The organism is Nocardia sp. NPDC004654, from assembly GCF_040609595.1.
Taxonomy (GTDB): domain Bacteria; phylum Actinomycetota; class Actinomycetes; order Mycobacteriales; family Mycobacteriaceae; genus Nocardia.
On record NZ_JBEXKI010000006.1, the window covers coordinates 221522 to 277760 of the forward strand.

The window sequence follows — 56239 nt, forward strand, 5'->3', positions numbered from 1 at the left end:
TTGGTCGCGTTGCCGCCGCGCAGGCGGGGCCTGGGCAGGACCTTGTGTTTCTTCATAATTCCGTCTCCTCTCGCCGAGACAGACGCAACTGAAGAACCGTCAGCACCAACAGAATCGCGAAGATCACCCAGGCCAGCGCCGAGGCGTAGCCCACCTCGTAGAACCCGAACGCGTGCTGGAACAGCATGATCCCGAGCAGGTAGGTGCCCGTCTCCGGCCCGCCGTTGCCGCCGGTGAGCGCGTACGCCTGGTCGAAGGCCTGCACCGAGTTGATGACGGTGATCACGAAGACGAACGACAGCGGCCCGCGGATCAGCGGCAGCGTCACCGAACGGAAGCGGCGGACGGCCCCCGCGCCGTCGATCTCGGCCGCCTCGTACAGCGTCTGCGGCACGCCCTGCATGGCGGCGAGCAGGATGACGGTGGCGAACGGCACGCTCTTCCACACGGTCACGATGCTGAGCGAGACCAGAGCCCAGTCCGGGTCGGTCAACCACGGCACCGGGTCGACGCCGAACCAGCCGAGCACGATGTTGAGCAACCCGTCGTCGGTGGTGAAGATGAACCGCCACACGACCGCCATCGCCACCGTCGAAGCCACCAGCGGCAGGAACGCCATTGTGCGAAACAGGCCTATTCCGAACAGTTTCCGGTTCAACACGGCCGCGACGACCAGCCCGATCACCACCGTCGGCACCAAGGTCAGCACGGTGAACACCGCGGTGTTGCGCAGCGCGATGAGGAACAGCGGATCGGAGGTGAAGAGCCGCCGATAGTTCGCCGTTCCGACGAATCGCGGCGGGCTGAACAGATCCCAGGAGTGGAAGCTGAGATACAGCGAGAAGCCCAGCGGGAACAGCAGGAAGACCAGAACCGCCAACAGATTCGGCGCGATGAACAACCATCCGGCGCGCTCACGTCGGCGCGCCAGCCGACCGGGACGCGCCGTACCTCGTGAGCGCGGCGGCGGCGCGTCGTCGGCTGCTTCCACCAGAGTGTCGTCGACGGAAGTGCTCATGCCCGCACCTCGCCGACGCTCAGCTCCAGCATGCGCAACGGGCACATGATTCCCTCGCTACGTTCGCTCATGCCTGCGCCTCGCCGAGGCTCGGCTCCACCATGCGCGAGGCGCGCTGGCGCACGATTCGCTCACTGCGTTCGCTCATGCTTGCGCCTCGCTGACGCTCGACTCCAGCATGCGCGAAGCGCGCTGGCACGATTCGCTCACTGTGTTCCCTCATTGCGCCCCCAGCAACGCGTCGACATCCGCGGCGAGCCGTCCACCGAGCGACTGCGCCGTCGCCGCGCCGCGCAGCACCCGGTTCCCGCCGCGTTCGAGCAGCGCCGACACCTTGCCCCACATCGGCGTCACGGGCAGCGGACTGGAACTGGCGGGACCATCGGTCATCACGTCCAGATTGCGGATCTCGCGGTGTGCCGCCGCGAATCCCGGTGTGGCCATGGCGGATTTCAGCACCGGAACGAACAAGCCGGACGCTGCCACGATGGCCTGACCGACCGGTCCCGTCGCGAATTTCACGAATTCCCAGGCCTGTTCGATACGCGGACTGGCGGCGGCGATGGACAGTCCGGTGCAGCCGACGTCCGTGATCGCCCCGGGGCCACCGTGCGGGCCGACCGGCAACACGGTCAGATCGAGGGGAACCCCTTCGTTGCCCGCGAATTCGGAGTACAGCCAGTGCCCGCCGAGCGCCATGGCCGCGCGTCCGCGCCGGAACAGATCCGGAGCCGAAACCGATTGCTGGTCGGCGACTCTCGGCGCGACCCGATGCCGCACCGCGAGATCGGCGTAGAACTGAAAACCTTCCGCGAAGCGGGGATCGCCGAGATTGGTGCGGGTCGGATTCACCGAGGGCGTGAACCATTCGGCGCCGTTGTTCATCCCGAAGCAGGCAGCCGAGAAGTACGGCACCCAGGCGTCGGCGAAACCCCACTGCGTGGTGCGCCCGTCGCCGTCGCGGCGGGTGAGCGCGCGGGCGGCGTCCAGGAACTCCTCGAAGCTCCACGCGTCACGCCACCGGGCGGGCGGCGTCAGCCCGGCTTCGGCGAACATCGCGCGGTTGTAATAGAGGAAGACGCCGGACCACTGTTCGGGCAGCGCGTACTGGCCGCCGCCGTAGCTGAAGGTGTCGTACAGCGTGGGAAAGCTGTCGCGCCGCAGTTCGGCGGCATAGCTCGGATCCCGGTCGAGCAGCGTGCCGAGATCGAGCAGCACGCCGCGCTCGGCCAGTCCCGCGTAGAGCAGTTCCCAGGCCATCAGCACGTCGGGGCATTTGCCGCCCGCGCAGTAGGTGAGCATCTGCTGCAACGGGTCGGGGCCCGACATGATGGTGCGCACGGGGATGTCGGGGTGCCGCTTGCGGAACTCGTCGATGATGCGCAGCCGGACGCGCGCCTCCTCGGGACGGGCCTGGAAGAAGAAGGTCAGCGCGTCGTCGTCGGAGCCGCACGCGTTCGCGAGCAAGGGCGCGGCGAGCGCGGAGCCGAGCAGGGTGCGCCTGCGAATCCCGCGCGGGGCGACAACCGGTGAACGCGCGGCGGGCGCAGGCGAAGTCGAATCCAGCACAGCCCTCCTCGGGCGGACATGGAGTGTGACGAACAGCATCGCAGCATACATCCGGCTATGACTCAGGTGACGGCCGACACACGAACAATATTTAACGGTCGTCCATCGATGGCCGGAATCCGCGCAGTGGCGATCGGCGATCAGCTACTTTGTCTCGTGTTTCAGCAAGATCCCGCACGTCGAGATCCTGCGCGTTTCACAGGAGAGTAGGCAGATGGCGACAATCGAATATCTGCGGACCGATCCCGACCTGCCACCGGTCGGTGTCGTCGATCGGTCCCCGATAACCCCGGCCAAGAAGGCTGTTTTCGCCGGGATCGCGATACTCGGCGCGGTCGCCTGGGCCATCCTCGCCATAGCGCGCGGTGAGAACGTCAATGCGGTGTGGATCGTGATCGCGGCGGTGTGTACTTACATCATCGCGTACCGCTTCTACGCGCGATTCATCGAATGGAAGATCACCAAGCCGCGCGACGACGTCGCGACTCCGGCCGAAATCCTGGAGAACGGCAAGGATTTCATGCCGATGGACCGGCGGGTGCTCTACGGGCACCACTTCGCCGCCATCGCGGGCGCGGGTCCGCTGGTCGGTCCGGTGCTCGCCGCGCAGATGGGTTATCTGCCGGGCACCATCTGGATCGTGGTCGGCGTCTGCTTCGCGGGCGCGGTGCAGGACTACCTGGTGCTGTGGGCCTCCACCAAGCGGCGCGGGCGCAGTCTCGGCCAGATGGCGCGTGACGAGCTCGGCGCGGTCGGCGGCGTCGCGGCGATCGTGGCGATCCTCGTGATCATGATGATCCTGCTCGCGGTGCTCGCGCTGGTCGTGGTGAACGCGCTCGGCGAAAGCCCGTGGGGTGTGTTCTCCATCGCGATGACCATTCCGATCGCCCTGTTCATGGGCGTCTACCTGCGGTTCCTGCGGCCCGGCAAGGTCGGCGAAGTGTCGGCGATCGGCATCGCGCTGCTGCTGCTCGCCATCGTCTCCGGCGGCTGGGTGTCCGAAACCGAATGGGGCGCCGACTGGTTCACGCTGTCGCGGACCACCATCGCCTGGCTGCTGATCGCCTACGGCTTCCTCGCGTCGGTGCTGCCGGTGTGGCTGCTGCTCGCGCCGCGCGACTACTTGTCGACGTTCATGAAGATCGGCACCATCGGCCTGCTCGCGGTCGGCATCCTGATCACCATGCCGGTGCTGAAGGCCCCCGCGATCTCCGATTTCGCCTCCACCGGCACCGGTCCGGCCTTCGCGGGCAGCCTGTTCCCGTTCCTGTTCATCACCATCGCGTGCGGCGCGCTCTCCGGTTTCCACGCGCTGGTCTCCTCCGGCACCACGCCCAAGCTGCTGGAGAAGGAATCGCACGCGCGGATGATCGGCTACGGCGGCATGCTGATGGAGTCGTTCGTCGCCGTGATGGCCATCATCACCGCCTCGATCATCGACCAGCACCTGTACTTCGGCATGAACGCGCCGCTCGGCCTGACCGGCGGCACTCCGGAAAAGGCCGCCGCGTACACCAATTCGCTCGGCCTGGCCGGACCGCCCGCCACGCCGGAGACCTTCTCCGGCGCCGCCGCGGACGTCGGCGAGAACAGCATCATCTCGCGCACCGGTGGCGCGCCGACCCTGGCGGTCGGCATCTCCGAGGTGTTCCACCAGTTCCTCGGCGGCGAGAGCATGAAGTCGTTCTGGTACCACTTCGCGATCATGTTCGAGGCGCTGTTCATCCTGACCACGATCGACGCGGGCACCCGCGTCGCGCGGTTCATGACCTCGGACGCGCTGGGCAACTTCGGCGGCCCGCTGCGCAAGTTCAAGGATCCGTCCTGGCGGGTCGGCGCGTGGCTGTGCTCGTTCGTCGTGGTCGCGGCGTGGGGTTCCATCCTGCTCATGGGCGTCACCGATCCGCTCGGCGGCATCAACGCGCTCTACCCGCTGTTCGGCATCGCCAACCAGCTGCTCGCCGCCGTCGCGCTGACCGTCGTGATGACCATCATCGTGAAGAAGGGCCTGGCGAAGTGGGCCTGGATTCCGGGCATCCCGCTGGCCTGGGATCTGCTGGTGACGATGACCGCGTCCTGGCAGAAGATCTTCTCCGCCGACCCGAAGGTGGGTTACTGGAAGCAGCACAGCCTCTGCCAGCAGGCGCAGGAGGCGGGCAAGCTCTGCCTGACGGCGAAGACGCCGGAGGACGTGGACACCGTGATTCGCAACACCTTCATCCAAGGCACGCTCTCGATCGTGTTCGCGGTGCTGGTGCTGATCGTCGCGGTGGTCGGCGCGCTGGTGTGCTTCCGTGCTTGGCGTTCCGGTGGCGGCGAAACGACCGAGTCCGCGGAGGAGCCGTCGAAGATCTTCGCGCCGAGCGGGTTCCTCGCCACCGCGACGGAGAAGGCCGTGCAGAAGGAATGGGACGAGCTGATCGCGACGGGCAAGGTGCGCGCACCGGGCGCGGCCCACGCAGCCAAGGCGGAAGCGCCCGCGTAATGGGCGAATCGCTCGCGCCCCGGGAGGGCAGGTCAGCGCGACCGGCCCTCCCGCGGCGTGCGCTCGACGCGGTGCGCGCAGTCGTCTGGTGGTTCGACTCGCTCCTCGGCGGTCAGGACTACCAGCGCTACGTCGCACACCTCCAGCGCAACCACCCTGACCGCCCCATCCCCAGCGAGCGCCAATACTGGCGCGACCGGCACGCCGAAGCCGACCGTAGCCCCACCAATCGCTGCTGCTGACCTCGCGGACACCCGTGCCACACACTTTCCACACGCCGCACATAGGCACCGGCTGTGTGAGGCGTGTGCGAGACGTGTGGGAAGCCCCGCGTGGGCCTCTGGGCGTGGGCTATGGGGGGCGGCGAGGGCGGGGGCGATGGCCGGGATGGTGGCCGATTTCCGCTAGCACGGCGCGGTGGGAACTGCCATTGTGGATTGCGTGACGATCACGGCGTTGGACTTCGAGCAGTGCTATCGGGCGGTGTCGACGCGCGACTCGCGCTTCGACGGTCAGTTCTTCACGGCGGTGCGCACCACCGGAATCTATTGCCGCCCTTCGTGTCCGGCGATCACGCCGAAGCGGGCCAATGTCAGCTTCCTCCCGACGGCGGCCGCCGCGCAGCACGCGGGATACCGCGCGTGCCGCCGTTGCCTGCCGGATGCGGCGCCCGGCTCACCGCTGTGGAACACCAGGGCCGATCTGGCCGCCCGCGCCATGCGGCTGATCGGCGACGGCGTCATCGAACGGGGCGGGGTGCCCGCGCTGGCCGCCACGCTCGGCTACTCCCAGCGCCAGCTCACCCGGGTGCTGACCACCGAGCTCGGGGCCGGACCGCTGGCGCTGGCCAGGGCGCACCGCGCGCACACGGCGCGGCTGCTCATCCAGACCACCGCCATGCCGATGTCGGATATCGCCTTCGCGGCGGGTTTCGCCAGCATCCGGCAGTTCAACGACACCGTGCGCGAGGTGTTCGCGGTCAGCCCGACAACCATGCGCACCGAAGCGCAGCGCGCGCGCAAAGATCCGGCGCAGCCTTCTCCGTCGGCGAACGGCACACTGTCGCTTCGTCTTCCGTTCCGTGAGCCACTGGATCGCGCGTGGCTGGAGTGGTTCCTTTCCGCGCATGTCGTGCCCGGCATGGAGTCGTGGGAAGACCGCGTCTACACCAGGAATCTGCGCACCCCGCACGGCCACGCGACGGCACGGATCGGCTTCCGTGGCGACCATGTGCGCGCCGAACTCGCGCTGCACGACATGCGCGATCTGGCGCCGACCGTGGCGCGGCTGCGGCACCTGCTCGACCTGGACGCCGATCCGGTCGGCATCGACGAGGTGCTCGGCGCGACGCCGCTCGGCGCACCGGCCGACGCGTTCGACACCGAGGACGCGCGGCGCCTGGCCACCGACACCCTGCCCGATATCGGCAGCGCCCCGGCGTCCGACGGACCCGCCGCGCGCAACGGTCGCGGACGGCTGCTGTTCACCCCCGGCATCCGGGTGCCTGGTTGCCTGGACGGCCCGGAACTGTTGTTGCGCACCATGATCGGGCAGCAGATCTCGGTCTCGGCGGCGGCCACTCACACCGCACGTCTGGTGGCGGCGTTGGGCGAACCGGTCGACGGGCCCGTGCCGCGGTTGTTTCCCACGCCGGCCGTCATCGCCGAACGGGGCGCCGAGGTGCTGACCGGTCCGGCGCGGCGCGTTCGCTCGATCATCGGCGCCGCCGCCGCGCTCGCCGCGGGAGATCTGCCACTGCACGCCGGTCGCACGGCGGCGGAGCTGCGCCGGGACCTGCTGGCGCTGGACGGCGTCGGGCCGTGGACCGCCGACTACGTGACGATGCGGCTGCTGGCCGATCCCGATATCTTGCTCGACACCGACTTGGTCGTCCGGCAGGGCGCGGACCTGCTCGGCATCGACCTGAGCGATACCGCACGCTGGGCGCCGTGGCGCTCCTATCTGTCCATGCACCTGTGGAAGACCGCGCTGAGCAGGCGCGCGGCCGCACCCAAGCGGCCTGCCCGCTCGGCAAGCAAGACCGACTGAACATTCCTGCCGCACCCTCGAAAGCGAGCACACCATGAGCATCGAATCGACCCGCGCCGCCGACTTCGCCGTCGTCGACACCCCCATCGGCCCGTTCACGGCGATCGCCGACGACGAGGGCGCGGTGCTGGCCTCCGGCTGGACCGCCGACGCGGAGAACCTGCGCCTGCTGATCCACCCGCTGCTGCGTCCACCCATTCTGCGCCAACAAGATTCGCTCGGCGCCGTCACCGAGGCCATCGTCGCGTATCACCGCGGGGAGGTGCACGCCATCGACGACGTTCCGGTGCGCCAGCGGTCCGGGGAGTTCCTCATGCACGCCTGGGACGTGCTGCGGAAGGTGCCCGCGGGAGATCCGGTGACCTATACGGCGTTCGCCGCCATCGCCGGGCGGCCGGAAGCGACCCGTGCCGCGGCCAACGCGTGCGCGCGGAACGCGGCGGCGTTGTTCGTGCCGTGCCATCGGGTGCTGCGGATCGGCGGGGCGCTCGGCGGGTTCCGGTGGGGGTTGGACGCGAAGAGGTGGTTGCTCGATCACGAGGGGTGAGATTCGCGGATTCGCATGCGCCGGTTATCCATCGGGTGACCGGCGCGTTTGCGTTCTAGAGGTGGGGATCGCCCACTTGACTAGAGTTCAACTCTAATGACATTCTCGCTGGAGTTAAGCTCTAGCGAGAGGACGGCTCATGGCCGCGAAAGTCTTCGACCGCCGGGAACGGTTGGTCCTGTTGCTGATCACCGTCGTGGAACTGGTGGTCTTTCTCGACACCACCGTGCTGAACGTGGCGCTGCCCGCCATCGGCGCGGACCTCGATCTCGGCGAGGCCGGGCTCGGCTGGGTGACCAACGCTTACCTGCTGGCGTTCGGCGGGTTCATGCTGCTCGGCGGGCGGGCCGCCGACCTGCTCGGACCGCGCAGGGTGTTCACCGGCGGGTTGATCGTGTTCACCGCGGCTTCCGCGCTGGCGGGCTTCGCCGACTCCGCCGCGCTGCTGATCGCCGCGCGCGCCTTGCAAGGCGTCGGCGCCGCGGTGCTGATCCCGGCCCAATTGGCCCTGCTCACCGCGAGTTTCACCGCTGAGGCGGCAAGGAACCGGGCGTTCGGGGTGTGGAGCGCGATGGGTGCGGCGGGCGCGGCGATCGGCACCGCGGTGGGTGGGCCGCTGACGGATGCGTTCGGCTGGCCGTCGATCTTCCTCGTCAACGTTCCGGTCGGACTCGTCGCGCTCGCCGGGATTCGACTACTGCCGCCCGACACCGCGCGGGCGGGCGAGGGGGTGCGCAGGCTCGACGTTCCCGGTGCGCTCACCGGCACGACGGCGCTGCTGCTCGTCGGCTACGCGATCGGGGCGCTCGGCGACGCGGGCACCCGCGGGTTCGCGGCCGGGCTGCTCGCGCTCGGACTGGCCTTGCTCGCCGTCTTCGTGGTGGTCGAAGCACACAGCCCGCATCCGCTGATGCCGTTGCGGCTCTTCAGGATTCGCCAAGTGAGCGGATCGGCGGTGGTGAACGCACTGGTCGGCGCGGCGCATGTGCCCACCTTCGCGCTGCTCGCGCTCTATCTACAGAACACCCAGGACTACAGTCCGACCCGCTCCGGTCTCGCGGTGCTCCCGGTCGCGGCGGTGAACATCCTGGCCTCCCGCACCCTCATCCCCTACCTCATGGACCGCCTCGGCCCGGCCCGCGTGCTGGCGATCGGCCTCGCGCTGCAAGCCGTCGCCATGGGCTGGTTCGCCCGCCTCCCCGCGCACGCCGACTACCCGATCGACGTCCTCCCCGGCGCGATCCTCCTCGGCATCGGCCTCCCCGCCGCCTTCGTCGGCGTCACCGCACCCGCCGTCACCTCGGTGGACGCCGCCGACGCGGGCATCGCCGCCGGCATCGTCAACACCGCCCAGCGCGTCGGCTCCGGCCTCGGCGTCACCGCCCTCCTCCTGCTCGCCGACCTGATCGCCACCCGCGCCACCACCTCCCCCGACACCGCCTACCGCACCGGCCTCACCACAGCCTTCGCCACCGCCGCCGCCCTGGCCGCGCTCGGCGTGGCACTCACGGTGGTTCTACTGCGGACGAGGAGTGCGGCGCCGGAGAGTGCAACCGAGGACACGACGGCCAGTCGTTCCAGAACCACAGCCGCGGTCGACGAAGAAGGCGCCACGACGGACACACCGAGCGGCGGCGCGGCCACGGCCGACGCGAACACTCGCAGCAGCGGCACAGCGGCTACCGCTGCGGCAACCACCGCAGCCGACGATGCGGCGTCGAGCGCAGCAGACTGACCGGTGAGCACCGCCGCACCCGTCGGCGGACCGCGGTGCCACGGGACGAAGTGCTCGCGGCCTTCGTCGGACTTTCTCCCGCCGCGCACGACTGGGCAGCCGAAGCGGCCGAGGTAGTGGACGACTCGATCTTCGATCCGTACGACCGCGCCCACCGGCTCGGACAGTTCGCGCCTGGCGAGAGCGAATGACATCTGTCCCGGAGCGAGGACTGGTCGACACCAATGTCCTCGTACTCATCGACGCCTTGGCACCCGCTGAACTCCCCGCCGAGCTGGTGGTGAGCACCCCGACGATGGCGGAACTCGCCTCCGGCCCGCACTATGCCCGCGACCCCGCCGAACGAGCTCGGCGGATCGAACGGCTGCAGAACGCCGAAGCCATCTTCGAGCCGCTGCCCTTCGACACGCGTGCGGCGCGCCGCTACGGCCACGTCATCGCGGCGGTCCTCGCCGCGGGACGAAACCCCAAGCCGCGCAGGGTAGACCTGATGATCGCCGCGATCGCATCGGTCCACCACCTGCCACTCTTCACCGTCGACCCAGCCGATTTCGAGGGCCTGAGCGGCCTGATCGACGTCCACCCCGTAACGCACCCCGACGACCTTCGCCAGTAATTCAGGCGACGGTGGTTTGGAGGTGGGAGCCGGTGCGGCCGCGGATGACGTGTAGGCGGCTGGGGATGCGTTGGCGCATCTCGTCGACGTGGCTGACCAGGCCGACGACGCGGCCGCCTGCGCGGAGTTCGTCGAGGACGCCCATGACGGCGTCGAGGGTGTCGGCGTCGAGGCCGCCGAAACCTTCGTCGATGAAGAGGGTGTCCAGGACGAGGCCGCCGGATTCGGCGGCGACGGTGTCGGCCAGGCCGAGGGCCAGCGAGAGGGACGCCATGAATGTCTCGCCGCCGGAGAGGGTTTTGGCGGGGCGCACGGCGCCGGTGTAGTCGTCGCGGATGTCGAGGCCGAGACCGCCGCGCCTGCCGCGCGGTCCCGCCTTGTCGGAGTGCACGAATTCGTAACGGCCGCCGGACATTCGGCGCAACCGCACCGAACCGGCGAGCGCCACTTCCTCTAGGCGGGCGGCGAGCACATAAGAGCGCAGCGACATGCGCCGGTTGTTCTCGCCGCGGCCCGCGACCACTTCCGCGAGCCCGGCCAGCTCTTCGTGGGTGCGCTGGAGGGGCGCGATCCGGTCCACCTCGGCCCACAGCTGGCCGCCGAGTTCTTCCAGCAGTTGCACCCGCCGTCCCGCCTCGGCCTGCGCGGCGACGGCGGTGTTGAGCCTGGTCTGCGCGTCGGCGAGTCCGCGCTCCAGCTCGGCGAAGTCGCCGAGTTCGGCGGTGGCGGCGGCTTGGATCTCGGGCTCGGCGAGCACCTTCTCGGCGTGCGCGCGGGCGTTCTCGGCGGCGAGGAGTTCCGCGTCGATCTCCTGCTGCCGCTGCGGGGTTCGCGAGGCGGCGGTGACGACGCGTGCGTAGGCGGTGAGCAGGGCGACATCGTCGCGGGCGGCGTCGTGGTTCCATTCTTGCGGAATGAAACCGGCGGCGCGCGCCAGACTTTCGACGCGATCCGCGACCGCGGTGACCTGCTCCCGAGCGGACGCCGCGGCGGTGCGTGCGGCGCGCAGCGCGGTGGCGTCGGTGACCAGTCCGTTCAGGCGGGCGCGGCGGCGGTCGATGGTCTCGTCGGCGCCAGCGGCGGCGCGCAGACGTTCGGAGAGTTCGTCGAGGCGGGCGATCGACGCCGTGATGCGGGCGATGACGGTGCTGGACCCGGCTTCGGCCGCGCGCAAGTCGTCGTGCAGGCGCGTTTCCTCGGTGCGCAACCGGGAGAGTTCGGCCGTCGATCCGTCGGCCAGCGCGGCGAGTTCGGCGGCGTCCTCGTAGCGGTGGGTCGCCGAGCGCAGTGCGGCGGCGAGTTCCACGCGGTCGGCGTCGCCGCCGCGGGCGGTCAGCGCCTCGATCTCGCGTTCCAGTCCGGTGATTCGGGCGTGGACGCGGTCGCGGTTCTCCTCGGCGGTGCGCTCGGCGGCCACCGCCGCATCCTCCGTTTCCTTGGAGACGGCGCTCGGCGCGGGCCGAGCCGGGGCCGGGTGGTCCGCCGCGCCGCACACCGCGCACGGCTCCCCCTCGACCAACTGACCCGCCAGTTCCGCGGCCATGCCTGCCAAGCGGCGCTCGCGCAGGTCGAGCACCCGCTCCTTCGCGTCGTTGTGCGCGGTGCGCGCGGTCTCGAACTCGATCCGCGTGCGATCGAGATCCGTTCTACGACCGGCCAATTCGACGGCAGCCGTGGCGGCGGCCTGGAGGCGTTCGCATTCGGCGATCAGCGACGGCAAAGTCGCGGCGGCTTCGGTCGTCTCGCGCACCCGCTCCTCGGCCGCGGCGATCGTCGCGGGCAGGCGCTCGCGCCGACCGGTCAGCTCGGTCATCCGTTTGGTCAGGGCGGCGGATTCGGTACGCAGATCATCTATTTCGCGACGAAGCCGGTCGGCCGCCGACGCGTCGGCCCGCACCTCGTCTAGCGCGCCGATCTGGGCGCTCCAGCGACGGACCACGTCGTCGAGGTCCGCGTCGGACCGAATCGTCGGACCGGACGCGACCGCGTCCGAATCATCTTCCGCTTCGATGTCTTCCGAGCCGACCAGCTCGGACCCACCGATGTCGGCCGCGGCCGGATCCAGCAGCGCGGAAGCCAATCGCGCCGCGGCGGCGCTCGCCTCGTTCTCGCGACGACGCGAGGTCATGACGGCGGCGCGCGCCTCGTCGATCGCCTCCGCGACCGGCTGGGCGCGACGGGCAGCTTCGAGTTCCGCACGCAGCGCGGTACGGTGCTCGGCGCGCGCCGCGTACTCGTCGAGGTCAGCCCGCGCGGACTCCATCCGGCGCCGCAACTCCGCCAGCCGCCGCTGCTCGTCGGCGAACTTGCGAAGCTCGACCGAATTCTGCTGGCAACGTTCGGCTTCCGTACTCGCCTGCGCCAGATCGGTGCGAGCCGTGGCGAGCAGATCCTGCGACCACGCCACCGCCTCCAACGCGCCGACCGACTCCGTCACGCTCAGGCCCGCCGCACCGCGGATCTGCGCGATCAGCCGTTCGATGCCCTGCCTGCGGGACTCCAGTTCGGCCGCCGAGGCGCGTCGCTTGTCGGCGAGCCACTGTTCGGCGGTGCCGAAACGCTCGGTGTCGAAGAGCTTTTCGAGCAGCTTCTCGCGATCCTCGTTGTCGGCACGCAGGAAACGCGCGAAGTCGCCCTGGGGCAGCAACACCACCTGGAAGAACTGGTCGGCGCTCATGCCGAGCAGACGGATGATCTCGTCGCCGATGTCCGGGATGCGGGAGAGGTTCTCGCCGCGCCCGTCCAACCAGGTCAGCGTGGCCTTGGGCGGATCGGTGCGGGTGCCGGTGCCGCGCAGCTTGGGGCGCTCGAATTCGGGAATCCTGGTGAGCCGCAAGCGTCGTCCGCCCAGCGTCGCCTCCAACACGACCTGCGGCGGCGTCTGTTCCGGCGCGTGATCGGAATGCAGGCGCTTGCTTTCACCGCGTGCGCCGGGCACCCGGCCGTAGAGGGCGAAGGCGATCGCGTCCAGCACTGTCGTCTTGCCCGCGCCGGTCTGCCCGTGCAGGAGGAAGAGCCCGTCCGCGCCGAGCGCGTCGAAGTCGACGACCGTGGTGTCGGCGAACGGGCCGAAGGCGGTCATCTCCAACCGATGCAGTCTCATGCGGCGGCCTCGCGCCACACCCTCCGCGACCGCCCGCGCCACTCGGTCCGCACACGCCCGTGCCATTCACTCCGAGCTCTCCCGCGCCATTCACTCGGTGCGCCCCCGCGCCTTTCGGTCCGCACTCCACCGCGCCATTCACTCCGCGCGGTCATGCGCCATCCGCTCGACGCAGCCGCACGCCGATCACTCAGCGCGGACAAGCGCCTTCCGTTCACCGTGATCATGCGGTCAGCTCGCCGGAGAGCGGAAGCTGCGCGGGCGCTGCGGACACCCGCTCGGGCTCGGCCACGGCGGCGGCCAGCGCCCGCTCGATCCACTTCATCTCTCCCGCGCTCGGCGCACCGCGCACGTCGGTGAGGAAGCTCTGCGCTACTTCGGTGTCGCGGCGGCCGTGCACCCGCTCACGGTAACGCAGTTCCGGGTTGCCTTCGGGGCGTATCCATTCCACGTGCACGGCGTGCGGGAAGCGCTCGCGCAGTTTGCGCAGCGCGTCGATCGGGCGGGCTTGGTCGACGAGGGTCGCGGACACGTAGTGGTCGACGGCCGCCTCGTGCGCCGGGTCGGCGAGCAGCTCGTCCAGCGTCCCGGTGAGGCGGCTGAGACCGCGCACCACCGGCAGGTCACGGCGCTGCACGGACGACAGGCCGTCGGCATCCAGGTCGACGATCCACACGGCCTTGCGATGCGAACTCTCGGCGAACGAGTACGGCAGCGGCGAGCCGGAATAGCGCACCGACTCGGACAGCGTCTGCGGCGAATGCAGGTGGCCGAGTGCCACGTAGTCGATGCCGTCGAACTCCGCGAGGGGCACAGTCTCCACCCCACCGACCGAGATGGAGCGCTCCGAGCCGGTCGCCGCGCCGCCGACCACGAACGCGTGCGCGAGCACCACGGTGCGCACTCCCGGCCGCGTCGCGATGTCGGCGCGAATCCGGCCCATCGCCGCCGCCAGGATCTCGGCGTGCGAACGCGCCTGCGGGACACCGAGTTCGGCTCGGGTGATCTCCGGTTCCAGATACGGGATGCCGTAGAAAGCCACTTCGCCGTGCTCGTCGGTCAGCAGGACCGGCCGATCGGAGTCCGCGACGGTGGTGCGCAGGTGCAGCCCGCCCGCCGCGGCGAAACTCGCGCCCGCGCCGAGCCGGGCGGGCGAATCGTGATTTCCCGAGGTCGCGACGATCACCGCGCCCGCGGCGCGGATGGCCTCGAAACCTCGGTTGCACACCGCGATCGCGTCGGCGCTCGGAATCGACCTGTCGTACACGTCGCCCGGTACGACGACCACGTCCACCGACTCGGCCGCCACGAGCTCCGCGATGGCGGCCAGCGAACGTGCCTGGTCGGCAAGCAGATCGACGCCGTGAAAGGTACGCCCGATGTGCCAATCCGAGGTGTGCAACATCCGCATGGCCCGAAACCGTAGAGCCACCCACCGACAGAGTTCAATTTGCCGCGCCTGCGGCACGGCGTGTTCGCGGCTGTGTTGTCGGCGCGCTGGCGCGCGTGTGTTCGTAAGACTCGCCCTCGAGCTGGCTGGGAAATGCGTCGGATGCGGTGTGATTCGGTGCGCTGACACCCGGCGCGGCCGCACGGCAGCTGGCTGGTTGCTCGGATGTCGGTGGGGTGCGGCACTATCTGGGCTATGACCGCACCGATGCTGTTCGCGCTGCTGCTGGTGTTCGCCGCTGGGGTCGGAATGGGCTGGCTGGGCCACAGTGCCCGGGCCGGGCAGCGGGCGGCGGTCGCGGAGGCGAGACTGGCGGCCGCCGCCGACAACGAGCGTTTGCTACGGCAATCGCTCAACGCGGCGAACGAGGATGCGGCGCGCAGGCATTCGAGCGCGGTCGGCGCCATGGTGGAACCGCTGCGCGAGGCGGTCGGCGCGCTGAACCAGCACATCCAGCAGGTCGAGCACCATCGCATCAACGCGTACTCGGGTCTGCGCGAACAGGTCGCCAACATGCAGCGCACCTCCCATCAGCTCTCCAGCCAGACCGGTCAGCTGGTCGCCGCGCTGCGGGCGCCGCAGGTGCGCGGGCGCTGGGGCGAGATCCAGTTGGAGCGCGTGGTGGAACTCGCCGGGATGACCAAACACTGCGACTTCTCCACGCAGGTGAGCAGGGCGGTGCGCGGCGACGGCGGACCGGACCGCATCGGTTCGGTGCGGCCCGATCTGGTGGTGTACCTGGCCGGGGGTCGGCACATAGTGGTCGACGCCAAAGTCCCGTTCACCGCCTACCTCGACGCGAGCACCGCCGAGGACCCCGACGTGCGCGCCGATCTGCTGGTGCGGCACGCCAAGCAGTTGCGCGCGCACGTCGACCAGTTGGCCGACAAGGCGTACTGGGCGGCTTTCGATCCCGCTCCGGAATTCGTCGTGCTGTTCGTGCCCGGCGACCCGTTCCTGGACGCCGCGCTGACCACGGACTCCGGGCTTTTGGAGTACGCGTTCGGCCGCAACGTGATCCTGGCCACGCCGACGACGCTGATCGCGCTGCTGCGCACGGTGGCGTTCGGGTGGCGCCAGGAGGCCGTGTCCCGGGATATGGCAATGGTCCAGCAATTGGGTCGGGAGCTCTCGGCGCGCCTCGGCATGACCGGACGGCATTTGGACCGGCTCGGCAACCAACTCGGCAAGGCGGTCGACGCTTTCAATTACGCGGTCGCGTCGGTCGAGTCGCGGGTCATGGTCACCGCGCGCAAATTGCACGAGCTCGAGATAGCCGAGCAGGAGGCTCCGGTGATCCAGCGGGTGGACAGCCGCCCGCGGGTCGTCGGCTTCGCCGACGCCGACGATTCGGCCTAGCCGACGCAGCCCGAGTAGATCCGGTCGAGTCGGCAACGGCCCCGCCGTAACCCCACCGAACGGTATGGCAGTTACTGTTCATATCGTGGCTGCTACCCAACGTGTGCGTTCCCGGGTGCCCGCGCCGCAACGTTCGGTCCTGCCCTCGGTGCCGGGAATCCCGGCCTGGGCGGCTGTCCTGATCGCGGTCGCGTGCACGTTGCTGGGATTCCTGATCGATGCCAGCGGCGACAACGCCGAACTCACCGCCAGCTTCGCCACGCTGTATATCGTCGGCTGTGTCGCCGCGGTGCTCGCCGTGCGCTTCCGCGGGCTGTTCACCGCCATGGTGTTGCCGCCGCTGCTGCTCTTCCTCGCGGTTCCGCTGGCCTACCAGCACCTGACCGGCCGCGTCTCGACCGGCCTCAAGGACATCCTGCTGAACCTGGCCATCCCGCTGGTGAACCGGTTCCCGACGATGATGCTCGCCACCGCGCTGGTGCTGGCCATCGGCGGCGCCCGCATCTTCATGGACAGGCGCGAGTCGGCCGCCGAGCGCTCCAAGGAGTCGCGCCGCGGCTCGAGCTGGGGACGCAGCAGCGTCAAGCGCGGCGAGGAAGACGGGCCCGCGGAATCGGCGCGCCGCCGCCCGCGCCGACCGCAGCCCGAAGTGGACGAGGATCCGGTCACCGACAAGTACGAACCGCCGCGTCCCGGCCGCCGCCCATCGAAGACCGTGGCCGACGCCCCGCCCCGGGTCGGCACGTCGGGTCGCGGCCGACCGGCGGCGCGTGGCGCGCGTCCCGCGCCCGTGCCGCGCACGGAGGGCGAACCGCCACGCGGCGCGCGCGGACGCGCCGAGGTGCCGCCGCATCCGCAGCCGAATGTGCGGTATCGCGAGCGCGATTCGAGCCGCACCCAGCGGCGCAAGCCGGAAAGTCTCTGACACCGTCGACCTTCGACACCGGGCCGACTAATACGGGCGCCGACGCACACAGCCCGAACAGCGCAGCACCGCTGAAAGATCAGCGTCGGTCGACGGCGACACCTACCCACCGCGCGGTATCAGACAGCGCCGCGCCGGAAGATCAGCGGCGATCGACACCGACGCTCACCGACCGGGCGGCCTCGGACAGCGCACCTTCGCCGAGAGATCGGCGGTCGTCCGAAGACAGCGCCTACCAGCACCGCCGAAAGACCAGCGGCAGACGACATGCCGACCCACCGCGCGGGCTCACACAGCGCAGCTTCGCCGAGCGATCGACGGCGGTCCGAAGACAGCGCCTACCAGCGCGCAACGATCGTCCGAGAGCAGCCCCGCACCGGCGACCGCGGCTCAGCTCCGTGCGGTGCGCAGTTCCCTGGGCAGCGCGAAGACCAGCGTCTCGTTGGCGGTGGTCACCGGCTGCACGTCGGCGTAACCGTGCTCGGCGAGCATGTCGAGCACGCCGCGCACCAGGATCTCGGGCACCGACGCGCCGGAGGTGATGCCGATCGTGCGCGCGCCGTCCAGCCAGGCCGGGTCGACCTCGCGAGCGAAGTCGACCAGGTGCGCGGCCCGCGCGCCCGCGCCGAGCGCGACCTCGACCAGCCGCACCGAGTTCGAGGAATTGCGCGAGCCGACCACGATGACCAGGTCGCATTCCGGCGCCATCGCCTTCACCGCGACCTGGCGGTTCTGGGTGGCGTAGCAGATGTCGTCGCTCGGCGGATCCTGCAGCGCGGGGAAACGCTCGCGTAGCCGCTGCACCGTCTCCATCGTCTCGTCGACGCTGAGCGTGGTCTGCGACAGCCAGATCACCTTGTTCTCGTCGCGCACGGTAACCCGGTCGACCGCGTCCGGACCGTCGACGAGTTGCACGTGATCGGGCGCCTCGCCCGCGGTGCCCTCGACTTCCTCGTGGCCCTCGTGGCCGATCAGCAGGATGTCGAAATCGTCGCGCGCGAAGCGCTTGGCCTCCTGGTGCACCTTGGTGACCAGCGGGCAGGTGGCGTCGATGGTGTGCAGGTCGCGCGCCGCGGCCGCCTCGTGCACCGCTGGCGAGACGCCGTGCGCGGAGAAGACCACGACCGCGCCGTTCGGCACCTCGTCGGTCTCGTCCACGAAGACGACGCCGCGATCGCGCAGCGTCTCCACCACGTGCCTGTTGTGCACGATCTCCTTGCGCACATAGATGGGCGCACCGTGCTTCTCCAGCGCCTTCTCCACCGTTTCCACCGCGCGGTCGACGCCCGCGCAGTATCCGCGCGGCTCGGCTAGCAGCACGCGCTTACCACCGTCGGCATCGACTGTTCCGGCGCCCGCCGAGCGGGCGATTCCGACGTTCAAAGGGATGGCCGAAGACATGTCCCCCAGAGTACGTGCACCTGGGGACCGCCGAATGGTCGCATCGACCGGATCGGCCGGGTCATCGAATGTGAACCAGGCCCTGGACAATAGTGTCTGTGACACTAGTTCTTTGCAGATCATGGCGTATCGGGCAGGCTATGAGCATGTTTCGACCACCGTTTCTGGCCCGGGTCGCCGCCGGAGCCGCCGTCTACGCCCTCGAAGAAACCCGTCGGTTACCCACGGCCGCGATGAACTTCCCGATCACCGCGATCAGCCAGATGTTGCAGACCACCATGCACGTCCAGCAGTTCGTGACCAGCCTCGCGCTCAAGGGCGACGCGGTGTTCGAGCGGCTGTCCAACAGCCCGGTGGAACAGCCGGAGTGGGCGACCTTCGACGAGGACCTCGGCGACGAGCAATCCTCGGGCGACGATTTCGCGACCGCGGGCCGCACCAGCCGCTTCGACCTCTACACCGCCGAAGAATCGACCGCGAGCTCGACCAACGGGCACGTCGCCCCGGTGCAGACCATCACTGTGCCGGAAATCACCGACCCCGAGCCCGTCGCGGAACCCGCTTCCGACGAGACGGTCCCCGTCGAGGACGAGCCCGCCGAAATCGCCGAGCCCGAGGTCGCGACCCGCTACGACTACGCCAACATGACCCTCGCCCAGCTCCGCGCCCGCCTGCGCATGCTGACCGTCGAGGACCTCACCGCGCTGCTGGACTACGAGCAGCGGACCCTCGCGCGCGCCCCGTTCGTGACCATGCTGACGAACCGGATCGCCACCGTCCGGGCCCAGTGATCGCACCCGCGACGACCTCGCCGGTGGTTGGCCGGGCACGGTCCGGCCAACCCCGCCGCGTATACCTGTCCGTATGACACAGAGCGGTCCCCAGCCGTCCGCCGAGGCAGGCGCGGCCCCCGCCAACTCCGCCGAACACCCGTGGCCGGTGCGCTCCGTCGCCGTGAAGGTCATGCAGTGGATCGACCGCCTCGGCTCCATCTGGGTGGAGGGGCAGATCACCCAGATCAACGCGCGCCCGGGAGCGCGCACCGCGTTCCTCGTGCTTCGTGACCCGTCGGCCGACATGTCGTTGCAGGTGACCTGCGACCCCGATCTCTTGCGCCGCTCCCCGATCCCGCTGCAAGAAGGCAGCCGGGTGGTGGTCTACGGCAAACTCACGTACTTCACCGGGCGCGGGACGCTGTCGTTGCGGGTCATCGAGATTCGGCCCGTCGGTGTCGGCGAACTGCTCGCCCGCATCGAGCGGCTCAAAGCGCTGCTCGCCGCGGAAGGCCTTTTCGATCCCCGGCTCAAGCGGCCGCTCCCGTTCCTGCCCGGCACCGTCGGCCTGATCACCGGCCGCGCAAGCGCCGCCGAGCGCGACGTCCTCACCGTCGCCAGAAATCGTTGGCCCGCAGTACGTTTCGAAGTGCGCAACACCGCGGTGCAGGGGCCGACGGCGGTGCCGCAGATCCTGGACGCGCTGGCCGAACTCGACCGCGACCCCGCCGTCGAGGTGATCGTGCTGGCCCGCGGCGGCGGCAGCGTCGAGGACCTGCTGCCCTTCTCCGACGAGGCGCTGTGCCGCGCCATCGTGGCCGCGACGACGCCGATCGTCAGCGCGATCGGCCACGAACCCGACAACCCGCTCGCCGACTACGTCGCCGACCTGCGCGCCGCGACGCCGACCGACGCCGCCAAGCGCGTCGTGCCCGATGCCGCCGCGGAGCTGGCCTGCGTGCGCGAGCTGCGCGGCCGTTCGGCCGCCGCACTGCGCGGTTGGGTGGACCGAGAGACCAGGGCGCTGGCCCAGCTCCGTTCGCGCCCGGTGCTCGCCGATCCGCTGCGCGAGGTCGACCGGCGCGCCGAGGAGATCGAACGGCTGCGGGTGTCCGCGCGGCGCTGCGCCGAGCACGCGGTCCGCACCGAAGCCACCGCGACGCGACACCTGCGCGAAAAGCTCACGGCGGTGGGCCCGGCCGCGACCTTGTCTCGCGGTTACGCTGTCGTGCAGCGCGTGACCGGTTCCGAACGGCACGTCGTACGCAGCATCGAGGACGCGCCCGCGGGCAGCCAGTTGCGCATCCGGGTCGCCGACGGCGCCGTGACCGCGGCGGCGCTCGGCACCCAGGCGCTCGGCGCTCGGAAGCCGAACACCCGCGATTCCGGCGCCCGCCGGGACGACGAGGAACGCACAGGAGGGAACTGACCTTGGCCGACGCCGGCAAGGACGAGCTGGCCGAGATCGCGGACTTCGGCTACGAACGCGCCCGCGACGAACTGGTGAACGTCGTCAAGATGCTCGAGCAGGGCGGCATGGATCTCGATGATTCGCTCGCCCTGTGGGAGCGCGGCGAGGCGCTGGCCAACCGGTGCGAGGAACACCTGGCCGGTGCGCGCAAGCGGGTCGAGGACGCGCTCGCGCGCGGCGCGGCCGACGAGGACTGACCCGAGCGGACGGATCGTCGACGTCGTGGCCCGCGACGGCGCGCGCTACTGAGAGCACGCCACCGCCGCGGACCGTCGGCTGGGCGTCAGCCGAGCGTGTTCCTCGTCATCTCGAAGCGGATCAAGCCGTCGGCCGCACCGGTGCGACGAAACCCGGCATTCTCGAGCACCCGCACCGATCCGGGATTCGACGGCTCCACGTCCGCGTACACCGCGTGCACACCGGCGCCCAGCGCGAATTCGGTCAGCGCTCTGGTCGCCGCACTGGCGTACCCGCGCCCACGCCGAGACGGGATCGTGCCGTAGCCGATCTCGAGACCATCGGCACCGGGCGGCCAGAACAGGCCGATCGAACCGACCACGAGACCGGTCTCGCGCTCGATGATCAATCGGTGGCCGTACTCGCCGTACCACTGCGGATGGTCGGCGAACAGCCCGGCGATCGCCCGATCGCCGGCGGCGGGGAAGTCCTCCGCCCAGTGCGCGAGGCGGCGTCCGGCCAGTACGGCGGACACGTCGTCGGGGGTCCAGCGGCGCAGGATCAGGCTCTCGGTGCTCAGTTCACCGGTAGAAATGTGCTCACCGGTGGAAATCTGCTCACCGGTGGAAAAGTGGGAAGACACGTGACACTCCTGGTCATCGAAAGGACCGGCCCGCGTCTCGTACTCAGCGGACCGGAGGGAAGGCATGCGAAATACGGCTGTTGACAGCCATATTCATCGACCTCCGCACCCTCGAATCCGCGTATCTCGCGTCGCGCCAACCCTAATCGGGAACCGAACGGGCGGCAATCGAATTCAGCGGCTGATCGGCTGGGCGGCGGTCACCGCCTGGGCCAGCGTCGTGAACGCGGCCTCGTTCCCGGCTCCCTTGATCAGCACCCGGACGCCGCCGAGGTCGGCGATCCACGCCGTCTCCTCGGTCGGCTCGGCGTAGACGATCCACTTCTGGTCACCGATCTGCTGCGCGCCGCTGGCGTAGCGCGAGCCGAGCACGAAGCGGGCCAGCGACTCCTCGGTGGCGCTGCTCTGGGTCAGCTGCATGTAGGTGCCCTGGGCGGTGATGTAGCCGACCGTGCTGACCGGACCGCCGCCCTGGCCGGTGACGGTGTCGCGGCTGCCGGAGTTGGGGGTCCAGTCGGCGGGCACGCTCGGGTTGCGGATCGGGAACGTCAGCGTGCGCGCGTCGGTCTCGAGCGCCGCCTTCACATCGAAGGCGGGGATCCGACCGGGCGTCGGCCCCTTGGCGGCGAAGCTGCACTGGCTGGCCAGTCCGGCGAAGACCACGGCGATCAGCACCAGGGGGATCAGCGAGAAGAACAGATCCTTGTAGTCGTGCAGGATGCGTGGCTTTTGGTAGGACACGCTCCCAGTATCCACTCGCGGGCCGGGTGCGCGGCCAGGCACCCCCACCCGCCCCGACCAGGTGTGTACGGGAGGTCGACCGCGAAATGAGACAATCGTCCCGTACGTACAACCCGAGGGAGGCACCCCGCCATGACGGCATCTTCGCCCGCACCAAGCCGCCGCGAGGCGCCGGACCGCAACCTTGCACTCGAGCTGGTCCGGGTGACCGAGGCGGGTGCCATGGCCGCTGGGCGGTGGGTCGGCCGCGGTGACAAGGAGGGTGGCGACGGCGCCGCCGTGGACGCGATGCGGCAGCTGGTCAGCTCGGTTTCCATGCGCGGCATCGTGGTGATCGGCGAGGGCGAGAAGGACGAAGCGCCCATGCTGTACAACGGCGAGGAGGTCGGCGACGGCACCGGCCCGGACGTCGACTTCGCCGTCGACCCGATCGACGGCACCACGCTGATGTCGAAGGGCTCCCCCGGCGCGATCTCGGTGCTCGCGGTCGCCGAGCGTGGCGCGATGTTCGACCCGTCCGCGGTGTTCTACATGCACAAGATCGCGGTCGGCCCCGACGCCGCCGACGTGATCGATATCTCGGCGCCGATCGGCGAGAACATCCGCAAGGTGGCCAAGGCGAAGAAGTCCGCGGTGTCCGATCTGACCGTCTGCATCCTGGACCGGCCCCGGCACGCCGACCTCATCCAGCAGGTCCGCGACGCGGGCGCCCGCATCCGCCTGATCTCCGACGGCGACGTCGCCGGCGCGATCGCGGCGGCCCGCCCCGATTCCGGCACCGACATCCTGGTCGGCATCGGCGGTACTCCCGAGGGCATCATCGCCGCGGCGGCCATGCGCTGTATGGGCGGCGCGCTGCAGGGCATGCTGGCGCCGAAGGACGACGCGGAGCGCCAGCAGGCCATCGACGCGGGCCACGACCTGGATCGGGTGCTCACCACCGAGGACCTGGTGTCGGGCGACAACGTCTTCTTCTGCGCCACCGGCGTCACCGACGGCGACCTACTACGCGGCGTTCGCTACTACGGTGGCGGCGCCTCGACTCAGTCGATCGTCATGCGCTCGAAGTCGGGCACCGTGCGCATGATCGACGCCTACCACCGTCTGACCAAGCTGCGCGAGTACTCCTCGGTCGACTTCCACGGCGACGAGCACGCGGTTCCTCCGATGCCCTGATCGGCTTTCACCTCGCGGCCGCATCCGGTACCGCCGGGTGCGGCCGCTGGCATAGAGGGACTCTCGGCGCGCGGGGTTGGGCACTGTGGCGGCGGCTGTACGCCGGTCGCGGTCCTGGTCGACGGGCGATGGTTCCGGTCAGCGCCGGGATGAACACATCGGTGAGCCGTGGCCCGGCGGCAGATTACTCAGGACGATGACTAGGTGGGGATCGATACCAGCCGGGAATCACGGTCGAGCACACCCGAACTCATCGATGCGATGGCCGAGGTGGCCGCGCGGGTGGCTGCGCAGCGCCAAACGCCTGTCGTGCTGACCGAACGCGCCGACGTGCTCGTGCTCCGGATCGGCGCGGTCGTCGTCAAAGCTCACCCGGCGGAAACCGATGCGGCGGCACTACTCTCCCGCCTTTGCTTGGCGAGCGCGCCGCGGTGGCGTGGAATCCTGCTGCCGCCCTTGCCGATCGGCGACGCGCTCCTGGTACACCGCGGCAGCCACACGATCACCGCCTGGCCTTACGGCGAACCGGTCGACCCCGACGACCCCGACGCCGCGCCGTGGGAAGCGGCCGCGACGCTGCTCGCCCGGCTGCACGCGCTACCGGAACCGGAACGCGACCTACCGGAACCGGGGCGAGACCTGCCGGCCGCCGGCGGCCCGGCCCGGGTCCATCGGGCGATGCGCCGGCTGCGCGCGGCCGGCGCGGCAGCGGACCAAGCTGCCGCGGCAACCGTGTGCCAGGCATTCGCTGCCTTGCCCGACCTGTTCGCCGTACCAGCTGGATCGGCCCGGCTCCCCGAACCGGCAGCGCCGCGACGCACGCTCGTGCACGGCGACTTCCACCTCGGTCAGCTCGTGCGCGACCCCCACGAGAACACCGGCTCCTGGCGTCTCATCGACATCGACGACCTCGGCTCCGGCGATCCCGCGTGGGATCTGGCCCGCCCCGCCGCCCTCTTCGCCGCGGGCATTCTCGAGCCCGTGACCTGGCTCCGTTTTCTCGACGCCTATCGCGCCGCCGACGGTGTCGCGGTGCCGCGGGAGGGGGACGAGTGGACCGCGCTCGATACTCCGGCGCGCGCCGTCGCCGTCCAAGCGGCCGCTCTGGCGCTGGTCGCCGCCGCACGCGAGAACCGCGAACTCGATGATCTGGACACGGCTTTGGTGGACGCGTGCCGACGGATAGCCACCGCATCCGTCATATCGTGATGCCCGCATACATGCCGGAAATCGACTAGCGTGGCGGAAATGCAGTGTCCGAAATGTCGTGGATTGATGCAGACGTACAACCGCAGCGGTGTGCACATCGAGCAGTGCGGTAACTGCCGGGGGATCTTCCTGGACTACGGCGAGCTGGAGAACCTCACCCGGCTCGAGTCCGGCTACGCGGCACCGCCGCCACCACCGGCCGCCCCCGCGCCCGCGTGGGGAGCGCCCGCTCCGCACTACGGGCACGGTCACCACCACAAGCACCGTTCGTTCGGCAAGGTCCTGTTCTCCTCCTGAGTGTCGGCGGCACCGGTCCGGTGGACGGTATTCCGCCGGATCGGTGTGGGATTCCGCTCAGGCGTGGCTGCCCCACGCGGACCTCGTGCGGCATAGGGTCGAAATCATGACCGAGGAGACGCAGTACCGCATCGAGCACGACACCATGGGCGAGGTACGGGTCCCGGCGCAGGCTTTGTGGCGTGCGCAGACCCAGCGGGCCGTGGAGAACTTCCCGATCAGCGGGCGCGGCTTGGAGCGCGCGCAGATCCGCGCGCTCGGACTGCTCAAGGCCGCGTGCGCCAAGGTGAACAAGGATCTCGGCCTGCTCGACGCCGTGAAGGCGGACGCCATCGTCGCCGCCGCGAACGAGATCGCCGCGGGCGAGCACGACGACCAGTTCCCGATCGATGTCTTCCAGACCGGCTCGGGCACCAGCTCCAACATGAACGCCAACGAGGTGATCGCCTCGATCGCCAAGGCCAACGGCGTCGACGTGCACCCCAACGACGACGTGAACATGTCGCAGTCGTCCAACGACACCTTCCCCACCGCCACGCACGTCGCGGCGACCGAGGGCGTCATCAAGGACCTGGTTCCCGCGCTCGAGCACCTGCGGCTCGCGCTGCTGGACAAGTCCGAGGAATGGCGCACCGTGGTCAAGTCGGGCCGCACCCACCTGATGGACGCCGTCCCGGTGACCCTGGGCCAGGAGTTCGGCGGCTACACCCGCCAGGTCGCCGCGAGCATCGACCGGTTGATGGTGACGCTGCCGCGCCTCGGCGAGCTGCCGATCGGCGGCACCGCGGTGGGCACCGGCCTCAACGCGCCCGCCGGTTTCGGTGCGAAAGTCGTTGCGGAACTGGTGAAGTCGACCGACATCGACGCGCTCTCCGAGGCGATCGACCACTTCGAGGCACAGGCGGCGCGCGACGGTCTCGTCGAGCTCTCCGGCGCGCTGCGCACCGTCGCGGTGAGCCTCACCAAGATCGCCAACGACATCCGCTGGATGGGTTCCGGCCCGCTCACGGGTCTGGCCGAACTCCAGCTGCCGGACCTGCAGCCGGGCAGCTCGATCATGCCGGGCAAGGTGAATCCCGTGCTGCCCGAGGCGGTCACGCAGGTGGCGGCGCAGGTCATCGGCAACGACGCCGCGGTCGCCTTCGCCGGCGCGAACGGCCACTTCGAGCTGAACGTCTACATCCCGGTGATGGCGCGCAACGTGCTCGAGTCGATCCGCCTGCTGGCCAACGTGTCCCGGCTCTTCGCCGACAAGTGCGTGCGCGGGCTGACCGCCGACGTGGAGCGGCTGCGCACACTGGCCGAGTCCTCGCCGTCCATCGTCACCCCGCTGAACTCGGCGATCGGCTACGAGGAAGCGGCCGCGGTGGCCAAGGAGGCGCTGAAGGAGAAGAAGACCATCCGGCAGACGGTGATCGATCGCGGCTTGCTCGGCGACCAGCTCACCGAGGCCGAGCTGGACCGCCGCCTCGACGTGCTGTCCATGGCGAAGGTGGAAGACACGAAGTAACGCACGAGGGCGCCGGACGAAGCGAATTCGTCCGGCGCCCTCGGCGATTCAGTGCGCTTTCGAGATTCTCCTGAGCGATCAGGCGGGCGAGAACGCGCGCAGGTGCTCCAGCTCCGCGCGGGCCTGCTCGCCCTCGGGACCGAGATCGGTCCGGTCGAAGACGTTCCAGCGGCGCAGCAGCGGCGCGAAGACCAGCTCGCCTTCCTTGGCGCGGTCGTAGATGCCCGCCTCGGCCAGCACCTCGTCGCTGCTGCGACCGTCCGGCAGGGCCACGCTCGGCACCTCGAAACCGGCGACCCGGTCGGCGATGGCGCGCATGGTCTGGTCGGGCGCGATCGCGAACGCCGCGGCGACCAGGTCGGCGAAGAACACCGACTGCAGCTCGTCGTCGGCCGCGATGCGCGCGGCGATGGCGGTGACCATCGGGTTCTCGTTCAGCGCGGCGGTGTTGCGGTGCCGGATCGCCGACGCCGCCTCCTCGAACGCGGCGTTGGCGAGAACGTCGAGCAGGTGCAGGGCGGGACGGCGGAATCCGGCCGTCATGTGCGCCATCCGCTGGCGTTCCAGGTCGACCGGATCCACCGACCTGGTGACCATCAGGTAGTTGCGGATCAGGATCTCGTGCCGGTTCTCCTCGGCCGTCCAGCGGCCGACCCAGCGCCACCACGCACCGGTGCGCAAGTACTTGCCGATCTCGCGGTGGTAGGAGGGCAGGTTGTCCGCGATGAGCACGCTCACGGTCAGCGCCAGCTTGGCGACGTCGCCGAGCTCGGACTGTTCCGGGGTCCAGTCGTCACCGCCGAGGAAGGCGAAGTTGCGGCCGTCGTCCCACGGCACGTAATCGTGCGGCTGCCACCCGTCGGCCACGTCGATGTGGCGTCGCAGATTCGATTCCACCTCATCCGCGAGCGCCTCGAGCAGTTCGCGGTCGGTCAAGAGATTTTGCACGCTCACAACCTAGCTGTTCGGCCCGCGGCGCGGGACTCTACGGGCGGGAATCGCCGACGACGCCCGAGACGCGCCGGGTGCGCTGTCTCGGGCGTCGCGGGGTTCGACTACTTCATGGTGACGGTGGTCTGCCCGTTCACCCAGGTAATGGTGCCACCGCTGAACTCGCTCTGCTTGCCGCCGGGGATGTCGGTCTCGTCGCTGATCGGGTAGCCGAGCTCGCCCGCCGCGCCGCCGTTCTCCTCCCACGCCTTGCGGATCTCCCCCCAGACGATGTGCGGCTCGCCGTCCTCGGGCTCGTAGATCGTGCCGCCGACGAAGTCCTGGTACTTGCCGTTGTTCGGGGCGCTCTCCTGGGCCTCGAGCGGCGCGCCCAGCGGGCCGGTGGGGCCGCCCGCCTCCATGTACTTGTCGTAGATGTCGCCGGAGACGGTCACCTCTTCGCCGCCGCCCTGGGCCGGAATCCTGGTCTGGTCCGCGGCGTCGGGGGTCATATCCCCGGTGTCGCGGTCATCGGTATCGGGATTGTCGGTGCCGTGCGCCTCGGTGTGCGTGGTCGCCATCGGGCTGGGCGTCATGCCGAGGGTCGGGGTGGTGAGGACGGTGTCCGAGTCGTTCGTGTCGTCGTCACCGCATCCCGCGATGAGCAGCGCGGCGGCCGCGAGCGCCACCGTGAATCCAGCCGTGCGTCGAGCGTGGTGCATATGTCGTCCCCTCTCGAGTGTGGCTCCGACGGCGCCCTGACACCGGCGCCGCGCGCAGCCTAGGCCGATGTTCGGCAACGACCCGGCGAATCGAATACGACGCGCCGGGCCGTCGCCCAACTGGTAACTCGGCGGATATTACCCACTCGATGTGAGGTGAAACACACCCTGAACATTAGCTCGGGTGCACCTCGATCTCAGCTCAGGAGTTCGGTCCGTACTCCTCGAGCATCTCGGTGACCAGCGCCGCGATCGGCGAGCGCTCGCTGCGTGTCAGCGTGATGTGCGCGAAAAGCGGGTGTCCCTTCAGCTTTTCGATCACCGCCGCCACGCCGTCGTGCCGGCCCACGCGCAGGTTGTCGCGCTGGGCGACGTCGTGGGTGAGCACGACCCGCGAGCCGGTGCCCAGCCTGCTGAGCACCGTGAGCAGCACGTTGCGTTCCAGCGACTGCGCCTCGTCCACGATCACGAAGGAGTCGTGCAGCGAGCGACCGCGAATGTGGGTGAGCGGCAGCACCTCCAGCATGTCGCGGCTGAGCACCTCCTCCATCACCTCCGGCGAGGCGAGGCCGTCGAGGGTGTCGAAGACGGCCTGCGCCCACGGCCCCATCTTCTCGCTCTCGCTGCCCGGCAGATAGCCGAGATCCTGGCCGCCGACCGCGTAGAGCGGACGGAACACCACGACCTTGCGCTGCGTGCGCCGTTCCAGCACGGCCTCCAGGCCCGCGGTCAACGCCAGCGCCGACTTACCGGTGCCCGCCTTGCCGCCGAGCGAGACGATGCCGACGCTCTCGTCCAACAGCAGATCCAGCGCGATGCGCTGTTCGGCCGAACGCCCGTGCAGCCCGAACGCCTCGCGCTCGCGCACCAGCTGCACGCGCTTGTCCGGCGTCACCCGGCCGAGCGCGCTGGAGCTGGTGCCCAGCAACCGGATTCCGGTGTGACAGGGCAGTTCCCGCGCCTGATCCAGGTCGATCACGGACTCGGCGTAGAGCTGGTCGATCTGGGAGGAGGCGACGTCGACCTCGACCATCCCGGACCAGCCGGAGGTCACCACGTCCTGCGCGTGATACTCGTCGGCGTGCAGACCCACCGCGCTCGCCTTGACGCGCAGCGGAATGTCCTTGGACACCATGACGACCTCGCGACCTTCGGCCGCGAGATTCAAGGCGCAGGCCAGGATCCGGGAATCGTTGCTTTCCGTGCGGAAGCCCACCGGCAGAACCGTGGGGTCGGTGTGATTGAGTTCCACCTGCAGCGTTCCGCCCTCGGTGCCGATCGGCACCTGCTCGTCCAGCCTGCCGTGCCGCAGGCGGAGGTCGTCCAGGTTGCGCAGGGCTTCCCTGGCGAACCAGCCCAGTTCGTGGTGGTGCCGCTTGGCCTCGAGTTCGCTGATGACGACCAGCGGGAGGACGACATCGTGCTCGCCGAACCTGGTGAACGCCCAGGGATCGGAGAGCAGGACCGAGGTGTCGATGACGAAGGTCTTGGCACCGGGAGTGTGGGAGAGCGAGGGGCGGGCCCCCTTGGTGTCCGAAGAGACAGCGGCGCGCTTTCCTGTGCCAGCAGAACGGGAGTGCGCCGAGGGGGCGGAAACGGAGCGTGCAGCAGTCACGGTGGGCTCCTTTTGTGTCCACACGGCACCCGCGTGGACGATCTCGCTGGACCGGTCCGTCCTTCTGGATCCGACTTGCGTCAGATGCCACGAGGGCCGGGTGCCGGCCCCCTCGTACTGAGTAGCTCAGTCACGGTCAGGACCTCCCGTACGAACCACACCGACGCGGTCCGCATCTCCGAAGTTACCGCCGACTGGCCGGTCTGCGCTCGGGGACGGTCCGTCGTGTCGGTGAAGATCCCGTTAACGCGCGGCTCAGCGGAGTCGCCGAAGTGGTTGTCGCCGCAGCTCACCGGGGCAGTTACGGGTACTTCCGCCGTCGCCTCGGCCGTGCGCGGACTTTCGACGGACTTCGTCCGGCAGCGCGACTAGAGTCGGATCATGGCCGGTAACGAGGAATTCGAGAACCTGTCGTCCAAGGAGCTGCACGACCGGGCGGTGAAGCTGGCCGTGCGCCGCGGGGACATCAAATACCTGTGGCAGCTGCTCACCCGCATTCCCGCCGCCGAGGCGGCCGCCGGGAACGTCGGCGAGAGCGAGGCGGACATCAAGTTCGTGCTGCCGTTGATCGACGACTACATCCACGCGGGCGACGGCGCGGTGGCCGAGCAGCTGCGGCCCTTCTACCTGGACTACCTGGTGGCGCATTCGTGATCACCGCGTGGTCGCGGCAACGCGGCCGCGACCGGCGGCGACAGCGCCGAAAGGTGGTGCGCGCCGGGCTGATTGCACGTGGTGGGCAAACAGGCGGCGGAGCGCGAACCGCGACGGCGAACCAGCGCCGGGCCGGTCGGCGGTGACGGTCGCGGGTTCGCGCCAGCGAAGGTCGTTGGTTGCGACGGCGATCGGCAGCCGTACTTCAGCGGCGGGCGAAGGCCGCGCGGAAGAGTCCGACGGCGGTGCCGCGCAGGAAGTTCTCCCAGCTGAAGTGGTCGTGCCACAGCACGATTCGGCCGTCACGCAGTTCGAAGGTGCCGGTCACCCAGAACCCGATCTCCACCGGACCGAACCGTAAGTAGTCGGTGCGGTCGGTGAGCACCATGTCGCCGTTGCCCGCGATGTGGTGCATATCGACGCGGAAGCCGAACATCGGGCGATCGAGTCCACGGAACACACCGCCGACGCGCCGGATGCCGCGCACGTCCGGTAGCGAGGTGTTCTTCCAGACGATGTCGGGATCGAGCAGTTCCAGCGCTTCGCCGACCGCACCGAGCTCCAGCGCGGCGAAGAATTCCCGCACCGTGGTGATCGCGTCCTGCTGAAGTTGGAGTTCGTCGGACATGCTTCGACTTTATGCCGCCGGGCCGCTCGATGGGGTGTCGTTTTCGGCGGCACGGCGCGCGACGAGGACGGCGAGGCCGTCGAGGACGCGCTCGATGCCGAAGGTCAGCGCGTCGCCGGGTTCGCCTGCGTAGGGCGGGTTTGCCGAGCGGGCCGCCTCCTCCGCGAAGGCCGCCTCGAGCGCGGGATAGCGATCGGCCGCGGCGGCCATCGTGTCGGTGAACTGCCGCAGTATCTGCTCGCCCATGTCGGCCTTGCCCGCCGCGCCGACCTGCTGCGCGAGGCTGCGCACATGGCCGTTGAGCAGGACGACCGTGTCCAGCCGCTCGGGTCCGGTCAGCCCCATGCCGTCCATCGCGACCACCGCGGCCTCCAGCCAGCCCATCTCGTTGGGGCCGATCGGGCGCGCTCCGACGGCGAGCTCGAGCGTCCACGGGTGCGCCCGGTAGCGCTCGAAGATGGCTAGCGCCCAGAACCGCAGGGGTTCCCGCCAGCCAGCTGTTTCGGGCGGTTCCGGCGGCTCGCCCAGCGCCGTGTCGAGCATCAGCGCGATGAGCTGTTCCTTGCCGGGCACGTAGCGGTAGAGCGACATCTTGGTGTAGCCGAGCCGTTCGGCGAGGCGCTGCATGGACAGGTTGACCAGGCCCTCGGCGTCGGCGAGCGCGACTGCTTCCGCGACGATCCCGGCCAGCGTGAGCGAGGGCTTCGGTCCGCGCCGCGGCGGCTGCCTGGTGCCCCACAGCAGTTCCACGGTGGTGGGTGACGACATCGGCGAATCCTCCAGGACTAACGGCTTGACCCCGGAATTGTGTCTACCATACGCTGATTTGCGTCCGGCGGAAACAGAATACGGCGGACGCAATTTGATTCTCGGGAGAAACCATGCGCCACCAGTCCGTTCTCGTCTCCGGCGCCGGTATCGCGGGCACCGCCGTCGCGTACTGGCTGCACCGGTACGGGTTCGACGTCACCGTCGTCGAGCGCGCCGCGGCGCCGCGCCCCGGTGGGCAGGCCGTCGATTTCAAGGGCCGCACGCACCGCACTGTGCTCGAGCGGATGGGCGTGTGGGAAGAGGTCTGGGAGCGCCGCACCGGCGCATCGGACGTGGTGTTCGTCGACGAACGCGGCTCCCGGCTCGCACTCGTGTCCGGCGATTTCACCGGCGGCGACGTGGAGATCCTGCGCGGCGATCTCGCCGAGATCCTGTACCGCCGCACGGCGGGCGACTGCGAATACGTCTTCGGGGATTCGATCACCGGGCTCACCGAGACCGCCGAGGGCATGCATGCCACCTTCGAGCGCGGACCGGAGCGCACCTTCGACCTCGTCGTCGGCGCCGACGGAATGCATTCCCGGGTGCGGCGTTTGGCGTTCGGGCCGGAGCGCGAGTTCGTGCGGCACCTCGGGCACTACTACTGCGTCGCCGGTGCCAGCCCATGGAGCGATTCGTCGACGCCGCGCGAGCGGGCCGTCGCCTACGGTTACAACGTCCCCGGTCGGCTCGCGATCAGCGGCGGCTCGAAGGCCCAGCAGCTGTACCTGTTCGCCGCAGCGGAACTGGAGTACGCGCGGGAGGACATGGACGCCCAGCGGCAGATCGTCGCCGAGCACTACGCGGGGCTCGGCTGGGAGGTGCCGCGGATGCTCGCCGAGCTCGCCGAGTTCGACGACGTCTACCTCGACTCGATGGGGCAGGTGCGGATGGACCGCTACACCGCGGGCCGGGTTGCTCTGGTTGGCGATTCGGCGTATGGAAACACCCTGGGCGGCTTCGGGACCGGGCTCGCGGTGGTCGGCGCGTACGTGCTGGCGGGCGAACTCGCGCTCGCGAACGGCGACCACGCCGTCGCCTTCGCCCGCTACGACGAGATCATGCGCCGGTACGCCAAGATCGCGGGCAACTCCAACGCGGGCCGGTTCCTCGCCCCGACCACCACGCTGGGCATCCGGCTGCGCAACTGGTTCCTCGGCTCCCGCCTCTTCACGCTGATGACGAAATACGGCGACAACGCCGCCAACGACATCGACCTGCGCGACTACCCCGCCCTGTTGGCCGCACGCTGAACGGATTTCCCGAGATTCGGTGGAACCGCTCCGCGCGCGGGTGCGTCTATTAGGTTCAAACGGCACTGACGGAAGGGGCCACCGCGATGGCAGTGCACGGAACCGACGGCCGCGCGATCACCAATCCCGAGAACGCGCAGAGCTTTTCCCACGCGGAGATCAAAGCGGCCGCCGACGGGATGAATCCGGGCGGATCCGTCGCCGCCCAGGACGCATGGGCCGCGCTGTCCGCGGTGGTGATCGCCGCGGGTGAGCAGTTCGGCTCGGCGCTACAGCGGGCGGTCGACCAGCGGTGGGAAGGTGCGGCGGCCGATGCTGCGGTGCGCGGTGTCCGCGACTTCCTCGGCCGATTGGGGGAACTCGGGGCGGCGCTGGGGCGGCAATCGGAGCCGATCGCGGCGGCGGCGAGCGCGGCCACGCAATTCAAGGCGGCTATACCGGATGTGACTGCGGGAAGCGGGGGTTCGGTCGCGCCGGAGGAGCGCAACGCGCGAGAGGACCAGGCGCGCGACGATATGAACAGGCTGTACATCCAGCCGTACGGTGCGACGGCGTCGCGAATTCCGATGTTGCCGTCGCCGGTGGTGCCGGGTGGTTCGGCGGTTGACGGGCTCCTCGGGAGCGGTGGGCTCGGTGGCGTCGAAGCACTGCCGGGTACGGATCTGGAAACCGAGTCCGTTGCGGGAGACCAGGTTTCGGATCCGGGCCGCGACGAATCGGTCGGGTCGCCGACCTCCACGACCGACACCGGACCAGGGACGCGCCCCGGAGCGGGAACGCAAGCCGGGGACGACTCGCAAAGCGAGGCTGGAGCGTTGGGCGCCGAAGGACCGGCCGGAACCGGAGCGCACTCCGGGAATGGGGCGGAGTACCTGGCGCAGCCGCATTCGGCGGGTGCCGAAGCCCAGTCCGAGAACGGCGCGTACCTGGGGTCCGGAGCTCATCTCGGAAGCGGCGCGCAGCCGGATACCGAAGGGCAGTCCGGGACCGGTACCCAGCAGGGAAGCGGGGCTCAGTTTGGAACCGGTGCACAGACTGGGAACGGCGCCCAGCCCGAGGACGGCGAACGTCCGGGGTCCGGTGCGCAGCCGGAAGGCGGTGCGCAGCAAGGCGCCGAAGGGCAGCCCGGGTCCGGAGACAGGGAGCAGCCGGGCGGCGAGGCGCAGTCGGGTGCCGAAGGACAAGCCGGGCATGGTGCGGAGTCGGAGACCGGCGATCGCCCCGATAGCGGTGCGCAGCCGGAGACCGGCGCACAACCCGAGAACGGCGCGAAACCGGGGACCGAGGGACAACCCGGGTCTGGCCCCGATCACCTCGTCGGGGACCTGAGCGGCGCACAAGGCGCGGCGGGGGCACAGCCGGAAGCGTCTACCGGTCAGGAGGCAGCGTCGAATCACGACCTGCCATCCGGGGAGAACGGCGCGCGTCCCCCGAAGCCAACCGATGCCGATACGGATGCCGTTGCGGCACAGTCGGTTTCCGCACAATCCGCACCAGCCTCGCCGTCGAGCTCATCCGCACTGTCTCCGACTTCCCCGCCCACCGCACCACATCCACCGTCCGTGGGCCCCACGCCTGCCGCACCACCTCCGACGTCGGTGGGTCCCGCGCCCGCCGCACCGTCCACGGCTTTCCCGCCCCTTGCCGCGTCACAACCCACATTCTCGGCACCGAACGCGCCCAGCGGCCCATCCCCCATCTCGGGTCCACCACCTCCACTCGCGTCCGCCGCGCTGAACGACCCCGCGCGTCCGTCCGCGCCTACCCCACCACCCAGCGCTCCCGCGCCACCACCGAGCCCCGGCTCCTCGGTACCCGCCCAGCCCGCGGCAACCCCGAATCCCGCACCGCCACCGGGTGTTCCGGCCCGCCCGGGTGTCCCCGGCTCCACCGGCTACGCGAGCCTCATGCCATCCGCCCCGCGAACCCGCGCCGAGGAGGACGGCGAGCACCGGTCGGCGAAGTACCTGCGCTCCGAGGAGCACGGCCGGGAATTGATCGGCGAGACGCCCAAGACCGTCCCGCCCGCGTTGGGAGCCGACTGATGGCGCAGTGGATACTCTCGGCCGAACAGTTCGCCGCGGTGTGGTTCGGCACCGGACTCGATCGGATGCCGTTCCCGTTCCGCTTCACCAGCCGCTTCCCCGGACTCCGCGAATACCAGGCGTACCAGCGCGATTTCCGCACCGAGCTGGAACACGACGAGCACGTGCCGCTGCAACGCGCCGTTCAAGTGCTGGCCCGACCGGATTGGCGCATCGAGCTTCTCGGCATCGATAACCGGCGCGGCGGCGCGGAGCTGCGCGCCATCGGGTGCGCTCACCGGGGTGGCTCCGGAGTCGTCGCGGTGCAGAACTCGGCGCCCGACGGCGGCCGGATCCGCCTGCGCCGCTGCCGAACCGACCAGCTCGCCACCGAACTCGTCCGCTTGCTCCCCGACCACAAGCCGGGCACCGTCGCCGAAAGGACCTATCTCCTGGACGATCTCGCGGATGAACGCCCCGACCCGTTCGGCACCAGCCCGGCCGCCGCGACCCGGGACCGCTACCGCCGCTTCTGGCGCCAGCCGTGCACGACCCGGGGCACCGTCACCGTCCTGCTCGGACCACGCAACGCCGATGCACTGCGCACCGGCAAACTCCGCTGGATCGACACCGACGACGGCCGCTACTGCGAAGTCCCCGCCAACCGTGCCCTCATGATCCGCCCCGCCACCACCGCCGACATTGCCCGCTACTTGGACGAATCGATCATCCGAGCCCGTGCCCGCATGGATGGATGAGGTCGAGGTCCGCAGCGAAGACGGAGGTTCGCCGTAGGTTGGAGAAATGACAACACGGGATGAAATCGAGTCGTTCCTCGACGAGTATCAGGCCGCGTTGAGCGCGTTCGACGCCGAACGGTCCGCAGCCCTCTGGGGCACGCCTGGCACCATTCTCAGTGACGCATTCGTGGGCTCGCTGTCCAGCAACGCCGAGATGGCGCAGGGCCTCGCACAGTCCTATCCCTTCTACCAGCGGCTCGGCCTCAGCCGCGTCGGCCACACACTGCTCGAGCACGTCGATCTGACGCCGCTCATCACGCGGGTCCGGGTCCGCTGGCACTTCTACGACGACAACGACAACCTGCTCACCGACGGCGACTACGAGTACCTGCTGCGGCGCGATGGCGAGACATTGCGCACCTACGTCGCGGTGGCCATCGACGAGGTGGAGAAGCTCACGAAACTCGCCGCGGAGAAGGGCATCGATCTATCGGCGGGCTAGCCGCGCTTCGCCCTTCCCTACATAAGAGCGGCGGCGGAGTGGTCCTGCGGCACCCAGCGGCCGCGGCTGTGCGCCACGCCGAAAAGCGAACGCCCCCACGGTATTCCGCAGGGGCGTCTCGCAAACACAGACGGCTCAGCCGAGCAGGCGCCAGTCCTCCAGGCCCTGGTACAGCGGAACGCTCTGGGCCAGCTTGGTGACGCGGCCGCGCAGGGTCTCCACATCGGAGCCGCCGACGAGCGCGGTGGCGATGATGTCGGCGACCTCGGTGAACTCCGCGTCGCCGAAGCCGCGGGTGGCCAGGGCGGCGGTGCCGATGCGCAGACCGGAGGTGACCATCGGCGGGCGCGGGTCGAACGGAACGGCGTTGCGGTTCACCGTGATACCGATCTCGTGCAGCAGGTCCTCGCCCTGCTGGCCGTCGAGCTGCGAGTTGCGCAGGTCGACGAGCACCAAGTGCACGTCGGTGCCGCCGGTGAGCACGCTGATGCCCTTGTCCTTGACGTCGGCGCCGTTGAGGCGCTCGGCCAGGATCTTGGCGCCGGAGAGGGTGCGCTGCTGGCGGTCACGGAACTCGTCGGTCGCGGCGATCTTGAACGCGGCGGCCTTGGCGGCGATGGCGTGCATGAGCGGACCGCCCTGCTGGCCAGGGAACACCGAGCTGTTCAGCTTCTTGGCGAACTCCTGCTTGGCCAGGATCAGACCGGAACGCGGACCGCCGAGGGTCTTGTGCACGGTGGAGGAGACGACGTCGGCGAAGGGCACCGGGGAGGGGTGCAGACCGGCGGCGACCAGACCGGCGAAGTGCGCCATGTCCACCCACAGGTAGGCGCCCACCTCGTCGGCGATCTCGCGGAACGCGGCGAAGTCCTGGTGCCGCGGGTAGGCCGACCAGCCGGCCACGATGACCTTCGGCTGCGCCTCCTTCGCGATCTTGCGCACCTCGTCCATGTCGATGCGGTGGTCTTCCTTGCTCACCCCGTACGAGTGCACCTCGTAGAGCTTGCCGGAGAAATTCAGCCGCATGCCGTGGGTCAGGTGACCGCCGTGCGCGAGGTCGAGGCCGAGCAGCTTCTCGCCCGGGTTCATCAGCGCCATCAGCACCGCCGCGTTGGCCTGCGCGCCGGAATGCGGCTGCACGTTCGCGAATTCGGCGCCGAACAGTTCCTTGACGCGCTCGCGGGCGAGGGTCTCGACGACGTCGACGTGCTCGCAGCCGCCGTAGTAGCGACGGCCCGGGTAGCCCTCGGCGTACTTGTTGGTCAGCACGCTGCCCTGCGCCTGCAGCACCGCGCGCGGCACGAAGTTCTCCGAGGCGATCATTTCCAGGGTGTCGCGCTCGCGGGCGAGCTCGCCTGCCATCGCGGCAGCGAGCTCCGGATCGAGCTCACCGAGGGACTGGGTATTGACAGAGGCGGTCGTCTGCGTCACGGGCCTCAGTCTATTGGGGCAGGGTCGAGCTTCCGGCAGCGGGCCGGTCAGCGGATCTGCAGCAAGGTCGCGAGGTTGTCCTGGACGTCGTCGAGCGGGCGGGTCGATTTCGTCGCGCGCGCCTGGACGATGGCGCCCTCGACCGCACTGATCACGAAGCTCGCCAGCGACCGTGCCCGCGCGGCATCGACGCCGCGACCGGTCAGCCCGGCGGTCAGCTGCTCGGTCCAGTCGGCGAAAGCGCTCCCCGCGGCGGCCTGCACGTTCGGTTCCGACTCGGCGAGCGCGGCGCCGACGATCGGGCATCCCGCGGTATACGCGCTGGTCTCCAAGGCCTGTTTCCACCATCCGACGAGCGCGCCGACCCAGTCCGCGGGCTCCCCCGAGCGGGTCACCGTTTCGATGACCGCCGACATCCTGCGGCCCGCCACCTCGGTCGCCGCGGCGACCAACTCGCTCTTGCCCGCCGGAAAGTGCTGGTAGAGCGAATTACGCGAGGCATTGCTCCGGTCGAGCAGCGCGGCAAGCCCAGCGCCGTGCACGCCGTGCTCGCGCACCAGCTCGATGGCGCCCTCGATCAACCGGGCGCGTGGCCCCTGCGTCATGGCCGTCCTTTCTCCGTCACCTTGCGTGAACCGATCGGTCCATGCTCCAATCATGACAGATGTGGACCGATCGGTTCATCGAAAGGATGGAAATCCATGAGTTCGCCCGCGCAGATCGATCCGGCCCAGCTCTCGGGCCTCGAATTGCTGAAGACCGCGATGTCGCTCGAGGACCGCCCACCGTTCATCGGCGACCTGCTCGGCCTGGAGACCGAGGCGCTCGAGCACGGCAAAGTGGTCTTCAGCCTGACGACCCGCCCCGAGTTCGCCAATCCGCTCGGCAGCACGCACGGCGGCATCTGCGCGACGCTGCTCGACTCCGTGATGGGCTGCGCGGTGCACACCACCCTGGAAGCAGGCGTCGGCTACACCACGCTGGAGCTGAAGATCAACTACATCCGCTCGGTGCCCACCGACGGGCGCAAGCTCACCGCCACCGGAACCACCATCCACGTCGGGCGCACCACCGCTACGGCCGAGGGCCGCGTCGTCGACGACCAGGGCCGCCTGGTCGCCCACGCCACCACCACCTGCGTCATCTTCCGCTGAGGAGCACCACCGTGACCGAACGCGACACACTGCGAAAGTTCAAGCGCGAAAGGCTGATCGGCCGCTACATCGCGAATCCGGCGGTAGCGGCGCTGGATCGGCTCGGCATCCGCACCGCACTGGTCTCCGAGCTGGAGACCACCGGCGCGAAAACCGGTCTGCCACGCCGGGTTCCGGTGACCGCCTCGTTCGACGACGAGGGCGCCTGGATCATCTGCCAGCACGGTCCCCGCGCGGGCTGGGCGCGCAACATCACCGCCGACCCGCGGGTCCGGCTGCGCCGCGGCGACCGCTGGTACACCGGCACCGCGGCGTTCGTCCCCGACGACGACGTCGTGGCAAGGGCACGCAGCTTCGCCACGGGCAGGATCGCGCGGCCGGTCCTCGCGTGGACGATCAAGGCGCTGGAGACGGAGCCGATCTCGGTGCGCGTCACCTTCTCGGCCGCCTGAGGCGTTCGGCACGGCCCGCTTCACGGCGATCGAAAACCGCTCGGATGGACGGACCTGCCACCAGTTTTGGGGGCCGCGCGGACCGTAACGACATGTACGGCGCGGACCGGTTTCACAGGTGACGTTGTCCCCGTCGAACCCGAGGAAATCACCATGCCGCATTTCGTCTCCGTGCCGAACAATCCGATCGACGCTCTGCTGCGGACGTTGTCCCTGCTGATGTGTTCGCTGTCCTCCGGAGAAGGGTGCGCTGTCATTCAGTAGCGACGGCCGCGGCGAGCAGGCACGGCACTTCGATCGGCGGCACGTCGTGCCGCACTGATTAGTAGCCGAGCGCGCGCCCGCGCCGACGGTCGTGCGTTCACATGACGCGCAGCGCGCCGGGGGTGAGCGGCTCGTCGAGCAGCCGCCGGAATCGGTCGGCGCGCTCGTCGGCGTCGGCGGCCCGGTCCAGCCAGCCGCCGAGCAGGCGATACCCCTCGACGTAGGTGCTGATGTAGGCGCGCCACAGCGGCGAGGAGAGGAAACGCAGCGACTGCCGCGCCCGCTCCGGTGTCGTCAGATTCCACTGCTGCAAGAACTCCGCCACCTCGGTCTCGTCGCGACGGCGATCGTGCAGCAGCAGAGCCGCGTCCTGGCGCACGGCGAGCAGTTTCGCCGAGGCCGTGGACAGGCGCTCGGCGCGGTCGCCGTCGAAACGCAGACCCAGATCGGCGTAGATCTCCTGCGCCCACTTTCCCCAGCCGGGTCCCACGATCGAACGCAACGCCAGATCGGCGAGGCCCTCGGCCATCAGGCACTGCGGCGTGTTGACCAGGAACAACGTCTGCTCCGCCTGACCGGCCGCCACCAGACCGGCCTCCTTGCGGCAGTGTTCGGTGTGGTGGCCGGGATAGGACTCGTGCGCGATCAGGTGCGGCAGGTTCGACATGTGCTGTCGCAGATCGGAGTTGATCGCGACCGTGGAGCGGTAGTTCCCGAGGTAATAGTTGAATCCGGACCACGGCTTGTCGCCGACCACCTCGTAGGTGACGTGCTCGTTGTCGGGCAGCGGGTAGCGCTCGCGCACCAGTTCGCGCAACGCACCGGAGAACGCCTCGACGCAGGCGCGCAGCCATTCCGGCGGGATCTCGTCCGCCTTGCGGTGCGCGGCGACCCGTTCGGCGAGCGGTCCGTCGCCCGCGAGCACCTCGTCCATCTGGCGGTGCGCGTCGCGGTAGTCCTCGACGTCCCCCGGAGCGATGTCGACGTCGAAATAGGCGCGCACCTCGTCGACGAAGCCGATGTCGTCGCCCGCGAACTTGCGGCCCGAGCACTCCAGCGCCCGCAGGTGCACGTCGAGGAACTCCGCGCGCTCGGACGACAGGCCCGCATCTGGCAGCGCCGCGCGCAATTCGGCGGCGCGCTTCGCGAGATCTCGCGGCTGCGGCGCGGGGGCGTTCTGCACCTCCCTGCGCAGCTGCGGGTCTCCGGTGTAGGCGTCGACGAAACCTTCCTCGAGCCGGTCGAAAGCCAGGCCGAGTCGCAGGTACTCGGTGACGAGCGGGTGCGCTTCCATGCCAGCCGACAGTAGCCGCAACCGGCCGAGGTATCGAGGTGGTTACCAGCGAGTAGCGACACCCCCCGTTTCACACAGTGCCGGTACAGAGGAGAATTCGACCATGCGGCGAAAGCTAGATCGAATCTCACCGGGCCGAGCCGGCTTGTGTGCGTGTTTGCCGAAACGGAGCGTCGGGTAAGTGGCACGAATGAGCGAGCCGAGCCCCTATGTGGAATTCGACCGTAAGCAGTGGCGAACGCTGCGCAAATCGACTCCACTGGTGCTCACCGAGGAAGAACTGATCGGGCTGCGTGGTCTCGGCGAACAGATCGACCTCGAGGAAGTCGCGGAGGTCTATCTGCCGCTCGCTCGTCTCATCCACCTGCAGGTGGCCGCGCGTCAGCGCTTGTTCGCCGCCACCGCGACCTTCCTCGGGGAGAAGCATCCGGACCAGCAGGTGCCGTTCGTGATCGGTGTCGCGGGCAGCGTCGCGGTCGGAAAATCGACCACCGCGCGTGTGCTGCAGGCGTTGCTGGCCCGCTGGGATCACCATCCGCGTGTGGATTTGGTCACAACCGACGGGTTCCTGTATCCCACCGCCGAACTCACCCGGCGCGGCATCATGCACCGCAAGGGTTTTCCGGAGAGCTACGACCGGCGCAAACTGCTGCGCTTCGTCACCGAGGTGAAATCCGGCGCGACCGAGGTGTGCGCGCCGGTGTATTCGCACAATTCCTACGACATCGTGCCGGGCAAATTGCACTGTGTGCGCCAGCCCGACATCCTCATCGTCGAGGGACTGAATGTGCTGCAAACCGGTCCGCGCCTTATGGTTTCGGATCTGTTCGATTTTTCCATCTACGTCGACGCCCGCATCGAGGACATCGAAAACTGGTACGTACAAAGGTTTCTCACCTTGCGCGAGACCGCCTTCGCCGACCCCGCCGCCCACTTCCACCACTACTCGGGCTTCACCGACGAGCAGGCGACCGCCACGGCAAAGGAGATCTGGAACTCCACCAACCGCCCCAACCTCGTCGAGAACATCCTCCCCACCCGCCCCCGCGCCACCCTCGTCCTCCGCAAGGACGCCGACCACAGCATCAACCGCCTCCGGTTGCGGAAGTTGTAATCGCTTACCGCGCAACGTCTTCGACGACGCTCAGAAGCAGCACGGATAGCTGGACGCGTCGACCCCCTCCTCGGCCCCGCGCAAGCTCGCCGCACCGGAGCGTTGCAGCCGGGCCGCCGTCTCCCTGAGCGCGCGATCCACGAGTCGCACGGCGGCGCCGCAGGATTCCAGGACCGCCGTGTCCGGCAACGCGGTCGGCATGTCCTCGACGGGCGGCCGGCCAGCGGCAGCCACCCGGAATCCCGCCGCAGTGAAAGCACCCGCGAGCGTCCGCACGTCATCCAGATGCGGGTGACTGTCCTCCGGCAAGCTCATCGGCCATCCCCCTTGTCGACCCCTCGGCCTCTCCCGCGCCAGAGTACCCCGGCCACCAAGCCAGTCACCGCGCATTCCAATCCTCGCCGCCCCCAACTAAACTCGGATCAGGGATCAGGGGGCGACTTGGGGGATCAAGGACCGGCGACGGCGCGGGTCGAGCGGCTACAAGACGCCATGGCGCGCGCTCGCGGGACCGCCTCGTCCGCCGACGGGTCGGTCACCGTAGTGGTCGGCGCTAACGGCGTGCTGCACGCCATCACAGTGAGCGAGCCATCGACGCTGACCGCGCGTCGATTGGCTGATGTCGTAGTGGAGTTGCACAAGCTCGCCTTCACGCGAGCGGGAGACGCGGTGCGGGAAGCTATTGAGCAACTCGCCGGTACCGGGTCGGCCACCGATACGGCGGACCCTGGAGTCGACGCCGGTCTGGGCGCGGGCGCGAATTCGGAGATCGCGGACGGCTCGTCCAAGAATGCCGCTCGCCAGCAAGACGCCGATCATTCTCGATCGGATTCCCGAGGCGACACAGACAACGACGCAAGCCGAAGTTCCCTCTCCGACACCGGCCAGTTGCCCAGCTCGAGCGCAGAGGATGGTTGCCGACCGGACACGTCCGCAGCTAGCAGCTCCAGCACCAATTCCGAGCCGGGTCCGCGGTCCAGTGGCGGTTACAGCCTTGATGCCGACTCGAATTCCAACTTCGACTCCGCCGGAGTCGCCGGTGTCATCGAAAGCGTTGCCGAACAAGACGATCCGATGCACCACGTCATTCAGCCATTCGCCCGTCCGGATGACGACAACCTCTACTTCACCGTCGCACCCCAGCTTCCGCGACCTCGGCGGACACCGTTACCCGCCGAAAATACCTCGGCTCCGAATGCGGACTGGACTCCCGTGCCACCGCCACGCCTCATGGATGATCCGTCAACCGATCCGGCCTTCGAGGCCGACGAGCAGCTTGTCGTGCCAGAGTGGCTCGATCCGCAATTCCCCGCACTCGGCGGCGATGATGACCTCTATCCGATCTATGACTCCTGGGACGACTGGGATGTCGAACAGCGCTAGCGACGATCGCATCGGTGGCTATAGTGGTCGCTACGAAACACCGTGTGCGACAGGGGGTGCGGTGAACTCAGTGGAACAATTCCACTTCGACCCGGACGACGTCCGACGGCTGGCGGATACGTTCGCCACCACGACGTCAATGATCAGCGTGCTGGGCAAGAGGAGCAGACCGGTCGACGGCGTCACCTACGGTCTGGTCGCAACCCGCGTGGTCGAAGCATGCGACCGCGCCATCACCGGCGTCTTCGGTGCAGCGCTGGCTGCTGCCGCTGGTATGCAGGCGCTCGGCGACGCTACCAGCACCACAGTTACTCAGTTCCTGAGCCAAGACGGGGACCGCGCCGCCGAAATAACCACCACAGGGTTGGATCTGCCGTGACGACGCTGACGAAATCCCAGATTCTCGCGCTTCTGCCAGACGCCTTGACTGCCCAAGCCGACCGCTGGGAACAGCAGGCGCATGAGCTCACCGAAGCCATGGACGTTCAGTACCGTGCGGTGGACCGGTCGCTCGACAGCTGGCAGGGAGATTCCGGCAATGCTATGCGGAAGCAATACGAACTACTCCACTCCGAGACCGAAAGACTCCGCAATGCATTGGTAGGCGGCGCCGGGGCCGCGCGAATTGGGGCCGCCGAACTAGCGACAGCACAGTCTGCTCTCTCCACGGCTGTGCGGGTGGCGGAGGAAAAGGGCTACGATGTACGCGAGGACGGCACCTGCACTCCTGCACCTTCCACGCAGCAGATTCTACTCAGCACGGTGAACGACTCGGGCCAGCTCCGAACGGCAATGGCAGCATTGGAAATCGATGCCGACGCACAAACTGCGGCAATCAAACAGCTTCTCGCGCAAGCGAACACGGCCGACATTGCGGCTACGCAGGCGATCAACGATGCCTTCAACGATTTGCCTGGTTCCGAACGGACGCCAGTTGGGCAGCCACAAGCGTTGCCCTACGATGAGGAGCGAAAAAAGCTCAGCGAAATGGGGTACAACGAGCAGGACGTCTGCATAAATAATCCCATCGACTGCAAGAAGTCCAATGACAGCAGAGACCGAGACCTCGCTTGGGAGGAATCTGCGAAGGCTTTTCCCGGTGACGCTGAGTCAACTCGCCAAGATGCCGCGAGACACTGCATCTGGCAGGCGCTGATGACAGAATCCACGGATGCGGATTTCGCGAAACGGATGGCGGACGCGCACGAAAAGGACCAACCGAGTAGGCTGCACGGCTCCAAACAGATGGACGAGTGGAACAACCACACTGGCCGTGAACTCGGAGAACGCCTGGAAGGGAACAGGCAAGCGATCATCGACACCTGCATTCGCTACGCACAGGATGCAAAATTGGTCGACCCGAACAACATGGACTACAACAACGTCGACGGGACAACGCTTGTCATCCTCAAGGATTGATACCGGCCGTGACGAGGTGCAGCCCCGTCGAGCATTGTGGCGGCTTTTGACGGTACCGATGTCGTTCTGCGTCGCGTGGTTGTTCTGGGAGCTCTATACCGATCCCGATACTCACTTCATCCCATTTCCCTGGAACTATCGCACCGCATGGCTTGCGTCACTGCCCATCTCGGCTGCGATGTGGTTCGGTTTCCAGAGAGCACGGTGGGAGGCAGCATCGTTTACGGTTGGGATAGTGGCGCTTAGTGTGTTGCGCGTCTACCTAACCCATGACTTCTGATATTTCCCGGCGCCGCTTGTTCGCTTCGGATATCCGGTGAGACGCAGGGTTTCAGCCGGCAAGCAGAATCCTGGACCGGGCGGAAACAAGCGAGATTGCGAACGAAATAGTGGGGCCTGTGACGTGGTGGCGGTTCCTGGCGATTCCGCTGTCGTTCTGCGCAGCATATCCGTTCATGCTGCTGTACGTCGATCCGGATACCGCTTTCGTGCCGTATCCCTGGAACTGGCGGACGGTATCGCTTGCGGCGCCGTTGATTTCGGCTGCGGTGTGGTTCAGGTATCCGCGCGCCCGTGTCGAAGCGGTCGCGTTCACAGCCGGGGTGTGGACGTGGACCGTGTTCTTCGCCAGCATCTTCGGCGGTTTGTGAACTCCGACTACAACCGCCAGGCTTGGTCCAAGCGCGTCGCGACGTCGATGTCGAGTACCGAGGTGATGTGCGGTTTGCGGATTTCGGTGGCTATGTAGCGGGCGACGAAGCGGCGGATCTCGTGGTCTACGCCGACGAGGACGCGCAGGAGTTGGGCGCGCTTGGTGCCGGCCGCCACGTTGACGCGGACGTCGCGCTGACGGGGTTCGGCGATCTCGATGAGGACCCGGAGCGGTTCGGCGGTTCGGGCGGTGAGGTGCAGGTGGACCGTGCCGTCCACCTCGAAGCGGTGCCGGTCGATGCCGAGATCGACGAGCATGCCGACACGCAATGGCAGGACCAGTTCGAAATCGATGACCTCGCCGACGCGCCGGTGCACGCGCGGAATACCAAGGCGCACATGGGCGACGACCTTGGCCAGCCTGGCGGGCCCGACCCGGATCGGGCCGACGTCGAAGGCCGCTCCGGTCAATTCGCCGAACGCGGCGGCGACGCGCTCTTCGGACACGGCGTACTCGAGGAAACGGCGGCCGAACTCCTCGTAGCTGAGGCGCCTGACCGGTCCGTCACCGCGCGCGGCGGGAGCGGGCGCCTGCGGGGTCTGCGTCAGAACATGCACAGACCGGACGGTACTGGAGTGTGGCCGTTTCAGACCCCGAAACGGCGATGTCGGGCCGCGTAATCGCGCAAGGCGCGGAGGAAATCCACCCTGCGGAACTCCGGCCAGTAGACCTCGGTGAACCATATTTCCGAGTATGCGCTCTGCCAGAGCAGGAAGCCCGAAAGTCGCTGCTCGCCCGAAGTGCGGATGACCAGGTCCGGATCGGGCTGACCCGAGGTGTAGAGGTGCTGGCCGATGGCGTTGACGGTGATCGACTGCACCAGATCCTCGCCGGTCTCCCCCGCGGCCATCTCCTGGCGCACCAGCGAGCGCACCGCGTCGGTGATCTCCTGGCGTCCGCCGTACCCGACCGCCACGTTGACGTGCACGCCTTGGCGCCCCTCGGTGCGCTCCGCCGCGGTGCGCAACCGCTTGGCGATCAGCTCGGGAAACCCGTCCAGCGAACCGACGATGCGCACGCTCCAATCCCGTTCGGGCGCGGAGAGCTCCTCGACGACGTCGGTGATCACTTCGAACAGCGTCTCCAGCTCGTCGGGATCGCGCTGCAGATTCTCGGTCGAGAGCAGGTAGACGGTGACCATCTCGATGCCCTCGTCCGAACACCAGCCGACCAGCTCGGCGATCTTCAGCGCGCCGACGCGATGGCCGTGGCTCACATCGGTGAACCCGTTCTCCCTGGCCCAGCGGCGATTGCCGTCGCACATGACCGCGACGTGGCGTGGGTGTTGTTTACCGGCCAGCTGCTTGGACAGCCGGGCCTCGTAGATGCGGTATGGCAGACCACGCACCCGACTCCGAAGCTCCACGGCGTCCAACAGTACGCCTTGGCGGCGCGATTCCGGCATCGGCCGCGTTTCCCCGGTACAGTGGCATCCGGCGCTAACCTACGGTGGCGTAGGTTACTCATCGGTTAACTAGGAGGTCACTCTCGTGTCCGAATCTGTCGGTGCGGCCGACGCGGAGTTGGTCGGCACCTCCCCGGCCGAGGCGCTCGCCGCGCTGGTCAAGCCCAGAATGCGCGGCTGGATCCATACCTGGGCGGTCGGCATCGCCGCGCTGGCGGTGATCGCGTTGGTCGCCGAGGCGGCCACCGTCTCCGCGACGGCGGGCTGGTCGACCCTGGTCTACGGGCTCACCGTGTGCGGGCTGTTCGGCATCAGCGCGGTCTACCATCGCATCACCTGGCAGACCCCGCGCACCCGAATCCGGATGAAGCGCGCCGACCATTCGATGATCTTCCTGTTCATCGCGGGCAGCTACACCCCGTTCGCGCTGCTCGGCCTGCCGGGAAGCACCGGGCAGACGCTGCTCGCGGTGGTCTGGGCGGGCGCGCTCGCCGGTGTCGCGCTCAAGCTGCTGTGGCCGACCGCGCCGCGATGGGTCGGCGTGCCGCTGTATCTGTTGCTCGGCTGGGCGATCGTGCCGGTGGCCGGACAGTTGAACAATCAGATCGGCATCGCGCCGCTGATCCTGCTGGTGATCGGTGGGCTGATCTACAGCGGCGGCGCCATTCTCTATGCCACCAAGTGGCCCAACCCGTGGCCGGAGGTGTTCGGACACCACGAGTTCTTCCACGCCGCGACGGTGCTCGCGGCGTTGAGTCACTACATCGCGATCTGGTTGGTGGTGCTGCGCTGAGCTTTCGAAAGGGCTCGGCGACCGCCGTGTGGAGCGGCTGACAGACGAGATATCCGTTGCCGCCTCTCGGCGCCATCGGGCCGGATAAGCTGCTCTTTCGTGTCACTTGTCGCCGCCCGTCCCCGGCCGCACCGGCGGTCACCGTCTCCGGCGGGTGGTCGCGCGTCGTGATCGCCAAGCTCGTCGTGCGGGCGCTCGAGGCCCGCTGGGGCCTGTCGGCCGTGGTCATCACCGCGAATCTCAGTGGTCTCGCGGTCATCGGCACCGGCCTGTGGTTGAGCGGGTTCTTCGGCAGACTCGGCGAGGACTGGATGCGCACCATGGGCCTCGTCGCGATCTACCCGGCCGTCGGACTTCTCGCGGGCGTCGGCTTGGCCATGCGTGACCGCGGCAGGTACTTCGGCTGGCTGGATCAGATGCGCAAGCCGACGGCGGAGGAAGCACGCAGACTGCTGCGGCTGCCGATCGCGATCACAATCCGGGCACTGGCGCTGTGGATACCGGGCGTGATCATCGTGTCCGCCACGTTCACCCACCTGACCGAAATCGACACTCCCGGAGTGACGGCGGCGCTGTTCACGCTCGGCGCGTTGCAGTCGGCGGCGGTGACCTTCTTGATCGTGGACCGGCTGATCCGACCGACCATTCCGGTGGTGTCGGCGGTGCTGGGCGGCACCATGCACTGGAGCTCGTCGGTGCTGGTTCGGGTGATCGTCACCTGGGGCGTCGCGGGCGCCATGCCGCTCGCCATGCTGATCGTGGTGCTCGCCGACCCCGCCGCGGCCGCGTCGGACCGCATCCGCACCGCCATCTACCTGTCCGCGGTGGGCATCGGCGTCGGCGCACTGGCGACCGCCATCCTGGCTCGCGCGGTGGCCAGCCCGATGCGAACGCTGCGGCTGGCGCTGGATTTGATCAGCAGGGGCGAGACGAACGTCCGGGTGCCGGTCGGCAGCAGCAGCGAGATCGGGCGGCTCGAACACTCGGTCAACGAGCTGGCCGCGAATCTGCGCGAGCGCGAACGGATGCGCGACGTGTTCGGCAGGCATGTCGGCGCGCAGGTGGCCGAGCGGGCGCTCACCGGCGGCATGGACCTGACCGGTGACGTGCGCGTCGTCTCCGCCTTGTTCGTCGACGTGACCGGGTCGGTCGCGCTGTCCACCGGCCTGCCGCCGCAGGAGTTCGTCGCCAAGCTGAACCGCCTGCTCTCGATCGTGGTCGCGGCGACCGAGGACAACGACGGGCTGGTCAACAAATTCGAGGGCGACGCGGCGCTGTGCATCTTCGGCGCGCCGATCGCGCTGCGCGACAACGCGACTCCGGCACTGCGCGCGGCCCGCCGGATCCGCGACGAGGTGACCGCGAACGGCGAGCTGGACATCGGCATCGGTGTAGCGCGCGGACAGGTGTTCGCCGGGGACGTCGGCACCGACACCCGCCTGGAGTTCACCGTCATCGGCGACGCCGTCAACGAAGCCGCCCGCCTGACGGCCGAAGCCAAGGACGCGCCCCGCCGAATCCTGGTGAGCGGCGCGGTGATCGAAGCCGCGGCCCCGCACGAGCGCGAGCAGTGGACGCTCTACGACAACATCCTGTTGCGCGGCATGCGGGAACCGACGGCCTGTTGGACCGACACCGAACAGGCTGCGACGCAAGGCGACCCGGAGCCCGCGACAGACGGCGCCGACCACCGCCCGCCACCGGCCGACGGCCCTGACACCGCGGCCGAAACCACCGCCGACCGCCCGCTGCTCGCGAGCGCCCCGGCTTCGACCGCGGAAACCTCCGACAACGGCCCGCTGCCCGCCAACAACCCGGGCTCGATCGCCGACACCACCGACAACGGCCCGCTGCCCGCCAACAACCCGGGCTCGATCGCCGACACCACCGACAACCGCCCGCTGCCCGCCAACGCCCCGGAGTCGATCGCGGAAACCTCCGACAACGGCCCGCTGCCCGTGAACAACCTGGACTCGATCGCCGACACCACCGACCGCCCTGTGTCAGCCGATACCTCGACCCCGTCTGCCGACACCACCGACGACCAGCCACCGGTCAGCGCGATCACCGAAATACGAAGCGCTGCATCGGAAGCGGATTAGCACCCGGACCGAGGGGCTCGATGCCTGTGCGAGCACTACCGCGGCGCGGACGCGACTTCAGCTGCCGCCCAACGACTCCCGCAGATCCTTCTCCGTCGTCACCGGCAGATCGCACACCGACCCGCGGCACACGTACGCCGCGGCGGCACCCGACACCAGCGGACGGTCGACGAGCAGCGGCGCGGAATCCGGCGCTCCCGCGAGGATCACCGATCCACCCGGCGCGAGCTCCCGCGCCACGGCGAGCAATTCCGTTGCGGTGTCGGCGTTCTCGGCCGAAGAGGCGACCGCGATCTGTAGCGGGCCGCGCACGGCCGCCTCCGCGACCGTGAGCCACTGACCCGCCGAGCGCGGGGCGCGGGCGAGCACGACCGCGCCGCGCAGCAACGTCGCTTCGGCGAGTTCCCGGTAGCGCACCGCGCGCTCGACGTCGCTGACCGCCGCAGCGGTGAGCAGCGCCTCGGCCAGCGAGGACGCGCCCGCGGGAGTCGCGCCGTCGATCGGGTCGCGCGGACGGGCGACCAGGGTTTCGGCGTCGTCGGCGGTGTCGAACCAGCTGCCGGACGCCTCGGGATCGGCGAAGCGTTCGACGGCGGTGTCCAGCAGCCGCTGCGCCTGCTCCAGCCGTTCCGGGTCGCCGGTCGCCTGATACAGCGCGAGCAGGCCGGTGACCAGCCACGCGTAATCCTCCAGTACGCCTGCCGAAGCGCCGACCGCACCGCCCAGCGACGCGCGGCGCACCCGTCCGTCGATCACGTGCTCGGCGAGCAGGAACCGCGCGCAGCGATCCGCCGCGGCCACCCAATCGGGCCGCCCCAGCGCCGAACCCGCCTCGGTGAGCGCCGTGATCGCCATGCCGTTCCACGCGGTGACCACCTTGTCGTCGCGGGCGGGCTGCGGGCGCTTGTCGCGCTCGTCGCGCAGCGCCTCCCTCGCCCGATCGAACCGCTCTTGTTCGGCCGCGTCCCGCGGATCGCGGTAGCGGGTGAGCACCGAGGTGCCCTGCTCGAAGTTCCCCGCCGTCGTCACGCCGAAAAAGTCTGCGGCCCAAGCCCCCTCGATAGGACCGAGCGCGCCGATCAGTTCGGCGGGCGTCCACACGTAGGTCGCGCCCTCGACACCGGGGCCGCCCGGCTCCAGATGGGTGTCGGCGTCCAGCGCGGAGGCGAACCCGCCGTGCTGAGTGCCGAGATCATCGAGGATGAAGTGCGCGGTCTCGCAGGTGACGCGCAGCGCGAGCGAATCCTGCGCGTGCGGTGTGCGGCGTGCCAGATGCGCGTAGGCGCGCAGCAATTGCGCGTTGTCGTACAGCATCTTCTCGAAATGCGGTATCAGCCAACGATTGTCGACCGAGTAGCGGGCGAAGCCGCCGCGCAGCTGGTCGTAGATGCCGCCGCGCGCCATAGCGTCGGCCGCGCGGTGCACGACGTCGCGCACAGTCGCGTCGCCGGTGCGCTCCCAACTGCGCAGCAGCCCCTCCATCAGGGCGGACGGCGGGAACTTCGGCGCCCTGCCGAAGCCGCCGTGCTCAGCGTCCTCGTCGCGCAGCACCGCCGCCACCGCGTGATCGAGCAGTTCGGGTGAAACGTTCAGGTCGGCGTCGGGCAGACCGGCGGCCTGCGCGCGCAGGGCCTCGACGACCTGGGCCGATGCCTTGTCGACCTCCTCGCGCCGATTGCGCCAGGTGTCGCTGACGGCGGTGAGCAGCTGGCCGAACGAGGGCATCCCGCCGCGCGGATGCTTCGGGAAGTAGGTGCCGCAGTAGAACGGCTCGCCATCCGGGGTCAGGAAGCTGGTCATCGGCCAGCCGCCCTGTCCCGTCATGGCGACGGTGGCGTTCATGTAGATCGCGTCGAGATCCGGGCGTTCCTCGCGGTCCACCTTCACGCAGACGAAGTGGTCGTTCATCAGCGCCGCGGTCGCCTCGTCCTCGAACGACTCGTGCGCCATCACGTGGCACCAGTGACAGGAGGCGTAGCCGATGGAGAGCAGGATCGGCACATCGCGCCTGCGAGCCTCCGCGAGCGCCTCGGCATCCCACTCCCACCAGTGCACCGGGTTGTCCGCGTGTTGGCGCAGATACGGTGAGGTCGCTTTCCCGAGCCGGTTCATATCTTCCACGGTCTCACAATTCCAGCCACTCGCGCCGCTCCTCCAGCCCGGCCCGCTCCTGCTCTCCCGCCGAAGATCCGGTGCTCGACTGACGACCTGAAACGGCTCCTTCGACAGCGTGTCGCGGGTCTACCCGAAACGATCAATCCCCGCACTTGTGACACATTTTTGTGGCACACTCATGGCATGACCGCCATTCCGATCCGTGAACTGTCACATCACACCGCACGGACATTGGCACTGGTCAAGGCGGGAGAGACAGTCGATATCACCGAGCGTGGCACTGTCATCGGCCGAATCGTTCCGGTGGACCCGACCCGCGATGTGCGGGCTCGTCTGACGGCCGAAGGCCGGATGCGGCCCGCGTCGAGGGGTCGCGCCGACTTGCTCGCCGACCTTCGCCGTCGGATCGATCGAGCACCCGTGGACACCGCGGGCCGCGCCGGTGCGGCGTTGCAGGAACTGCGCGACGACGAGCGGTATTGATGCTGTATCTCGACACCAGCGCGCTGGTCAAACTGGTCCACCCGGAAGCCGAGACCGCTGCACTCGTGCGCTGGCTTCAAGAACACTCGGACCTCCCCTGGGTCGCGTCGGCGCTCGTAGAAGTCGAACTGGTCCGTGCCGTGCGGGCCGCCGAACCCGCAGATCTCGTGCACGTTCCCACAGTGCTGGCGCGAGTCGACATGGTGGAGATCGATGGAATCGTCCGGGCGAACGCCGCCGCGGTATCACCGGCAACCGTGCGCAGTCTGGACGCGATCCACCTGGCCACGGCCCTCGAGTTGGCCGCAGACCTGACCGCGCTCGTCGCCTACGACAAACGTCTCGGTGAGGCGGCGGAAGCCGCTGGATTGGTCTGGGCCGCACCACACCGAGAATCCTGAAACGCCCTGTCGAGCCCTGAATCATCCTGTGGTGCACTCGACTCCGAAGGCGAGAGTCACCCTCGTCGGCCGGTCACTCCTCCGCGGGAAGCGTGATCTCGGCACGCATCCGCTCGTTCGGTGTCCCGATTTCCCAGAACCGAGCGATGCCGGTCGCGTTGCGGTATGCGCCGGTACCACCGGTAATCGCCAGATCGAGCGGGCTCGTACCCTGAACCCACACCGCCTGCATGGTCAGCGATCCCCGTTCGAGCTGAGCGGTCAGCACGCATTGCATGGTGATCTCGGCACCCTCGATATGGACGTTCTGGCATGCTCCACCACCGTGCCCGATCTGGCGACCATCTTGGTGGATACCGCCCGAGTAGACAGTCAGATCACCGAGACTCGCGCCGGGCTTGTCGAGGTCCGCGCCCGCGAGCTGATCGGTCAGAGCGGCTGCCTCGATGATCTCGACCCGCTTCTGCGGCGCGGCCGTCTCGGTGGTGTCCGCGCCGCAGGCGATCAGCCCACCACCGACCAGCAGGGCGCCGGCCATTGCGCTGACCATCCTGCTGATGGCGGACCTCTCGTACGACATGTTCTTCTCCTCACTGGCAGGGACTCCCGACCTGCCTCGTTGGTGGGGCGGCGTGACGTCCCGGTTGCGTGCGATTCGGCAGTCACCGGAACACCGGGTTTCGACCGCCTCACCAGAACGACGACACGAAGCGGCGAAATGTCAGGCCCGCGTACGCCCATGAGCTGACCTGGACGCGGAACCGTTCGACACGAGCCCCGTCGATGCTCGCGACACCACCGCAGCCCGGGCGAAACGAGTAATCGTCGTGTCAGTGGTCGTGACAGCGGCGTGACAGGTGGGTGTCAGGTCGGGCGCCGATGGTTGTCGCATGACGAATTCAGCGATTGCGGTCTCCGGACTGCGAAAGGCTTACGGGGACAAGGTCGTGCTCGACGGCATCGATCTGGATGTCCGTGCGGGCACGATCTTTTCCCTGCTCGGCCCGAACGGGGCGGGTAAGACGACGACGGTGAACGTGCTGAGCACGCTGATCGCGGCGGACGGCGGCTCGGTACGGATCGCGGGCCACGACATCGCGACCGAGGCGAAGGCCGTGCGCGCGGCGATCGGGGTCACCGGTCAGTTCGCGGCGGTGGACGAGCTGCTGACGGGGCGGGAGAACCTGCAACTGATGGTGGACCTCACCGGAACCCCGGCCAAAGAGGGCAAGCGGATCGTCACCGAGCTGCTGGAACGCTTCGAGCTGAGCGAGGCGGCGCAGAAGCCCGCGTCGACCTACTCCGGCGGTATGCGCCGAAAGCTCGACCTGGCGATGACGCTCGTCGGCAGCCCGCGGATCATCTTCCTGGACGAGCCGACGACGGGACTGGACCCGCGCAGCCGCCGCACCATGTGGTCGATCATCCGTGACCTGGTGGCCGACGGCGTGACCATCTTCCTCACCACGCAGTACCTCGAGGAGGCGGACCAGCTCGCCGACCGCATCGCGGTGCTCGACAACGGCCGCTTGGTCGCCGAGGGCACTCCCGACGAACTCAAGCGCCAGATCCCGGGAACCCACGTCCGGCTCCGGTTCACCGAGGTCGCCCAGCTCGACGCGGCCGCGCGTCTCTTCCCCGACACCACGCGCGACGACGAGGCGCTGACCCTGCGGGTTCCCAGCGATGGCGGGACGAGGTCGCTCCGCGCCCTGCTGGACCGGCTCGACGAGTACTCGCTCAGCGCCGAGGAGTTCTCCGTGCACACCCCCGACCTCGACGACGTCTTCCTCACCCTGACCGGCCACACCACGGAGGTTTTCGCGAAATGAGCACCCAGTCCCACTCGATGGTCATGTTGCGCCGCAACTTCAAACACATCGCCCGAAACCCGACTTCGGTGTTCAACGCGGTCCTGATGCCGATCATCATCATGTTGATGTTCGTGTACATGTTCGGCGACGCGTTCGACGTCGGCGTCGACTACATCGACTACGCGACGCCGGGACTGATCCTGCTGGCCGTCTGCTACGGGCTGGGAGCCACCGCGACCGCGGTGAACTCCGACATGACGACGGGCATCATCAACCGGTTCAAGGTCATGGACGTCTCCCGTGGCGCGGTGCTGACCGGCCACGTCGTCGCCACCGTGTTGACCAACCTGGTCGCCATCGCCGCCCTCCTCGGCGTGGCGTTCCTGCTGGGATTCGATCCGTCGGCGAATGTCCTCGATTGGCTCGGCGTCGTCGGCATGGTCGTGCTGCTCGGTTTCGCGGCGGGCTGGCTCACGATCGCCCTGGGTTTGGCGGCGAAGTCTCCGGAGACGGCGGGTATGGCGTCCGTGCCGCTGGTCATGCTGCCGTTCTTCAGCAGCGCGATCGTGCCCGCGGAGAAGATGGGCCCGGGTCTGCGGCAGTTCGCGGAGTATCAGCCGTTCACGCCGATCATCGAAACCATGCGCGGGCTGCTCGTCGGCGCGCCGGACACCGGCGACGCGCTCACCGCGGTCGCCTGGTGCGTCGGTATCGCTGTCGTCGGATACCTGTGGGCGCGTTCCACATTCACGAAGCGAGCGTGACCGCGACCAGCTCGCTCCAGCTCGTCTCCGTACCCTCCCGCACCGCCTCGGCGAACCCCTTGTCGCCGAGGCGGTTTCGCGCTGCCTGCTCGATCCGGGCCACGTCCGGGTGGGAACGATCCGGCAGGCCGCGCAGGTCGGCGCTCGCCGCGAGCAGCCGTGCGGCTTGTCCGTATTGTTCGGAACGCAGCGCCAGATCCGCGATCCCGACGAGTACCTGGGCGATCAGGAGTGGGTACCCCACCTCGGATGCCGCGTGGAAAGCCGCGACGCGATGCGCACGGGTCTCGTCGAAATCCTCGGCAAGGTAACCGAGCAGATCGTGTTTCAGCGCGCAGATGTTCGCCCGCTCGGCGTCATCGCCCAGTATCGCGGTCGCGACGTCGAGTTGCCGGTGTAGCTGTTCGGCGTCGCCGCTCCAGCGCGCGAGTTCCGCCTTCGACAGCGCCAGCTCGGCGAGCACGATCGGCCAGGAGACGCGTTCCGCGAACCGCTGCGCCTCCGCCATCGCCGCCGCGCTCGACTCCACATCGCCGGAGAGCCAGTACAACTGGGCTTGCCGCGACCGCATCGGCACGACGTCCTCGACGGCGCCGATCTCGGCGACGATCGCGATCGCCTGTTCGTAGTGCTCGCACGCGGCGGCGAACTCGCCGCGCACGGCGATTCGATTCGCCAGCTCGGTCTGGGCGAACGAAATCCCCCACCGTTCGCCGAGCGCGCGAAACTCGTCGAGCGCGTTCTCGAGACATGTGTCCGCCTCCCGGCCGCCCTGCCCCAGCTGGATGCGCGTCTTGCCGAGTTGCAGCCTGCCGAGGGCGCGCACCCAAGGGTCCTCGTCGTCCAGCAGCGCTTCCCACGCGGGCAAGAAAGCGTCCGGCCCGTGCAACAGGCGTTCCAGCGGGGTGAGCACCCTCAGCACCGGGTGATGGGTCCGAATCTTCCTGCTCAGTTCGTAGCCTTTGCGGATCCACTCCTCCGCCTGATACTGGTCGCTCTGCGGCCCG

General features: G+C 68.9%; 57 protein-coding genes (2 of these 57 cut by a window edge). 34 read left to right on the forward strand and 23 right to left on the reverse strand.

Annotation, left to right across the window (positions count from 1 at the left end; all coding sequences use genetic code 11):
- From ABZV58_RS21490 to ABZV58_RS21500, 3 genes are all read right to left on the reverse strand, one after another.
- On the reverse strand, positions 1-56 hold the 5' end (the start) of the coding sequence (locus ABZV58_RS21490; protein WP_355001917.1) for a carbohydrate ABC transporter permease. Its footprint begins 931 nt before the window's first position; the window shows 56 of its 987 coding nt (coding positions 1-56); the start codon lies at positions 54-56; its stop codon lies off the left edge, out of view.
- Entirely contained in the window at positions 53-1018 is a 966-nt protein-coding gene (locus tag ABZV58_RS21495) for a sugar ABC transporter permease (protein ID WP_355001918.1), read from the reverse strand. The genes ABZV58_RS21490 and ABZV58_RS21495 overlap by 4 nt, the downstream gene beginning before the upstream one ends.
- Before the next feature lie 219 nt (positions 1019-1237).
- A complete protein-coding gene (locus tag ABZV58_RS21500; protein ID WP_355002216.1) occupies positions 1238-2527 on the reverse strand; it encodes a sugar ABC transporter substrate-binding protein in 1290 nt (429 codons plus the stop codon).
- Positions 2528-2801: 274 nt separating this feature from the next.
- Between ABZV58_RS21500 and ABZV58_RS21505 the strand changes: the two genes are divergently transcribed.
- The 7 genes from ABZV58_RS21505 (at position 2802) to ABZV58_RS21535 (ending at position 10019) form a co-directional block, all read left to right on the forward strand.
- Entirely contained in the window at positions 2802-5072 is a 2271-nt protein-coding gene (locus tag ABZV58_RS21505; RefSeq protein ID WP_355001919.1) for a carbon starvation CstA family protein, read from the forward strand.
- A complete protein-coding gene (locus ABZV58_RS21510; protein ID WP_355001920.1) occupies positions 5072-5314 on the forward strand; it encodes a YbdD/YjiX family protein in 243 nt (80 codons plus the stop codon). The genes ABZV58_RS21505 and ABZV58_RS21510 overlap by 1 nt, the downstream gene beginning before the upstream one ends.
- 190 nt (positions 5315-5504) lie before the next feature.
- On the forward strand, positions 5505-7121 hold the full coding sequence (locus ABZV58_RS21515; protein WP_355002217.1) for an Ada metal-binding domain-containing protein: 1617 nt from the start codon (positions 5505-5507) through the stop codon (positions 7119-7121).
- Between the two features lie 34 nt (positions 7122-7155).
- Entirely contained in the window at positions 7156-7668 is a 513-nt protein-coding gene (locus ABZV58_RS21520) for a methylated-DNA--[protein]-cysteine S-methyltransferase (RefSeq protein WP_355001921.1), read from the forward strand.
- 139 nt (positions 7669-7807) lie between these two features.
- Positions 7808-9403, forward strand: coding sequence for an MFS transporter (locus ABZV58_RS21525; RefSeq protein WP_355001922.1), 1596 nt, complete (start codon positions 7808-7810; stop codon positions 9401-9403).
- A 35-nt stretch (positions 9404-9438) separates the two neighbouring features.
- A complete protein-coding gene (locus ABZV58_RS21530; protein WP_355001923.1) occupies positions 9439-9594 on the forward strand; it encodes a hypothetical protein in 156 nt (51 codons plus the stop codon).
- Positions 9591-10019, forward strand: a complete 429-nt coding sequence (locus ABZV58_RS21535; RefSeq protein ID WP_355001924.1) for a type II toxin-antitoxin system VapC family toxin — start codon at positions 9591-9593, stop codon at positions 10017-10019. Before ABZV58_RS21530 ends, ABZV58_RS21535 begins: the two co-directional genes overlap by 4 nt.
- Position 10020: 1 nt before the next feature.
- Here the strand turns inward: ABZV58_RS21535 and ABZV58_RS21540 are convergent, their stop codons facing one another.
- Positions 10021-13122 (reverse strand): SMC family ATPase, encoded by a 3102-nt coding sequence (locus ABZV58_RS21540; protein ID WP_355001925.1) that lies wholly within the window; start codon positions 13120-13122, stop codon positions 10021-10023.
- A 223-nt stretch (positions 13123-13345) separates the two neighbouring features.
- Positions 13346-14533 (reverse strand): exonuclease SbcCD subunit D, encoded by a 1188-nt coding sequence (locus ABZV58_RS21545; protein ID WP_355001926.1) that lies wholly within the window; start codon positions 14531-14533, stop codon positions 13346-13348.
- Between the two features lie 234 nt (positions 14534-14767).
- On the opposite strand from ABZV58_RS21545, the gene ABZV58_RS21550 reads away from it, so the two are divergent.
- Positions 14768-15931: a DNA recombination protein RmuC gene (locus ABZV58_RS21550; RefSeq protein WP_355001927.1), complete on the forward strand. Its 1164-nt coding sequence runs from the start codon at positions 14768-14770 to the stop codon at positions 15929-15931.
- Positions 15932-16016: 85 nt separating this feature from the next.
- Positions 16017-16856 (forward strand): DUF6542 domain-containing protein, encoded by an 840-nt coding sequence (locus ABZV58_RS21555; protein WP_355001928.1) that lies wholly within the window; start codon positions 16017-16019, stop codon positions 16854-16856.
- A 390-nt stretch (positions 16857-17246) separates the two neighbouring features.
- Here ABZV58_RS21555 and ABZV58_RS21560 read toward each other — a convergent pair whose 3' ends face one another.
- On the reverse strand, positions 17247-18257 hold the full coding sequence (locus tag ABZV58_RS21560; RefSeq protein WP_355001929.1) for a 4-hydroxy-3-methylbut-2-enyl diphosphate reductase: 1011 nt from the start codon (positions 18255-18257) through the stop codon (positions 17247-17249).
- A 146-nt stretch (positions 18258-18403) separates the two neighbouring features.
- Between ABZV58_RS21560 and ABZV58_RS21565 the strand changes: the two genes are divergently transcribed.
- The 3 genes from ABZV58_RS21565 (at position 18404) to ABZV58_RS21575 (ending at position 20698) form a co-directional block, all read left to right on the forward strand.
- On the forward strand, positions 18404-19048 hold the full coding sequence (locus ABZV58_RS21565) for a lipid droplet-associated protein (RefSeq protein WP_355001930.1): 645 nt from the start codon (positions 18404-18406) through the stop codon (positions 19046-19048).
- A gap of 73 nt (positions 19049-19121) precedes the next feature.
- Positions 19122-20459, forward strand: a complete 1338-nt coding sequence (xseA, locus tag ABZV58_RS21570) for an exodeoxyribonuclease VII large subunit (protein ID WP_355001931.1) — start codon at positions 19122-19124, stop codon at positions 20457-20459.
- A gap of 2 nt (positions 20460-20461) precedes the next feature.
- Positions 20462-20698, forward strand: a complete 237-nt coding sequence (locus ABZV58_RS21575; RefSeq protein WP_141808918.1) for an exodeoxyribonuclease VII small subunit — start codon at positions 20462-20464, stop codon at positions 20696-20698.
- 86 nt (positions 20699-20784) lie between these two features.
- Here ABZV58_RS21575 and ABZV58_RS21580 read toward each other — a convergent pair whose 3' ends face one another.
- On the reverse strand, positions 20785-21321 hold the full coding sequence (locus ABZV58_RS21580) for a GNAT family N-acetyltransferase (RefSeq protein ID WP_355001932.1): 537 nt from the start codon (positions 21319-21321) through the stop codon (positions 20785-20787).
- 174 nt (positions 21322-21495) lie between these two features.
- Complete coding sequence (locus ABZV58_RS21585) at positions 21496-22062, reverse strand: DUF4245 domain-containing protein (RefSeq protein WP_355001933.1); 567 nt, start codon at positions 22060-22062, stop codon at positions 21496-21498.
- A gap of 132 nt (positions 22063-22194) precedes the next feature.
- Here ABZV58_RS21585 and glpX point away from each other — a divergent pair, with 132 nt between their 5' ends.
- The 4 genes from glpX (at position 22195) to ABZV58_RS21605 (ending at position 26254) form a co-directional block, all read left to right on the forward strand.
- Positions 22195-23238 carry a class II fructose-bisphosphatase gene (gene glpX / locus ABZV58_RS21590; protein WP_355001934.1) on the forward strand — a complete coding sequence of 348 codons (1044 nt, stop codon included), beginning with the start codon at positions 22195-22197 and terminating at the stop codon, positions 23236-23238.
- Positions 23239-23442: 204 nt separating this feature from the next.
- Complete coding sequence (locus ABZV58_RS21595; RefSeq protein WP_355001935.1) at positions 23443-24447, forward strand: phosphotransferase; 1005 nt, start codon at positions 23443-23445, stop codon at positions 24445-24447.
- 39 nt (positions 24448-24486) lie between these two features.
- Positions 24487-24744 carry a zf-TFIIB domain-containing protein gene (locus tag ABZV58_RS21600; RefSeq protein ID WP_355001936.1) on the forward strand — a complete coding sequence of 86 codons (258 nt, stop codon included), beginning with the start codon at positions 24487-24489 and terminating at the stop codon, positions 24742-24744.
- 106 nt (positions 24745-24850) lie between these two features.
- Complete coding sequence (locus ABZV58_RS21605) at positions 24851-26254, forward strand: class II fumarate hydratase (protein WP_355001937.1); 1404 nt, start codon at positions 24851-24853, stop codon at positions 26252-26254.
- A gap of 78 nt (positions 26255-26332) precedes the next feature.
- On the opposite strand, the gene ABZV58_RS21610 is transcribed toward ABZV58_RS21605, so the two are convergent.
- The 3 genes from ABZV58_RS21610 to ABZV58_RS21620 all read right to left on the reverse strand — a co-directional run bounded on the left by ABZV58_RS21610 (position 26333) and on the right by ABZV58_RS21620 (position 29383).
- Positions 26333-27202 (reverse strand): acyl-ACP desaturase, encoded by an 870-nt coding sequence (locus tag ABZV58_RS21610; RefSeq protein WP_355001938.1) that lies wholly within the window; start codon positions 27200-27202, stop codon positions 26333-26335.
- A 107-nt stretch (positions 27203-27309) separates the two neighbouring features.
- Positions 27310-27906, reverse strand: coding sequence for an esterase (locus ABZV58_RS21615; RefSeq protein ID WP_355001939.1), 597 nt, complete (start codon positions 27904-27906; stop codon positions 27310-27312).
- Positions 27907-28108: 202 nt separating this feature from the next.
- Complete coding sequence (locus ABZV58_RS21620) at positions 28109-29383, reverse strand: PhoH family protein (protein WP_355002218.1); 1275 nt, start codon at positions 29381-29383, stop codon at positions 28109-28111.
- Positions 29384-29902: 519 nt separating this feature from the next.
- On the opposite strand from ABZV58_RS21620, the gene ABZV58_RS21625 reads away from it, so the two are divergent.
- Complete coding sequence (locus ABZV58_RS21625) at positions 29903-30175, forward strand: hypothetical protein (protein ID WP_355001940.1); 273 nt, start codon at positions 29903-29905, stop codon at positions 30173-30175.
- 205 nt (positions 30176-30380) lie between these two features.
- On the opposite strand, the gene ABZV58_RS21630 is transcribed toward ABZV58_RS21625, so the two are convergent.
- Entirely contained in the window at positions 30381-30803 is a 423-nt protein-coding gene (locus ABZV58_RS21630; protein ID WP_355001941.1) for a limonene-1,2-epoxide hydrolase family protein, read from the reverse strand.
- A 9-nt stretch (positions 30804-30812) separates the two neighbouring features.
- Positions 30813-31571, reverse strand: a complete 759-nt coding sequence (locus ABZV58_RS21635; protein WP_355001942.1) for a TetR/AcrR family transcriptional regulator — start codon at positions 31569-31571, stop codon at positions 30813-30815.
- 113 nt (positions 31572-31684) lie between these two features.
- Between ABZV58_RS21635 and ABZV58_RS21640 the strand changes: the two genes are divergently transcribed.
- Positions 31685-32866, forward strand: a complete 1182-nt coding sequence (locus tag ABZV58_RS21640) for an FAD-dependent monooxygenase (RefSeq protein ID WP_355001943.1) — start codon at positions 31685-31687, stop codon at positions 32864-32866.
- A 269-nt stretch (positions 32867-33135) separates the two neighbouring features.
- On the opposite strand, the gene ABZV58_RS21645 is transcribed toward ABZV58_RS21640, so the two are convergent.
- Positions 33136-34050: a hypothetical protein gene (locus ABZV58_RS21645; protein ID WP_355001944.1), complete on the reverse strand. Its 915-nt coding sequence runs from the start codon at positions 34048-34050 to the stop codon at positions 33136-33138.
- Positions 34051-34773: 723 nt separating this feature from the next.
- Between ABZV58_RS21645 and ABZV58_RS21650 the strand changes: the two genes are divergently transcribed.
- The 3 genes from ABZV58_RS21650 to ABZV58_RS21660 are packed head-to-tail and all read left to right on the forward strand — an operon-like array spanning position 34774 to position 36132.
- Positions 34774-34911, forward strand: coding sequence for a hypothetical protein (locus ABZV58_RS21650; protein ID WP_355001945.1), 138 nt, complete (start codon positions 34774-34776; stop codon positions 34909-34911).
- Positions 34911-35648: an ESX secretion-associated protein EspG gene (locus ABZV58_RS21655; RefSeq protein ID WP_355001946.1), complete on the forward strand. Its 738-nt coding sequence runs from the start codon at positions 34911-34913 to the stop codon at positions 35646-35648. Before ABZV58_RS21650 ends, ABZV58_RS21655 begins: the two co-directional genes overlap by 1 nt.
- 46 nt (positions 35649-35694) lie before the next feature.
- Entirely contained in the window at positions 35695-36132 is a 438-nt protein-coding gene (locus ABZV58_RS21660; RefSeq protein ID WP_355001947.1) for a hypothetical protein, read from the forward strand.
- A 135-nt stretch (positions 36133-36267) separates the two neighbouring features.
- Here ABZV58_RS21660 and glyA read toward each other — a convergent pair whose 3' ends face one another.
- Entirely contained in the window at positions 36268-37563 is a 1296-nt protein-coding gene (gene glyA, locus ABZV58_RS21665) for a serine hydroxymethyltransferase (protein ID WP_355001948.1), read from the reverse strand.
- Positions 37564-37610: 47 nt separating this feature from the next.
- Positions 37611-38168 carry a TetR/AcrR family transcriptional regulator gene (locus ABZV58_RS21670; protein ID WP_355001949.1) on the reverse strand — a complete coding sequence of 186 codons (558 nt, stop codon included), beginning with the start codon at positions 38166-38168 and terminating at the stop codon, positions 37611-37613.
- 96 nt (positions 38169-38264) lie between these two features.
- On the opposite strand from ABZV58_RS21670, the gene ABZV58_RS21675 reads away from it, so the two are divergent.
- Positions 38265-38717, forward strand: a complete 453-nt coding sequence (locus ABZV58_RS21675; RefSeq protein ID WP_355001950.1) for a PaaI family thioesterase — start codon at positions 38265-38267, stop codon at positions 38715-38717.
- Positions 38718-38728: 11 nt separating this feature from the next.
- Complete coding sequence (locus ABZV58_RS21680) at positions 38729-39169, forward strand: nitroreductase family deazaflavin-dependent oxidoreductase (protein ID WP_355001951.1); 441 nt, start codon at positions 38729-38731, stop codon at positions 39167-39169.
- A gap of 361 nt (positions 39170-39530) precedes the next feature.
- Here ABZV58_RS21680 and ABZV58_RS21685 read toward each other — a convergent pair whose 3' ends face one another.
- The gene (locus tag ABZV58_RS21685) at positions 39531-40727 is read right to left on the reverse strand and encodes a DUF885 domain-containing protein (RefSeq protein ID WP_355001952.1); all 1197 of its coding nucleotides are present in this window, start codon (positions 40725-40727) and stop codon (positions 39531-39533) included.
- A gap of 181 nt (positions 40728-40908) precedes the next feature.
- Here ABZV58_RS21685 and coaA point away from each other — a divergent pair, with 181 nt between their 5' ends.
- Complete coding sequence (coaA, locus tag ABZV58_RS21690) at positions 40909-41841, forward strand: type I pantothenate kinase (protein WP_355001953.1); 933 nt, start codon at positions 40909-40911, stop codon at positions 41839-41841.
- Between the two features lie 30 nt (positions 41842-41871).
- On the opposite strand, the gene ABZV58_RS21695 is transcribed toward coaA, so the two are convergent.
- Entirely contained in the window at positions 41872-42156 is a 285-nt protein-coding gene (locus ABZV58_RS21695) for a hypothetical protein (RefSeq protein WP_355002232.1), read from the reverse strand.
- On the opposite strand from ABZV58_RS21695, the gene ABZV58_RS21700 reads away from it, so the two are divergent.
- The 4 genes from ABZV58_RS21700 to ABZV58_RS21715 all read left to right on the forward strand — a co-directional run bounded on the left by ABZV58_RS21700 (position 42127) and on the right by ABZV58_RS21715 (position 45293).
- Positions 42127-43224: a YbaB/EbfC family nucleoid-associated protein gene (locus ABZV58_RS21700; protein WP_355001954.1), complete on the forward strand. Its 1098-nt coding sequence runs from the start codon at positions 42127-42129 to the stop codon at positions 43222-43224. The genes ABZV58_RS21695 and ABZV58_RS21700 overlap by 30 nt on opposite strands.
- A 70-nt stretch (positions 43225-43294) precedes the next feature.
- Complete coding sequence (locus ABZV58_RS21705; protein ID WP_355001955.1) at positions 43295-43603, forward strand: hypothetical protein; 309 nt, start codon at positions 43295-43297, stop codon at positions 43601-43603.
- Positions 43600-44643 (forward strand): hypothetical protein, encoded by a 1044-nt coding sequence (locus ABZV58_RS21710; protein WP_355001956.1) that lies wholly within the window; start codon positions 43600-43602, stop codon positions 44641-44643. The genes ABZV58_RS21705 and ABZV58_RS21710 overlap by 4 nt, the downstream gene beginning before the upstream one ends.
- Before the next feature lie 455 nt (positions 44644-45098).
- The gene (locus ABZV58_RS21715) at positions 45099-45293 is read left to right on the forward strand and encodes a hypothetical protein (RefSeq protein ID WP_355001957.1); all 195 of its coding nucleotides are present in this window, start codon (positions 45099-45101) and stop codon (positions 45291-45293) included.
- 7 nt (positions 45294-45300) lie between these two features.
- Here the strand turns inward: ABZV58_RS21715 and ABZV58_RS21720 are convergent, their stop codons facing one another.
- Positions 45301-45903 carry a hypothetical protein gene (locus ABZV58_RS21720; protein ID WP_355002219.1) on the reverse strand — a complete coding sequence of 201 codons (603 nt, stop codon included), beginning with the start codon at positions 45901-45903 and terminating at the stop codon, positions 45301-45303.
- A gap of 38 nt (positions 45904-45941) precedes the next feature.
- Positions 45942-46760: an isoprenyl transferase gene (locus tag ABZV58_RS21725; protein ID WP_141808890.1), complete on the reverse strand. Its 819-nt coding sequence runs from the start codon at positions 46758-46760 to the stop codon at positions 45942-45944.
- Between the two features lie 118 nt (positions 46761-46878).
- Here ABZV58_RS21725 and ABZV58_RS21730 point away from each other — a divergent pair, with 118 nt between their 5' ends.
- Together ABZV58_RS21730 and ABZV58_RS21735 are read left to right on the forward strand one after the other, a co-directional pair.
- Complete coding sequence (locus ABZV58_RS21730) at positions 46879-47553, forward strand: hemolysin III family protein (protein WP_355002220.1); 675 nt, start codon at positions 46879-46881, stop codon at positions 47551-47553.
- A 167-nt stretch (positions 47554-47720) separates the two neighbouring features.
- Positions 47721-49655 (forward strand): adenylate/guanylate cyclase domain-containing protein, encoded by a 1935-nt coding sequence (locus tag ABZV58_RS21735; RefSeq protein ID WP_355001958.1) that lies wholly within the window; start codon positions 47721-47723, stop codon positions 49653-49655.
- A 57-nt stretch (positions 49656-49712) separates the two neighbouring features.
- Here ABZV58_RS21735 and ABZV58_RS21740 read toward each other — a convergent pair whose 3' ends face one another.
- Positions 49713-51767: a thioredoxin domain-containing protein gene (locus ABZV58_RS21740; RefSeq protein ID WP_355001959.1), complete on the reverse strand. Its 2055-nt coding sequence runs from the start codon at positions 51765-51767 to the stop codon at positions 49713-49715.
- 186 nt (positions 51768-51953) lie between these two features.
- On the opposite strand from ABZV58_RS21740, the gene ABZV58_RS21745 reads away from it, so the two are divergent.
- Both ABZV58_RS21745 and ABZV58_RS21750 read left to right on the forward strand, forming a co-directional pair.
- On the forward strand, positions 51954-52253 hold the full coding sequence (locus ABZV58_RS21745; RefSeq protein WP_355001960.1) for a prevent-host-death family protein: 300 nt from the start codon (positions 51954-51956) through the stop codon (positions 52251-52253).
- Positions 52253-52654, forward strand: a complete 402-nt coding sequence (locus tag ABZV58_RS21750) for a type II toxin-antitoxin system VapC family toxin (protein ID WP_355001961.1) — start codon at positions 52253-52255, stop codon at positions 52652-52654. The genes ABZV58_RS21745 and ABZV58_RS21750 overlap by 1 nt, the downstream gene beginning before the upstream one ends.
- A 73-nt stretch (positions 52655-52727) precedes the next feature.
- On the opposite strand, the gene ABZV58_RS21755 is transcribed toward ABZV58_RS21750, so the two are convergent.
- Positions 52728-53234 (reverse strand): hypothetical protein, encoded by a 507-nt coding sequence (locus ABZV58_RS21755; protein ID WP_355001962.1) that lies wholly within the window; start codon positions 53232-53234, stop codon positions 52728-52730.
- A gap of 310 nt (positions 53235-53544) precedes the next feature.
- Here ABZV58_RS21755 and ABZV58_RS21760 point away from each other — a divergent pair, with 310 nt between their 5' ends.
- Both ABZV58_RS21760 and ABZV58_RS21765 read left to right on the forward strand, forming a co-directional pair.
- Positions 53545-54486, forward strand: a complete 942-nt coding sequence (locus tag ABZV58_RS21760; RefSeq protein ID WP_355001963.1) for an ATP-binding cassette domain-containing protein — start codon at positions 53545-53547, stop codon at positions 54484-54486.
- A complete protein-coding gene (locus ABZV58_RS21765) occupies positions 54483-55232 on the forward strand; it encodes an ABC transporter permease (protein WP_355001964.1) in 750 nt (249 codons plus the stop codon). The genes ABZV58_RS21760 and ABZV58_RS21765 overlap by 4 nt, the downstream gene beginning before the upstream one ends.
- Here the strand turns inward: ABZV58_RS21765 and ABZV58_RS21770 are convergent.
- On the reverse strand, positions 55216-56239 hold the 3' end of the coding sequence (locus ABZV58_RS21770) for a BTAD domain-containing putative transcriptional regulator (RefSeq protein ID WP_355001965.1). 2267 nt of this gene lie beyond the right edge of the window; 1024 of the gene's 3291 nt are visible here — the last part of the coding sequence; the start codon falls outside the window, past its right edge; its stop codon occupies positions 55216-55218. The two genes, ABZV58_RS21765 and ABZV58_RS21770, sit on opposite strands and share 17 nt — an antisense overlap.

Coding starts and splice junctions, on each gene's coding strand:
- ABZV58_RS21495 (WP_355001918.1), bottom strand. CDS start 1,018: ATGAGCACTTCCGTCGACGACACTCTGGTGGAAGCAGCCGACGACGCG.
- ABZV58_RS21505 (WP_355001919.1), top strand. CDS start 2,802: ATGGCGACAATCGAATATCTGCGGACCGATCCCGACCTGCCACCGGTC.
- ABZV58_RS21510 (WP_355001920.1), top strand. CDS start 5,072: ATGGGCGAATCGCTCGCGCCCCGGGAGGGCAGGTCAGCGCGACCGGCC.
- ABZV58_RS21520 (WP_355001921.1), top strand. CDS start 7,156: ATGAGCATCGAATCGACCCGCGCCGCCGACTTCGCCGTCGTCGACACC.
- ABZV58_RS21525 (WP_355001922.1), top strand. CDS start 7,808: ATGGCCGCGAAAGTCTTCGACCGCCGGGAACGGTTGGTCCTGTTGCTG.
- ABZV58_RS21535 (WP_355001924.1), top strand. CDS start 9,591: ATGACATCTGTCCCGGAGCGAGGACTGGTCGACACCAATGTCCTCGTA.
- ABZV58_RS21540 (WP_355001925.1), bottom strand. CDS start 13,122: ATGAGACTGCATCGGTTGGAGATGACCGCCTTCGGCCCGTTCGCCGAC.
- ABZV58_RS21545 (WP_355001926.1), bottom strand. CDS start 14,533: ATGCGGATGTTGCACACCTCGGATTGGCACATCGGGCGTACCTTTCAC.
- ABZV58_RS21550 (WP_355001927.1), top strand. CDS start 14,768: ATGACCGCACCGATGCTGTTCGCGCTGCTGCTGGTGTTCGCCGCTGGG.
- ABZV58_RS21560 (WP_355001929.1), bottom strand. CDS start 18,257: ATGTCTTCGGCCATCCCTTTGAACGTCGGAATCGCCCGCTCGGCGGGC.
- ABZV58_RS21565 (WP_355001930.1), top strand. CDS start 18,404: ATGTTTCGACCACCGTTTCTGGCCCGGGTCGCCGCCGGAGCCGCCGTC.
- xseA (WP_355001931.1), top strand. CDS start 19,122: ATGACACAGAGCGGTCCCCAGCCGTCCGCCGAGGCAGGCGCGGCCCCC.
- glpX (WP_355001934.1), top strand. CDS start 22,195: ATGACGGCATCTTCGCCCGCACCAAGCCGCCGCGAGGCGCCGGACCGC.
- ABZV58_RS21600 (WP_355001936.1), top strand. CDS start 24,487: ATGCAGTGTCCGAAATGTCGTGGATTGATGCAGACGTACAACCGCAGC.
- ABZV58_RS21605 (WP_355001937.1), top strand. CDS start 24,851: ATGACCGAGGAGACGCAGTACCGCATCGAGCACGACACCATGGGCGAG.
- ABZV58_RS21615 (WP_355001939.1), bottom strand. CDS start 27,906: ATGCACCACGCTCGACGCACGGCTGGATTCACGGTGGCGCTCGCGGCC.
- ABZV58_RS21625 (WP_355001940.1), top strand. CDS start 29,903: ATGGCCGGTAACGAGGAATTCGAGAACCTGTCGTCCAAGGAGCTGCAC.
- ABZV58_RS21630 (WP_355001941.1), bottom strand. CDS start 30,803: ATGTCCGACGAACTCCAACTTCAGCAGGACGCGATCACCACGGTGCGG.
- ABZV58_RS21635 (WP_355001942.1), bottom strand. CDS start 31,571: ATGTCGTCACCCACCACCGTGGAACTGCTGTGGGGCACCAGGCAGCCG.
- ABZV58_RS21640 (WP_355001943.1), top strand. CDS start 31,685: ATGCGCCACCAGTCCGTTCTCGTCTCCGGCGCCGGTATCGCGGGCACC.
- ABZV58_RS21650 (WP_355001945.1), top strand. CDS start 34,774: ATGCCATCCGCCCCGCGAACCCGCGCCGAGGAGGACGGCGAGCACCGG.
- ABZV58_RS21655 (WP_355001946.1), top strand. CDS start 34,911: ATGGCGCAGTGGATACTCTCGGCCGAACAGTTCGCCGCGGTGTGGTTC.
- ABZV58_RS21660 (WP_355001947.1), top strand. CDS start 35,695: ATGACAACACGGGATGAAATCGAGTCGTTCCTCGACGAGTATCAGGCC.
- ABZV58_RS21670 (WP_355001949.1), bottom strand. CDS start 38,168: ATGACGCAGGGGCCACGCGCCCGGTTGATCGAGGGCGCCATCGAGCTG.
- ABZV58_RS21675 (WP_355001950.1), top strand. CDS start 38,265: ATGAGTTCGCCCGCGCAGATCGATCCGGCCCAGCTCTCGGGCCTCGAA.
- ABZV58_RS21685 (WP_355001952.1), bottom strand. CDS start 40,727: ATGGAAGCGCACCCGCTCGTCACCGAGTACCTGCGACTCGGCCTGGCT.
- ABZV58_RS21700 (WP_355001954.1), top strand. CDS start 42,127: ATGCGGGTGACTGTCCTCCGGCAAGCTCATCGGCCATCCCCCTTGTCG.
- ABZV58_RS21695 (WP_355002232.1), bottom strand. CDS start 42,156: ATGAGCTTGCCGGAGGACAGTCACCCGCATCTGGATGACGTGCGGACG.
- ABZV58_RS21715 (WP_355001957.1), top strand. CDS start 45,099: ATGCTGCTGTACGTCGATCCGGATACCGCTTTCGTGCCGTATCCCTGG.
- ABZV58_RS21725 (WP_141808890.1), bottom strand. CDS start 46,760: ATGCCGGAATCGCGCCGCCAAGGCGTACTGTTGGACGCCGTGGAGCTT.
- ABZV58_RS21740 (WP_355001959.1), bottom strand. CDS start 51,767: ATGAACCGGCTCGGGAAAGCGACCTCACCGTATCTGCGCCAACACGCG.
- ABZV58_RS21745 (WP_355001960.1), top strand. CDS start 51,954: ATGACCGCCATTCCGATCCGTGAACTGTCACATCACACCGCACGGACA.
- ABZV58_RS21750 (WP_355001961.1), top strand. CDS start 52,253: ATGCTGTATCTCGACACCAGCGCGCTGGTCAAACTGGTCCACCCGGAA.
- ABZV58_RS21755 (WP_355001962.1), bottom strand. CDS start 53,234: ATGTCGTACGAGAGGTCCGCCATCAGCAGGATGGTCAGCGCAATGGCC.
- ABZV58_RS21760 (WP_355001963.1), top strand. CDS start 53,545: ATGACGAATTCAGCGATTGCGGTCTCCGGACTGCGAAAGGCTTACGGG.
- ABZV58_RS21765 (WP_355001964.1), top strand. CDS start 54,483: ATGAGCACCCAGTCCCACTCGATGGTCATGTTGCGCCGCAACTTCAAA.